This window comes from Thermosipho sp. 1070 (assembly GCF_001682135.1).
Taxonomy (GTDB): Bacteria; Thermotogota; Thermotogae; order Thermotogales; family Fervidobacteriaceae; genus Thermosipho; species Thermosipho affectus.
Window position 1 is genome coordinate 1,498,862 of record NZ_CP007121.1, and the last position, 57,671, is coordinate 1,556,532.

The following is a 57,671-nucleotide window of genomic DNA, read 5'->3' on the forward strand; positions in this document are numbered from 1 at the left end:
TTCTTTTGTTATTTCGTGGATTGTGGGTATTATATTGGGAATTGTTTCAGCTTTAAAGAAATACTCTTTTTGGGATAAGTTTTTGACAATAATAGCATTTACTGGAATTGCGATACCTGGTTTCTTTTTAGCGCTTTTGTTGCTTTATATGGCAGCAAAGACTGGGTGGTTCCCAGTAGCAGGTATGTACGATGTTAATCATGGGAAAATGACTGTTTGGGAAGGTTTTAAAGATATTTTCTGGCATATGCAGCTTCCAGCGTTTACCTTAACATTTGGCGGTTTCGCAGGATTAATGAGGTATATGAGGGGTAGTTTACTTGATGTTTTAAACGAAGATTATGTTGAATTTGCAAGGGCGAAAGGTATGCCTGAACGCGTAGTTATCTTTAAACACGCAGTTAGGAATGCAATAAATCCTTTGATAACGATGTTTGGTTTTAGTTTATCTGGACTCCTTGGAGGAGCCGTAATTACGGAAACGATCTTTTCGTGGCCAGGACTTGGAAGATTAGTTTATCAAGCATTGCAACAACAAGATATGTACGTTGTTATGGCAAGTACGGTAATAAGTGTTATTATGTTGATCATAGGTAATTTGGTTGGTGATATTTTATTAGCAGCAGTTGATCCAAGAATTAGGTTGGAATAGGAGGTAGTAGTTAATGGCGAAAAAAGAAGAAATAAAGAAGAAAAATAATAATGAAAATATAGATTTTGAGGAAGTGTATCTTACAAGAGGTCAATTAATGTGGCGAGCTTTTAAAAAGAACAAACTTGCGATGGTAGGATTATGGACATTAATTGTTTTATATGTTATGATGTTTGCAGCTGATTTCTTGTCACCATATAATCCTTTTGAGCAAAGTCTGAAACATTCATATGCACCTCCAACAGATGTTTCTTCTGTGTATAAAGTGGGAGATTTTGAGAAAAAAGTAGGTTTATATGTTTTACCATATATAAGTTATGTTGATAAATTGGATTATACGAGAAAGACTAGAGAATTGATTTTTCCAAGTAGGATAACATTTGAGTATAAAGGCGAATTAATCACGTTGGTGTTAAATAATGCAAAATATTTGCCAAGGGATAACTTTGGAGGTAAAGTTATAAAGGTTAATGATCTAGAATTTACTTTAAAAAGAGAAGAGTATGCGTTTGTAAATGGCGAATGGAAAAAGGTTGCATCCTCAAGTGAAAAAACTGATTATTTTGTAAGAGGTATTAACGATGATGTGTTATTAAAAGGTGAAGCGTTTTTAGAGAACAATAGTTCAACAGCAAAGAGTGTTTTATTTGGAAAATATGGTTTTAAATTAGGTGTTTTAAATGAAAAAGAAATTGACAAGGTAGGATTAAAGTACACGATTAATTATATTAAATACGAGGATGAAAATGGAAAAAAACATATATTGTTTGGAAAAAATTTAAAAATAAAAGATTATGATTATAAATATTATCCTGTAAAGTGGTTTGTAAAAAGTTGGGGACCGAAGAGAAAAGACTATGGAAGAGTTGGTTATGTCTTTTGGATAATACCGCTGAAATATCATTTATATGGCGTAGATAATTATGATAATAATGAATTTGTAAGATTATATATAATGGGTTCTGATGAATTTGGAAGAGATGTTTGGTCAAGGTTAATTTTTGCATCGAGAATATCGCTTTCAATAGGTTTTATAGGATTAGCTATTACGTTGACATTATCCTTATTCTTTGGCGGAATTGCAGGTTATTATGGTGGGGTTGCCGATGAGTTATTGATGAGATTTACAGAGATTATAATGGCAATTCCAGGATTTTATTTATTGATTTTGCTAAGGTCATTGTTGCCAATGGATATCCCATCTTCTCAAGTTTACATTTTGCTTGTATTTATTTTGTCGTTTATTGGATGGGCGGGACGTGCAAGGATTATTAGAGGAATGGTATTATCGATAAAGAGAAATGAATTTGTTGAAGCAGCCTATGCACTTGGGTATCCCGATTCAAAGATTTTGTGGAAGCATGTTATCCCCAATACAATGACGTATATGATAGTGACTTCGACTCTTGCAATTCCAGGTTATATCTTGGGTGAAGCAGGATTGTCATTCCTTGGACTTGGAATTAGGGAACCGTCTGCATCGTGGGGATTGATGATGGCAAGAGCACAAGATATATACGTATTACAAAATGCCCCATGGCTTTTGATACCAGGTATATTTATATTTGTGACTGTTTTAGCTTTCAATTTCGTTGGTGATGGATTAAGAGATGCGTTTGATCCAAGGGCACTAGGATAAAAAGTTTTTCTTAGTTTTTTAAATAAGAAACACCCCCGAAGTGATAAAGTAAACCAACACTAGGGGGTGTTTCTTTTTGGAAAAAGAAATGGTGAAAGCTCGATAAAAATAGTTTTTATAAATATTATCGCATTTAAAAGCAAATAATGTGGTATTAGAGGTAAAATCACCTCAATATAATAAAAGCAGGGAATTTCCCTGCTTTTTATGGCGGAGGCGGTGGGACTCGAACCCACACGGGGGTGTAACCCCCACCGGTTTTCAAGACCGGCCCCTTAGCCAATTCGGAACACGCCTCCACTGAACATTATAACATATGTTTGGAAAAATTCAAGAGTATTTTTTCGAATTTTCTGAGAATTTTTGTTACAAAAAATTCGTGGTTTGTATCTATTGGATTTACTTTTATTAAATATGCTTTTATAAAAAGGCCAAATAACATATCGGTAAATATTTGATCACCAATCATTGCAAATTTAAAATTATTTTTCTTTCCATAATTGCTTACTATATATTTTTTAAATTTAAATGGCAAAGGTTTTTTTGCAAGCCATATGGTTTCTATATCGTAATTTAGGGGTCTAGGTTTTCCGTTGGATAAGATTAAGATTTTGGCATTTTTCTTTTTCAAAAATTCAAATATTTCAATAATTTTGTTGGGAATCTCTTTTTCTTTCCAAGTGTTTATTGTGTTATCAAAATCGAATATAAAAAAATTAAATCCTTTATCAAGAAGTTTGTTAAAATCTATGTCGGTAACCTTTTTTAAAATTTCCATTTTAAACCTCCATTAGAAATGTTCTGAAAGACCCAAACCTACAAAAAGCTTTTGTTTAGCGTAGTTAAAAATTATAAATAGATCATCTTTCCACTTTTTTCTTGGATCGGGTGGTGGAACAATATATTTGAATGAAATGTAAAGTGAATTTTCAAGAAAATAGCTATTAGAATTAAAAGGATATGTTAATAATAAAGATATAAGATATCTATTTTGGTTAAGTGAAGCTTTTATTCCTCCTTCAATTAAAGGAAAATCAATACTTTTTGTATTATAAATGAATAAAGTAGGTGAAATTGAAAAGTTATTAATGTTTAAAAATAAGACATCAAGATAAATTTTGTGTACAAAATTTCCTAGAGGATTAAAAATCCAAGTTATGTTAAAAAAATCCTCAGAATATCCGAGCAACATTTGATAGGAATCACCAAAACTCCAGCCAAGTCCGAAATCTATTGAAGTTGATAAAATAAATATTGATAGAAGTATAAAAAGAAAAGTTGAAATTTTTTTCATTTATAATCCCCCTTCAAAATTTCAAATTTTTCAAATTTTACTGATATACTTTCAGTACTTTTATCAGTAGTGAAAAGTATTTCTTTTAATTTATTGTTGTTGAATTTGACTAATATTTTTGTTGGTTCAAGACCCAAACGTTTTAAAAAAGTATAACCTGCAGGTATCAAGGATAAATTATCTCCTTTTTCAAATATAGTAAAAAGTGATGAAGACAAGAAACTTGAAGTAGTCATGATAATTTCGTATACAAGGTTTATATCGAAGTCAGAAATATTGGAAATTGTATAATTTTTGTATTTATAGTATGTTGCTGAATTTAATGTGTTTGCTTCAATATTTATATCTTTTAAGAACTCAGGAGACTTTATAAGGATATCAAAATGTTCGAGATTGAGTATTGTTGCTTCGAATGATATGTTATTCTTAAAATTTGTTCCATTTTTGTCTATTACATCAAAATTTACAGAAACATCCACAAAAAAATCTCTAAATCCCGATGTGTTTTCAACAAATTCAAAAATTCCAGAAAAAGATATTGAAATCAAAAAGAAAGTTATTAAAATAGTAATTTTTTTTATATAAATCACCTCATTTCTTCGTGTGATAACATAAGGTCTTTTAGTGATTTTGAAATAATTTTTAAATCAAATTCGTCAAATTCTTCCTTCTCATCAAGTAATTTTAAACTTTCATCCGGTGAAAGTGTAGAAAATTCTTCAAGTCTTTCAATAGGAATTTCATCGGTGGTATTTTCAAATTTCATACTATTTAACTGTTCAATAAGAGAATTCTCAACTATATCTTTGTCTTCATTTGAGTTTGAGACGATTTCTTCGATTTCATCTATTTCTTCGAGTATCTCATTTATCTCTTCTTCAGAGGATTTTTCTTTTTCTTCTTCTTCTTTTACAACTTGTATATAGTCTTCTAATGTCTCATTATTTATTTCATCTTTTTCTTCTTTAATGTTGTTAGATTTTTCAACTTTGTTGATTGTGTCTTTTGATTCTGTTGATTTTTCAATAAGGGTATTTTCAACTGGTTTTTCTGGTTCTTTATCTAATTCTTGTTTGGATGTATCATCGAAGAATTCAGATAAGAATGAAAGATCTTTATTAATCAAATCTTCAAAATTAATTGTAGCCTTTGTGTTTTCAGGGAAAAGTTCTTCAGTATTTTCGACAATTATACTTGGAGTCTTTATAGGTTCAGGTTTTATTTCTTCTACAGCTACAGGATAAGTTTTTTTGGCTTTCCATACCCTAATTTCCATAAACAAAAGTATTGCAAAAGATAAAGAGAAAGTTATTAAGAAAAGAATAAGTTTGAAATTACTTTTATTATTTGTAGTATTTGTGGAAACTGGTACTTCTGTTGGATGGTATTTTTTTATCCAGTTACTCCACTCAGAAGTTTCAGTAGATTCTTTTTGTATCGAGCTTAGGAATTTACCTACAACAGGGTTATCTTTATAGTTTGAAAGATATGCCTTTGCTTTATCATAGTTTCCAATCATAAATGCACTGATTCCCGCCTTAAATTTCAAAGAATTATCGTATCCTTCTATTGAAGGATCAAGAACAAGAGCTTTTTCAAAGTACTCTAGTGCTTTTTTGTAGTTATCTTGCTGATAGGCATTTAACCCTGCTTGATAATATTCAATTGCTTCTTTTTGAAAACCAAAAATGGTCAATGCAAAAAATAAAATGAAAATTGCAGAGATTTTCTTCATTTTAACTCCCCTTTTGAGAATCTATTAAAGCAAGGAAGTCATCGTTTGATTTTGTTTCTTTTAGTTTATTGAGTATTAACTTTAACCCTTCTTCTTCATTCATAGAAGAAAGCATTTTTCTTAAAAGCCATATTTTTTTTATTTGTTCCATTGAGAGCAACAATTCTTCTTTTCTAGTACCAGATAATGTAATGTTTATTGCTGGAAAAATCCGTTTGTTCGCAAGTTGTCTTGAGAGTACAAGTTCCATATTTCCTGTTCCTTTGAATTCTTCAAATATTACTTCATCCATTTTAGACCCAGTTTCTATTAAAGAAGTTGCAATTATTGTCAAACTTCCTCCTTCTTTTATATTCCTGGCAGCACCAAAGAAGTGTTTAGGTTTGTATAGTGCAGCAGGGTCAACACCTCCACTTAATAATTTTCCACTTGGTGGAACGTTAATATTATAAACTCTTGCAAGTCTTGTTAGACTGTCAAGTAATATTACAACATCGTGACCGTATTCAACAAGTCTTTTAGCCATTTCAAGTGTTAATTCTGCTTTTTTGATTTGTTTATCAGGTGGCATGTCAAAAGGTGCAGCAATAACTTTTGCGTTTACCGATTCCTTAATATCTGTTACTTCTTCAGGCCGTTCATCAATAAGCAGAACTATTCTAATGGTATCTGGATAATTTCTAGCAATCCCATTTGCGATTTCTTTTAAAATAGTTGTTTTACCAGCTTTAGGTGGTGCTACAATCATTCCCCTTTGACCTTTCCCAATAGGTGAAAAGAGATCAATTATTCTCGTTGAAAGTGTATCTTTATCTGTTTCCAGGATGTATTGGGTATCCGGGTAAGAAGGTGTTAGGTTTTCAAAATTAACTCTTTCATTTGCAAGTTCTGGATCTTTATAATTGATTGCTTCAATTTTAATCATAGCGAAAAATCTTTCATTTTCTTTTGGGGGACGAATAACTCCAGAAATTATATCTCCTGTGTTTAAATTGAATTTTCTTATTTGTGAATTAGAAATATATATATCTTTTGAACTTGGAAGCATACTTTCCATACTCCTTAAAAATCCAAAACCATCAGGGTGTACTTCCAGTACTCCTTCTCCAAAAAAGTAACCTTCAGATTGGGCTCTTGCTTCCAAAATGGCAAATATCAAATCTTGTTTGCGCATTGAGGTATATCTTGCAATATCGTATTCTTTTGCTAACTTATATAATTCTTTAATTGTCATCTTTTCCAAATCTTTTATGTTGAAGGTTTCAACATTCAATTATATCCCTCCTATTTTGTTCTAAAGAGTCTATCTCCTGCGTCGCCAAGTCCTGGGAGTATATAACCTTTAGAATTTAGCTTTTGGTCTAAAGAAGCAGTATATATAATGACATCTGGATGTTCCTTATTTATTTTTTCAGTACCTTCTGGTGAGGCAATTAATGTGACAAGTATAATGTTTTTGGCGCCGTTTTTCTTTAATATATCTAATGCTTTTACAGAAGATACACCTGTTGCAAGCATTGGATCAAGTACAAAGACGATAGAATTTTCAGTTATTTTTGGAAATTTGGCGTAATATTCCACGGCCTCTAAGGTTTTTGGATCCCTATATATTCCAATGTGGCCTACTGAAGCATTTGGTAGTAGTTGTAGTATACCATCAGACATACCCAAGCCTGCCCTTAAAATAGGTATTATTACCACATCTTTATCATTAATAAAATACCCTTTAGTTTTTTCAAGTGGTGTTTCTATTTCTGTTTCAAATATTTCTATATGTCTAGTGGCTTCATATGCTATTAGAAGTGTGATTTCTTTTAGAAGTTCTCTAAATTCTTTTGGGCCAGTATCTTTCCTTCTCATGAGAGTTAATTTATGTTTAATTAATGGATGTTCTACTACGTTAATTTTCATTTTGATTTCCTCCTTTTATTATATTTTCAATTTGTTCTAACATATCTACTCTCATTAGACGTGTTATAAAATCATCTAAATCTCCATCTAGCACTCCTTGTAAATTATAGGATGTATAATTTATCCTATGATCAGTTACCCTATTTTGTGGAAAATTATACGTTCTAATTTTTTCACTTCTTTCTCCTGAACCGATTTGTGATTTTCTATTTGAACTTATCTTTCTTGATTGTTCTTCTAGTTTTAATTTATAAAGCCTAGCCCTTAGAATGTTCATTGCTTGTTCTTTATTTTGGAGTTGAGAACGTTCTGATTGGCAAGTTACCACGATGCCGGTAGGTATATGTGTAATTCTTACAGCGGATTCAGTTTTGTTTACATATTGTCCTCCTGCACCCGATGCCCTATAGGTGTCAATTCTTAAGTCGGTGGGATTTATCTCTATTTCTACATTTGAGACTTCTGGAAGAACGGCAACTGTAGCAGTAGAAGTATGTATCCTTCCGCCTGATTCTGTGGAAGGGACCCTTTGAACTCTATGTACACCACTTTCGTATTTTAATAAATTTCCAACATTTTTTCCTTTTATTTTAACAATGACCTCTTTATATCCACCTAAATCTGTTTGGTTTTCATCAATTATTTCCGCTTTAAATCCCTTTTTTTCAACGTACCTTAGATACATTCTAAGTAAATCAGCCGCAAAAAGTGCAGCTTCATCTCCACCAGTTCCAGCTCTAATTTCTAAAAATACATTTTTACCTGTGTATTCATTTTTTGGAAGTACTAATGTTATTAATTCTTGCACTATTTTTTCTTGGTCTTTGTCTAATTTTGCAATCTCAAGATCATACCCTTCAGGCATTTCTTCTTTCCATAGTTCTTTTTCTTCTTCAAACTCTATATATTTTTTTGAAAGTTCGACAATTTCTTTCATTTTAGAATATTTTTCCGAATACTCTTTGATTTCTTCCGGTGAAAGTTGTGAACTTAGTTTTTCTTCAAGATTTTTGAGTGTTTTCGTGCTCCATTCATTAATTTGTTTTACTATCTTAATGTTCTCCATCCTAGCTTTTTAGACACCTCCTCAACATTACGAGCATTTTCAAAAACAGTTTCTTTTGTAATTAATCCTTTTAAGAAAGCTTGAATAAGTGCATCGTCAAATAAAATATTACCTTGTTTTTGGCTTGTTTGCATTATACCTTCGATTTGATGGAGTTTGTTTTCCCTGATAAGATTTTTGATGGCTGGTGTTGCAATCATTATTTCATCAATAGCAACTACTCCAAAGTCTTTTTTTGGAACAAGCCTTTGAAATACAGTTGCGATTAGTGTGTTTGCAAGTTGAAGCGCAATTTGTTTTTGCTGATGTGCGGGAAAAACATCTATTATTCTTTCTGGAGCTGCGGCAGCTGAATTTGTGTGTATAGTTGCAAAGACAAGATGGCCTGTTTCTGCGGCTGTGAGTGCTAGTGAAATGGTTTCTAAATCTCTCATTTCTCCAACCAGTATTACATCAGGATCTTGTCGCAGTGCGTATTTTAAACCATTTGTAAAACTTTCTGTGTCCGTTCCCACTTCCCTTTGATGTATTAATGATCTTTTTGATTCGAAAACATATTCTACAGGATCTTCTATTGTGATTATGTGATAAGCATATCTTGTGTTTATATGTTCCACCATAGCAGCTAGTGTTGTTGATTTTCCACTTCCTGTTGGTCCAGCGACAAGAACAAGTCCGTGGTCCTTTTCAGAAAAATCCTTTAGGATTTCTGGCAATCCAAGTTCGTCAATTGTCCTTATTTTTTTTGTAATGAGTCTCAAGGCAAGAGTTGGATTTTTTCTTTCAAAATAAAAGTTTGCTCTAATTCTTAAATCATGCATTGAAAAAGAAAAATCTATTTCTTTTTTATTTATTTTTATTCCCAAGTCTAAAAAAATGTTATCGACTGTGTTTTTGATTTCTTCTGCGGTTGGAATGGGAAATGTTTTTAAGGAAATTAATTTTCCATCTACCCTTGTCATGATGGGCAGTCCAGAAGTTATGTGTACATCAGATGCTCTTAATTCTTTTGCTTTTAGAATTACTTCATCTAAGTTTAACCCCAGCATGTTAATCCCCCTCTATTTTGTAGTTTTTTCCAAATAAAAATGATAGCTTTTTTAGAGTTTCGTCCTCGGTAGAATTTGACAGAATTACCTCAATTTCCTTAGTTATACCAAATTTTCTTTTAATATATTGTTCAAGGAAGCTTTTTTTGTCTTTAATTAGCTCAAAATGTAGTTTTTTGCTGTAAGGAAATATCAGTTTTATTTTGTCTGATCCTTCTTGGATTTTTGCAAATGAAAGCCCAATATACAACGAAAGATCACCATTTATCTTAAGGTCTTCTAGAACTTCATCAAATTTGGGTATGTCTTTTTCCATAACTTCAGTTTTTTCTGATTCGATATTTTCTTCTATTTTTTCACTTTCTTTTTTGATATTTTCTAATACTTTGTTTGTAGTTTTGTTGTTGTTTTCTTTAAAATTTATAAGATTTAAAAATCCGAGTTTTACAAGAATAATCTTTTCTTCAGAATATTTTATGTCTTTTAAGATATCGGATAAAGGTTTTAGAAGATTAATAAATTCAGTGTTGTTATTTTCTTCAATTAACAATAGTATTTTTTCAATTGTTTGAAATAAGAACGTTTCAAAATCTCTTCCGCTATAGTATACTTCGTCTATTATTTTTAAAATATTAATAATATTACCTTCTTTGATGTTTTTTAATAAATTATCTATAAGTTCTTCTGAAACTAAACCTAATGTATTTCTTACATCATTTATGTCAATATTATTTTTCGACGATTTAGCTACTTGTTCTAAAATTGTGAGTGCATCTCTAAGTCCACCTTTTGCGCGTTTCGCTATCTCTATAAGGGCATCTTTTGTGGCATTGAATTTTTCTTTTTGGCATACAAATTCCAATCTATCTACTATATCTTTTAATGGTATATTTTTGAAATCTATAACTTGACATCTCGAAATAATTGTTTGTGGTATTTTTTCAGGATTTGTCGTTGCAAGTATGAAAACAACATTTGATGGAGGTTCTTCCAGGGTCTTTAGAAGGGCGTTAAATGCCTCCCTTGTGAGCATGTGTGCCTCATCTATGATATATACTTTATATTTTCCTTGAGCAGTGTGATATCCTACTGTTTCTCTTATTTTTCTAATTTCATCTATTCCTCTATTTGAAGCCGCATCAATTTCAAGAACATCCATAAAATTTCCTTTATCTATTGAAATGCAAGAGTTACATACATTACAAGGTTCTGCATCTTTTCTATTTTCACAATTTAAAGATTTTGATAAAATTCTTGCAATGGTTGTTTTACCAGTGCCTCGTGGGCCTGCAAATATATATGCATGTGAAACATTGTTATTTTTTATGGAATTAATAAATAGTGTTTTAACGTGTTTTTGGCCAACTATTTCCGAAAATTTTTTTGGTCTGTATTTTCTGTAAAGAGTTTCCATATTTACACCTCGTTTATGAATTTTTCTATTTTTTCTAGTGCTTCTTTTCTCGAAAGCTCGGATAGATTTATCCACAGGGCATTTTTATATCGTCTCGACCATATTATTTGTCTTCTGGCAAAATGTCTAGTGTTTCTTTTAATCAAATGTATAGCAGTTTTAATATCGTATTTTTTTTCAAAGAAATTTATTAGTTCTTTGTACCCAATTGTTTGAAAGGCATTAATATCTTTGGAGTATTTTTCGGTTAACATTTTTACTTCGTCGATTAATCCATTTTTTATCATTAAATCAACTCTATAGTTTATTCTTTCATATAATTCATCTCTGTTTCTTGTTAATATTAGTATTTTGTAATCACTTGAAATTTTATCTTGTTTGTGCAAATCCGAGATTTTCTTTCCTGTTTTAAAAAAAACCTCAAGTGCTCTAATGGTACGTTTCAAATCACAAGGATGAATTTTTGCTGCATATTCAGGATCGTATTTTAGAAGCATTGTCCTCAAAATACCGGGTTCATTTTTTTCAAGTTCATTTAATTTTTTTCTTATATTTTCATCTCTTGGTGCTCCTTCAAAGAATCCCTTTACTAATGCGTCGATATATAATCCTGTGCCACCTACAAATAATGGCAGAATACCTTTTTCTTCTAATTTATTTTTGATTTCCAGAGCTTCCTGTCTAAAATAAAATGCATTATAATATTCATCTGGATAGATATGGTCTATTAAATGGTGTTTTACTTTTTGCTGTTCTTCTTTAGAAGGTTTTGCTGTTCCGATATCCATTAATTTGTAGATTTGTCTAGAATCAAGGGAAATAATGTGGGCACCTAATTTTGCGGAAATTTCGATTAACAAATCTGTTTTTCCAACAGCGGTTGGACCTGTAATTATACTATATTTCATATCTCACTCCACCAATATCTCAATTTTAACATCTTCACCTTTCATGTTATTTGTTTCTGTAAATATCACAACTTTTTTTGCTAAAAGTTTTATTTTCTTTTTATTGTCTTTTAAATCAACACTTTCTTCCAGAGTAATTTCACCTTTAGTTCTATTATAGTAGAACTTAAAAGCTTTTGCAACAATACTACCTTTACTGATGAATATTTTATCGTTTTTTCCTGTTCCACGGAAATCTTTTTCTTTAAGATTAAATTCAAGGTTTTCACATTTTATTGAAATGGTTTCCGTACTTTTAGAATCGTGGATTGTTAATGAAGCATCTTTAAGTGTTCCAACTTGTGTTTCAACATTATAATTCAAATTTGTTCCTTCGATTATTCCATTTTCAAATTCTATCTTTACGTTATTTTCTGCGACTAATGTGCTCCACTTGTTGTTTATTTTTTTTATAGCCATCTTTTGAGTTAAGAGTTTGAGATTATCTTCATCAATTCTTAATAAAATACTTCCTTCATATTTTATTAAGTTGTCAGTTGGTTCAATATAATCTGAAGAAACGTGTATAGTTTTTGTAAAAAAGATGAGTGAAACTATTAAAAAAAAGAATATTGCAATTTTTTTCATGAAAAGTACCTCCTTAAATATTCCTGTGACATTTTAAAAATCTCTGTGGAAATTTCAAATGGATTTAACGAATTAGTCTGATATATAATTTTGTGAGGAGCCTTTTCTAATCGATTATTTGTAATTTTATTTGTTCTTGATATTGTTGAAAAAATCATATAGTCAACAGCATTTTTTAAATTAGTTTGAAAGTTTGAGCTTATATAAAACAAAAAATCGGCTTCTGGTATTCCGTATACCCAACTCCCAGAAATATAATTTTCAAAAGGTTTAAATTCTATTGGGAAAGTTAATGTTTTTATCATTGCCTCCCAAATGGAGCCTTTTAATATTTCATCGTTAAAAGTATTCAAATTGAAGGCATGTATCTTCATCTTGCCTGGAATTTCCTCATCAGGAAAGTGTTTTTTTACAAAGTTTATTAATGTTTTTTGAGATTTGAATCCATCTATTCCTTTAGAAGCTTTATAAAGTGTTCTTAGTTGTTCAACAATTCCAAAAAGTGATAGACCATATAAAAAATGGAATGTTTTTTTTATTTCGGGGAATAGTTTCTTGGTCTTAAGGTATGATATGTTATATGAACCTGTTTTAAGATAAAAATACACAGGTATACAGGAAAAACCTGTACAATGTATTTCATTAAACAAGTCATATTTTTCAGATACGTTAAAGAATGCCGGAATAGATAGGTATAATACTGAATCACCACCAAAAGCGAGGGTCAAATTCTTTTCTCCTTTCATATATAAATTTTAAAGAATGTTCGTATATCTCTTTATAGAGGTTGAATTGATACCAGAAATAAGGAATCCTATAATATATTACCACATTTGCTTTTTCTAAATCAACATACTCAAGTTCTATCTCTTTCCATGTATCTACGTAGTACATAAGTTCCATTTGATCTTTTGGAAAATCATTCGGTTTTCTTTCAAAAGTGCTTGCAACTACAAAATCAGCCCCCATTTCTATTGCTTCATTTACTGGAGTAGGAGATAAAACACCACCATCTGTATTTTGTGTTCCAGCTATCCATAGTGGTGAAAAAACACCTGGTACGGAGGAACTAGCCATTACGGCATCTACTAAGAATCCTTCTGTAATAAGCAGAGATTTTCCTTCTAATGTATCAAACGTTATTATTCCAATTTTATATTTTAGATCACTAAATTTTTTTCTTTCAAAAAGATATCTAAAAAATTTGTAATATTGATCAATAGGTACTAATGCTCTTTGGAAGATTGACCAAATGCTTGATTTTTCAAGTTTTTCTGTATATGTTTTGAAATCTGGCAAAAACTTTTCTATACCTTCAGAAAATTTTTCGTACACAATTTGACTATTACCGTATAGACCATATAATGCTGCGATAATTGCACCAGCAGAAGCTCCCGTTATTATATCAGGTTTTACATTATATTCCTCTAAAAATTTAAGTGTCGCAATATGTGAAAACCCCTTTACACCACCCGCAGCAAGAGAAAGTCCTATATTCATTGTTTCACTCCTATTATTTTGAATACTTCTTTAATATCATTTTTATGTATTTTATTATCTCCAGGGGTTTCCAAAATCCATGGTATGTTTTGAATTATTTTGTTTTCTAGAAAAATTTTGAGTCCTTCTTTACCGATTTTTCCCTTTCCAATATTTTCATGTCTATCTTTGTTAGAGCCAAGTTCATTTTTTGAGTCGTTTAAATGTATAAACTTTAGTTTTTCAATTGAAAATAACTTATCTATTTTTTTTAAGAACTTCTCCAATTCTTCCTTGTTTGCTATGTTATATCCTGCGTCCCACGCATGACATGTATCTATTGTTATTCCAACTCTTTCAGGATGTTTAACTTTTTCGATTATACTATTTAACTCCTCCAAAGTTGAACCAATATTTCCCCCTTTTTTGGTTACATTTTCCAATAGTATGAAAGTTTTACTTTCCTCATCCATTGCAATATTAAGAGCTTCTACTATTTTAGTTATTCCGCTTTCTATACCACTTTTTAAATGGCTTCCTGGGTGTATGTTTAGGTATTTTACCCCCAGAGTCTTACATATATGCATTTCAAGGATTAAAAGTTCTAGCGATTTTTTCCAAGTTTCTTCGTTTGGGCTTGCAATGTTAATGAGATAACCACTATGACATAGCATAGAGTCTGTTTCGATATTGTACTTTTTTATGCGTTCTTTAAAGATTTTTATATCCTCTTCATTTGGTAATTTGGCTCGCCATTGGCGTGGATTATGTGGAAATATTTGAAAAGCATTTGCACCAATTTCATAAGTTTCTTTTGGAACCCTCTTAAATCCACCACCTATTGGCATATGTGCACCTATCATGATCATTTTTGTCCATCTCCTTTAATTATAACTAGTCGATTCAGATTAAAGCAGTTGAAATGTTTATTATTTTATTACGAAAAATTAGAACAATATTTCTACCATTCTTTGTAATGATTTGTAATTGGCATACGTCTGTCTTTTCCAAATGATCTCTCCGTTACCTTTACGCCAATTACACCTTGCCTTCTTTTATATTCGTTTTTATCTACTAATTTTGCAACGTATTTTACTGTGTTTAAGTCGTATTTTTCTGATATTTCCTCAACTGATAGTTCTTTTTCAATATATAATTTTAATATTTCGTCTAATATTTCATAAGGTGGTAATGTATCTTGATCCTTTTGATCAGGTCTTAATTCTGCACTTGGTGGTTTTATGAAGACATTGTGTGGTATTATTTCTTTTCCCTTGTATTCATTATACCATTTTGCAATTTTATATACTTCTGTTTTGTATACGTCTTTGATTGGCGAAAAACCTCCAACCATATCACCGTAGAGCGTGGAATATCCAGTTGCTATTTCACTTTTGTTTCCCGTTGCAAGCACTATGTATCCAAATTTGTTTGATAAGGCCATTAAAAGTGTTCCACGAATTCTTGCTTGTATATTTTCTTCTGTTATGTCTTCGTGATGATCTTTAAAGATGTCTTTTAACTCACTCATGAAAGAATAGTATATATCTGTTATCTTTAATGTATGATATTTAATACCCAGATTTTCCGATAAAGCAATGGCATCTTTTATGCTGTGTTCGCTACTATACATTGATGGCATTAAAATACCTATAACATTTTCTTTTCCCAAGGCTTCCGTTGCAATTGCCGCAACAAGTGATGAATCCATTCCACCACTAAGTCCAATTACTACTTTTTTAAATCCATTTTTCTTGATATAGTCCTTTAGACCTAATGTGATTGCCTTGAATATTTCATTTTCTTTATTGAGATTATAGGTAATTTTTGAAAGTTTTAGTTTTTTTCTTTTGGGTTGTATATTTGAGATTTTAATTATTTTGACATCTTTTTTTTCGAGTTCTATATATCTTCTTCTAGGATCTTGTAGATTTGTTCTTAAGTTTTCTTCTATAGGAATGTCAATCGTTATAATTTCTTCATCAAAAGGTTTGCATTCGTATAATATATCCCCCTTAGATGTTGTTACTATACTGCCTCCATCGAAAACTACTTCATCCTGCCCACCTATCAAGTTACAGTACACTATCGGGCAATGGTAATCATATGATTTGGTTGAAAGATACTGTTTTCGTAAAGTGCGCTTTCCATAGTAATAAGGAGAAGCAGATGCATTTAAGATTAGTTGAGCACCGTTTAATACTTGATAGTGTAATGGGCCAATAGGGCTCCAGATATCTTCGCATATGTTTAGACCAACTTTGATGCTGTTATATTCTATAATAACAGTTTCTTTACCTGGTTTAAAATACCTGTGTTCGTCAAAGACACTGTAATTTGGTAGTAATTGTTTATGATATTTTCCCAAAAATTTTCCATGATGAATTATAGATACAGAATTGTAAGCATCTTCTTCCACGTCTATATATCCGAGTAAAATTACAACATTTTTATCTTTAGAGTATGAAATAACTTTTTCCAAATATTTAATATTTTTCTTTAAAAAAGAAGTTCTTAAGATTAAGTCTTCTGGTGGATAACCTATAAGAAATAATTCAGGAAATATTACAAAATCTGCTTTGTTTTTTTCTGCGATATCTACTGCTTTATATATTTTTTTTAAGTTTTCATCAAAATTTCCTAAATGAGAATTTAATTGTGCAATAGTTACCCTTATGTACACTTTAATCCCTCCTGTTTTTCTTTATTTAATTATACATTATTTTGAGATAAATAGAACTATTTATGTGATATAATTTTTTTGGAGGGGATAAAATGGTAAAAATAGATGCATTAAAATTTTTTCAACCTACACCTGAATATAGAAAGTTGTTGATTCTGGAGTCAATAAATAAAGATAGTGAAATCTCACAAAAGAACCTTTCAAGTTTAGTTGGTATTGTTCCATCGTTAGTTAATAAGTACTTAAATGAGTTAAGGGAAAGAGGATTAATTAAAGTGGAAAATTTGGGGAAAAAATTGAGATATTTTTTAACCGAAGAAGGGATTTCTGAGCTTTATTATTTAAAGTTAGCATTTTTCAACGACATAGTTTCACTTTCTATGAAAATTGAATCACATCTTGAAAATATATTTCTAAAGTTAAAATCTAAAAATTTTATTGGTATTTATGGGGCAGGTTTAGTAGGAAAAACTTTAGCACAACTTTTGTTGAATAGGGGCTTTAATGTGGTAGTATTTTTTGATGATAATACACAGAAAATTGGAAATAGATATTTTGGCATACCGGTTATAAGCATTAAAGATAAAGCAGAAATTGATGCTATAATTGTAGCGTCAATAAAAAATTCCGAAGTTATGGTTAGAAAAGCAAAAAAGTATCAACATAGTGATATTTATGTTTTCAATACAGAGGAGTTTAAAATAAAATGGCATGGTTAAAAATTGCATCATTATTTTTCTTATTTATAATACTTTTTATGTTTTTATTTAATTACAGTAATTATAGTGTTGATTTCAGTAAGTTAGGGTATGTAGATAATTTTGTTGCAGAAATTTACTTGAAAAATAGGTTGTATGATACAGTATTTGAGGTGTTGGTGTTTTCTTTAGCAGCGTTAGGTATTTTTTTGTTTAACTATTCGGAGGAGAAAAAGAATCTTTTTTTACACGAGAACCATATTAGAATTTTTTTAAGATTTTTGAGCTATTTTGTAATTTTGCTGTCTTTTTATCTTGCATATTTTGGGCATAAAAGTCCTGGAGGAGGTTTTTCGGCAGGAGTTGCAGGTGGAACAGGTTTGCTTTTGTATGCGTTAAGTACTACGATTAATGAATTTGAATATCTATTCAGCAAGTACAAGGTAAAGATTGTTGAAAAATGGATTTTGCTTTTAATATATGTATTCTCAGTAGTTTCGTTAATGGGAGAAAACAATATTGTGTTGTTAAATATCTTAATTTATTTTAAGGTTATGTTTGGTACGTGGATAATACTGTATAGTTTTATAAAACACAGAGGTATAATATAGGAGGCGATTATGTATTTTGAAAATCTTTTAAAAGGGGTTTCAAAAGATTTGGCAAAAGAAGTTGTTAGTGCGAAGATAGCATTGGAGAAAAATTTTAATGATTCAACTATTAAGAGGAATTTTATTGGAGTTGTATGGAAATTGTATGAGTATCTTTGTAGGAATATAACAGAAGACTATGAAATTGAAAAAAGATTATTTTTAAGATTTGGATTACTAGAACCAAAATATTTAAGTACAAGTGATGTTCAGAAAATTAGAAAAATACCATTTGTTGAAGAAGTGGAAAATGTGTTTTATGTTGACGAATGGTTACTAGCTGTGAAAAATGGTAAAATTAATCCAAGTAGTTATCTTGAAACTATAGAACAGCCCAGGGTTTTAACGAGTAATGTTTCTTCTTTTACGAAAGCATTTGAAGAAAAAATTTCGGAAAGAAAAAAGTATGAAAAAGAAGTTCTAGAGATTGTAAAGAATATATCTTTCGAAGATAAACCATATAATAAAGCGGTTTTATCGTTGATAGATCAAGCAATTGAAAGGTTAAAAAAATTAAAACAGTTGGATAGAGAGGTTGAGATACTTTATAATCAAATAGAGGATTTAGAAAAAAAACAATTATCTGATGAAAAAATTGAGAATAAAAAAGAGTTTACAGAATACATGGTTATAAAACAAATGTTGAATAAATCTGTCGGAAGGCTTGGAAACAGGTTTTTGGTATTATCTTCTATATTTTTGACAAATGCTTTTATGTTAACGAAAGAGGTTTTGAAAAATAAGATTGAAGAAGTTGAAAAAATAGATTATAAAATTTTTCAAAGGAGTATTAAGGGGGTAAATATAAGGTTTTTGCCATACTTTATAATTGTTCCAGGGTATGGGGATTATGGATTTTGTTGGGAACCTTTTGAGGGATTGAATTTTTTAAGTGGAAGAGGAAGAGTTGTTATTCCTATGTTTCCAAAAAATTTAGATATAGCTATTTTACGTGCTTTAGGAGATTACAGATGGAAAGTTTCTAAAGAGCTTTCATTTGGACATTGGATGGAGGAAGGATTAACAGGTGAATTTTATAACTACATGTTGGACAATAAGATAAAAGAGAGACCTGATGAGTATTTCTTGAAAAATTATATACTTTGGATTTTAAAAGAATCAAAGGGTGTGCAAAAATTGGAAAAAGAAGTGAGAGAAATTTTTTGGAGATATTTGGAATTTCCAGAGGATATAAAAATAAAATTATCAAATTTGAGTTATGTTTACAAAAATCTTTATGAAAAAGACAAGAGGAGGAAGAGACGTTGAAGAAGTTTTTAATCTTTATCGTAAGTGTTTTAGTTGTAATATTTCTCTTTTGGTTTTTGAGTAATGTTTTTTCTGGGAAAATTTTACTTAAGAGATATATATTTAAAATAGGAATGTTTGAACTACGTTGGTATAGTTTTTTGATAGTTTTAGGTATTGTTATTTCTTATTATTTGGTTAAAAGAAGGCTTGGGATTTTTGGGATTGAGCCTGAACATTTTGATGAAGCAGTATTTTGGGGAATAATTTTTTCAATAATTGGCGCAAGGGTTTATTACGTAATTTTTATGTGGGATGAATTTTATTCAAAATATCCAGATGAAATTGTAAAAATTTGGCATGGAGGGCTTGCAATACATGGAGCAATAATTGGTGCTATTTTGTCAACATATATTTATACGAAGGTGAAAAAAAATTGTTCTTTTAGTTTTTTGCAGGGAACTGATCTTTTGACAAGTGTTTTGCCTTTAGGACAAGCCCTTGGACGTTGGGGAAACTTTTTTAATTATGAGGCTTATGGAGGACCTACAAACTTACCGTGGAAGATGTATGTTCCACCTTCAAGTAGGATGCCGGGTTTTGAAAAATTTTCATATTTTCATCCTACATTTTTGTATGAAAGTATTATCGATTTCTTAATATTTTTGTTCCTATACAATTATGATTTAAAGAAGAAGAAACACGGAGAAACTACAGCATTATATTTTATTTTGTATTCAATTAATAGGTTTTGGATTGAATCATTAAGAACGGATAGTCTGTATTTTGGGAAAATAAGGGTTGCTCAACTTGTGAGCTTATTACTGATAGTTTTTGGTATTTTTATGTTTATTTATATTAGAAAACATTCGGAGGTGGTAAAATGATTGATAGACAAAGAGTTATTGGTGATTTAATTACGCCTAACAACTCTAAAATTATATTATTAGTTATGGATGGTATTGGAGATATTCCAGGAGATAAAGGTTTAACACCATTGCAAGAAGCTAACACTCCAAATTTAGATTCTTTGGCCCAAAAAAGTGATCTAGGTCAAACCATCCCTGTTTTACCTGGTATAACCCCTGGAAGTGGGCCTGGACATCTTGGAATTTTTGGTTATGATCCTTTGAAATATCAGATTGGAAGAGGAATTTTAGAAGCACTTGGTATTGATGTAGAAGTAGGAGAAAAAGATTTGGTTGCAAGGGGAAATTTTGCAACTTTAGATGATGATATAATTGTTGATAGAAGAGCGGGAAGGCCTTCATCGGAGGAAAGTGCAAAAATAGTGGAGATTTTAAACGAGAACATCAAGCAAATAGAAGATGTAGAAGTTAGATTTTATCCTGGAAAAGAGCATAGATTTGTAGTAAAGTTAACGGGAGAAGGATTACATGATAAATTAGAGGATGCCGATCCACAAAAAGAAGGGAAACCTATAAAATATACAAAAGCATTAGATGAAGCTTCAAAAAAGTCAGAGAAAATTATTAATATGTTGATTGATAAAATAAAAGAAGTATTAAAGGATCAACCAAAAATGAATTTTGCACTTTTAAGGGGATTTTCAAAGTATCCAAATCTTCCACAATTTGGAGAAGTGTATAAATTAAAACCAGCTGCTGTTGCAGTTTATCCAATGTATAAAGGACTTGCAAAGTTAGTAGGTATGGAAATTTTGAAAGCAGGTCAAACAATTGAAGACGAATTTAACACTGTTAAAGAAAATTGGGAGAAATACGATTTCTTTTACGTTCATATTAAAAAGACGGATTCATATGGAGAAGACGGTAACTTTGATTCAAAGGTTAAAGTAATTGAAGAAGTAGATAAAAACCTTCCAATATTATTGGATTTAAATCCAGATGTATTAGTTGTAATAGGTGATCACTCTACCCCTTGTGCAATGAAAGGTCATTCATTTCACCCTGTACCATTGATGGTTTATTCCAAATTTACAAGAAAAGGATTATCGAAATTGTATAATGAATTCGAATGTGCACGTGGAACTTTGGGAACTATTTACGCCGTTGATGTTATGCCACTTGCATTAGGGTATGCTGGAAGGTTAGAAAAGTACGGTGCGTAAAGATGTTTTTAATTTTATTTTTTGTAGGATTAATAGGGGCATTACTTGCCCCTATTTTTTCTGTGCCAAAACTTTTTTTATTTATTCCATTTTTGTTTTGGAAAAATAAAAAAATATTTTTTATACTCTTTGTGTTTTTAATAATTAATTTTTATGGCGGATTAAAAGTTTTTGGAACGTTTGAATATGTTGGACGGGTTATTCAGACTAATGATAATTATTCTCTTGTTTTTGGAAAAATTTTTTTTGAAAATAAATGGATAAGTTTAAGAATGTTAGTAGGGATTAACGAAGAATTACCACTGGGGGATATTGTTTATTATTATGGAGATATGGAGGCGGATAATTTTTCATATCCCAAAGTAAAATTAGATAAAAATAGGGTGATTTCATCACCCTATTTTTCGATTTTTAGGAATATTTACATGATTTCAGAGAATTTTAGAAAAAAACTTCTAAAGTTTAGCGAGATCTATTATGGATTGTTTGGTGGAAAGGTAAAAAGAGATTATATAAAAAACAGTGGTATGTATCATTTTTTTAGCATATCTGGTATGCATATATCGATAATTTATGCATTTTTTCTTTTCCTTTTTTCAAAGTTTGAGTTGAAAGAATACCTTTCTTTGGCTTTTAGTTTTCTGTTTCTTATTGCAACAGGTATTAATTTACCAGCGCTAAGGGCATTTTTACTTATATTCTTTTCTACCATTTTTGAAGGAAAAATGTTTAATAAAATTGATATACTTTGTGTTATTGGATTATTGTTTTTGTTTATTGAGCCTGCTTTGGCATTTTCTCTTTCTTTTTATATGAGTTTTTTTAGTACATTTGGAATATTATTTGTTGAGAACAAATATTTAAAAATGGTGTCTGCTTTCTTAGGTAGTGCACCATTTTTGGCGCTGTTTACAAATATTAATCTTTTTTCAATTATAGGGACTTTCATTTTAGTGATTCCATTTCAGATATTGCTTTTTGTTTTATTAATTGCTTTTGTTTTTGAATTATTTTCTTTAAGCATAATATCAGAGTTTCTTTTAAAATTATTTCTTTCTCTTACAAATATTATTGAATCAACATTAAAGATTTTTGCAACCCTTCCTAAAGTACCCGGTGGTATCTATACTTATTTATTATTTGAACTTTTTTTCTTTGTTTTTTTACTACATTTTGGGCATATCCCATATATTTTGAAATCGAAATCTTCAAATTGAAATCCTTGTTCAAGAAGTTCTTTTTTTATTATATTAAGGTGTTTTTCTTCGATCTCGTATATTTTACCACAGACATTACAAATAAAATGATGATGCATTTTTTCTTTTTTTGCAAGTTCATATCGATAGATACCATCACCAAAATCGATTTTTCTCAAAAGTCCAAAGTTCACTAAAAGTTCAATGGTTCTATAAACTGTGGCTTTACTTACTGTGTGTTTGTTGGAAAATAAAATTCTATACACATCTTCTGCACCAAGGTGTTTTGATTCATTATCTATAAAGACTTTTAAAACCAATTCTCTTTGTGGTGTCATTCTGTATTTTTTGTTTTTTAGTTCTTTTTTTAGTGTTTCTATATACATGGTTAGCCTCCTTTTATACATTCATAAGTGGTTTGATGTCTATTTTCCAACCTGTTAATTTAGCTGCAAGTCTAGCGTTTTGGCCACCTTTTCCTATTGCAAGTGAAAGTTGATTTGGTGGTACTATAACTCTTGAAGCTTTATTTTCAAGATCAAGTATTTCGACTTCAACAACATTTGCCGGTTGTAAAGCACTTGCAATTAATTCTTTTGGATCTTCTGCCCATTTTATTATATCCAACTTCTCACCTTTTAATTCTTTGAGAATAGCAGCTATTCTGATTCCTTCTTCACCAATACATGCACCTACAGGGTCAACTTTCGGATTATTTGATTTTACTGCAACTTTAGTTCTTATTCCAGGTTCTCTGACCAATTTTACAATTTCAACAACTTTTGATTCAATTTCGGGTACTTCAAGTTCAAGTAAACCTTTGACAAATTCTTCATTTGTTCTTGTGACAAGTATTTTAGGTCCTTTTTTGTCTTTTTTTACATCTTTAACGTATACTTTAATGAGTGATGAAGGTTCAATGTTTTCACCTGGAATCCATTCCTTTTTTGGAAGCCTTGTTTCCAGTTTTCCTATTCTAATGTCTGCCCAATCTTTGGTTACTCTAATTACTTCTGCGGTTGTAATTTTGCTTGCAAGTTCTGAATACTTTTCAAATTGCTTTTCTTTTTCGATTTCTCTTATTTTTTGAATTAACACCTGTTTGGCCGTTTGTGCGGCAATTCTTCCAAATTTCTTTACATTAATTCTTTTTTTTATGATATCACCAATTTGTGCGTTTGATTTAATCTTTAATGCTTCTTCTAGAGAAATTTGGGTTGTTTCTTTTTCTACATTGTCTACTACTTCTAAGAGTTGAGAAGCTTCAATTTCGCCAGTTTGTCTGTTGATGATTATTTCAACGTTTTTTTCGCCACCAAAGTTTTTTTTGTATGCACTTACCAAAGCTTTTTCAATTATTGGGATGATTTCGTCAACTTTTATTCCTTTTTCTTCCTCAAGTTGTTCTAGAGCTTGTAAAAAATCCAAATTCATATCTTTCACCTCCTAAAAATCTATTTCTAAATTTGCATTTTTAATTTCTTCAAATTTTATTTCAATTTTTTTTCCGTTTACATCTATTGTTATAATATTGTTTTTAATGTTTTTTATGTAGCCAATATATGAATTTGTTTGAGTTTTTATTTTGACTTTGTGATTTATAAATCTTTCAAAATCATTAATATTTCTAAGTGGTCTGTCTAGTCCTGGGGATGAAACAGTTAAATAATATTTACTTGGAATTATGTCTATTTTGTCTAATTCATATTCAAGAGCCCTTGAAACTTTTTCACAATCTTTAGTACTTACATAATCATACGGATTATCAATTATCACTTCTAAAAACCATCTACCAGATTTATTGTAGTATTTTACATCGAACAATTCTAATTGTAATTCTTTGCAAATTTTTTCAGATATCTTTTTTACTTGAGAGACTATATCTCTCATTTTTTCACCACCTCACCTATACAAATATTAAACCGGGACTTGTTATGTCCCGGTTTTTCTGGCGGAGAGGGTGGGATTTGAACCCACGGACGCCTTATGGGCGTCACACGCTCTCCAGGCGTGCGCCTTCGACCCCTCGGCCACCTCTCCAAAACAACCAATTAAGATTCTACCATAAATTTAAGATTTTGCAATACTTTATTTCAACTTCAAATATATGAATAGAAATAAGCATACGTTGATTTTAGGATTTTTGGATCGAAGCAAATACGTAACTTTGAGTAAATAAACAACTGGTGGCGAGGGACGGAATCGAACCGTCGACACGTGGATTTTCAGTCCACTGCTCTACCAACTGAGCTACCTCGCCACCATTATAACTAATATGGTGGGTGCGGCAGGACTTGAACCTACGACCTCCTGCTTGTAAGGCAGGCGCTCTCCCACTGAGCTACGCACCCATTTCCTGGCGCCCCCAACGGGATTCGAACCCGTGCCTCTGGCTTGAAAGGCCAGTGTCCTAGACCGCTAGACGATGGGGGCATTCCTTATTTGTTTTTCAAAATCGACCGTAATTAATGATATCAAAAATTATTTTCTTTGTCAACTGTCATTTTTGTAACTTTTATCTGACAGGTGAAAAAATATGGTGTTAACTAAAATTCGTGTGTTATATATATTAAAAATATGGTAAAATATATAAAGAAAGCTTTTTAGAGGTGATTTAATGAATAAAGGTGCTGATGTAATTGTTGCAATAATGGTTGCGGCTATTGTTTTATTGATGGTTTTACCGATACCTGGTTTTTTACTGGATTTTTTCCAACTTTTGAATATTTCCCTTTCATTAGTTATTTTATTTTCTACAATGTATATAAGAAAAGCTCTAGAACTTTCATCTTTTCCTACAATTCTTTTGGTTGTCACATTATTTAGGCTCGGACTCAATGTTGCGTCAACAAGGCTTATACTACTGCAAGGTCCAAAATTTTCAGGTAAAGTTATTCGGGCATTTGGAGATTTTGTTGTAGGTGGAAATTACGTTGTAGGACTTGTAGTATTTCTAATTTTAGTTATCATCCAATTTATTGTCATTACAAGAGGTTCGGAAAGAATTGCAGAAGTAGCAGCAAGGTTTACTTTAGATGCAATGCCTGGTAAACAAATGAGTGTTGATGCTGACTTAAACGCAGGATTGATAACAGAAGAAGAAGCAAGAAAGAGGAGAGAAGAGATAAGGAGAGAAGCAGATTTTTATGGTGCTATGGATGGAGCCTCTAAATTTGTTAGAGGGGATGCAATTGCAAGTATTATTATTGTTCTTGTAAACATAATTGGTGGATTAATTATAGGTATTCTTACTCATAAAATGACAATTAATGAAGCTGCACAAACATTTACACTTTTTACAGTTGGTGATGGACTTGTAACACAAATCCCAGCATTAATGGTTTCAACTGCAACTGGTATTTTAGTTTCTCGGGCTGCTTCTGAAGATAACTTAGGAAATGAACTTATTAAGGAACTTGGAAGTGAAAAGAAAGTAATAATTTTAACAGGAACAATATTAATGTTTTTGGGAATATTTACTCCTATACCACTTACTGCTGTGCTTATTGGTTTACTATTTTTAATTACTGGAATATTAATTAAAGGTAATCAAGAACCAGAACTTCAAACTACAGAGTATAGTGGTGAAATGTACACGGAAAAAAGTTTAGGGCCTGTACTTTCTACTCCGCAAGAAGTTTCGGAAATACTTCAAACTGATACAGTAGAAATAGAAATAGGATATGGGTTAATTCCGCTTGCAGATACTTCTCAAGGTGGAGATTTACTTGAAAGGGTTACGATGGTAAGAAAACAGCTGGCATATGAATTAGGGCTTGTTGTTTCGCCAATACGGGTACGTGATAGTGTTTTATTAAATTCAAATGAATACGCCATATTTATTAGAGGAGCGGAAGTGGCAAAGTATGAGCTATTACCCAATAGATTACTTGCAATTAATCCGGGTACTGTGATAGAAAAAATACCTGGAATTGAAACCAAAGAACCTGCTTTTGGATTACAAGCATTTTGGATTGATGAGAGTAAAAAAGAAGAAGCAAGTAGATTGGGATATACCGTTGTTGATCCACCGACGGTTTTTGCAACTCATTTAACAGAAGTTTTAAAGCGGCATGCTCATGAACTGTTGGGAAGCAAAGAGTTTGATTTATTAATTGAAGGTTTGAGAAACAAGTTTGACAAATTAGTTGATGATCTGTTCAATTTGCTAAAACCTGCTGAGATAAAGAAAATATTGCAGAGATTATTAAAAGAAGGAATATCAATAAGGAATTTGCCGTTAATTTTCGAGACATTACTTGAGTATGGAGAATACACCAAAGATATAGTATATCTAACGGAAAAAGTACGGAAATCGTTAAGAAGACAGATAATTACACCTTTAATTGCACAAGATAACATATTACATGCTGTTGCACTTGATAATAACTTGGAGAAGAATCTAATAAACTTGGTAAAAGAAATAGACGGTGAAAGATATCTTGATCTAAATCCAGAAATTATGAGAGAACTAATTGAAAGCATTTCGAGAAATCTAGAAACTCTTATGAAAAAAGGTTATAACCCTATTCTCATAACATCTTCATCGTTAAGACCTTTAATTGCTGATTTAATTATTAAGTTCATTCCAGGGATATTTGTGATCTCGTATGAAGAAATACCAGAAAATGTAACTATGCAAATTGAAGGAGTGATAAAACTATGATTGTAAAAAAATATTTAGTTAAAGATATCAAAGAAGCTTTAGAAAAAATCAAAATAGAATTGGGAAAAGATGCTGTAATCCTTGGAACAAGGAAAATAAAAAAAGGGGGATTTTTGGGTATTGGAGCAAAAACTTATCTTGAAGTTACAGCTGCCGTTGAAGAAAATGAACTGAAGCAAAATCAAGAAAGTAAAAACCAACAAATTTATCAACTTCAAGAAATCCTCTCTAAAAATTCCCCAAAAAAAGATTCCGATGATTTAGATGAAATAAAGAAAATGATGTATGAATTAAAATCTATGGTCTCAAGGCAAAGATCCGATAATGAACCTGAATGGATTATAAACTTGAGAAAAGCGTTGAATTTTCATGATGTTAACCAGGAAATCATTGAAAAGGTAATAGAATATATTAGGATAAAATATGGAAATATAGATTTCAACGATGAAAATACAAGATTTGTATTATCGGAAATATTTCTTCCTTTTATAAAAACGGAAACTCCAGATATACTTGGCAAAGTTATGTTTGTAGGACCAACTGGTGTTGGGAAAACAACAACACTTGCAAAACTTGCGGCAAAAATGTCTATAAATGAAAACAAAAAGGTAGGAATTCTCACGTTAGATACTTATAGAATTGCCGCCACAGAACAGCTTAAAACTTATGCTACTTTAATGGACATACCTATGAGAGTTGCATACACACCTAAAGAGGCAAGAATAGAACTTGAAGCAATGTCCGATTTTGATGTCGTCTTTATAGATACTGCGGGAAGAAGTCAAAAAAACGAATTGCAAATGAATGAAATAAAAGCTATGTCTGAGATCATATCACCAGATTATAAATTTTTAGTTGTGGGGATGCAATATAGAAGTAGTGATCTTGAACTTATAGCTAAAAAATTTTCCGAAATTTCACCAACTCATATAATATTAACAAAGATGGATGAGACGTCTTCTTTAGGACATTTTCTAAACACAAGTCATTTTATAAACAAACCTATAATTTATATTACAAATGGACAACGTGTACCAGATGACATAATCGAAGCAAGTAACAAAGAACTCTCCATTTTATTGTCTAGAGAGGTGCTAAAATATGTTAAATCAAGCTAGAAATCTGTTAAATCTTGGAAATGTTATCCTTGTTGGTAGTGGAAAGGGCGGAGTAGGTAAAACACTAATAACTGTTAATTTGTCTATTATACTTAAAACTTTGGGATTTAAAGTATTAATTTTTGACTTAGATGTAGGATTTACAAATTCAGATGTTTTACTAAATGTTCATCCAAAATTTTCATTAAGTGACCTTATAATGAAAAAATGCGAAAAAAAAGATGTAATTTATCCAACAGAGTATGGTGTTGATCTTGTAAATGTTGGAAATGACCTTGAAACTATCTTCTTATTTAACGAAAATAATGTAAAAGAATTTTATATAAATTTTGCTCAAATTGCGCAGAATTATGATTTTATTTTAATTGATCTACCACCAGGTTATAACGACAATTTTGCTCCATTTTTTAATTGTGCAAATAGTACGTTAGTTATTACAACAACTCAACCAACATCATTGGTTAATTCGTATACGTTTGTAAAAATATTAATTCACAAAGGTGTTTCATCAAACAACATACATCTTGTGGGAAATCTTATTGAACAATACAGAGATTCACTTCAAAATCTGAATAGATTTTCTGCAGTACTTGAGAAGTTTACAGGGGAAAAAATAGGTTCATTAACACTAATAAAGAAACATCCAACTGTGGAAAAAAGTGTATACGATAGAAAACCATTTGTAATAGATAGTCCCAAAATACAACCCACCTTTGCTTTATACAGAATTGCTTCGATATTGACAAAAAAAGAAATCCCTCAAAAAGAAACAATATTAGAAAAATTATTATCATTCTTTAAGGGAGTGAAACAAAGTTGACAATAATAGAATATATAAATAAAAATTTAAGTGGTATATATTTGATTGTTAAAGATAGTGAAAAACGAGAATATCAAGTAAGATTGATAGCTATCAAAAAGAATGGAATAATAGAAATAGAAAGTATTGAATTGTTTACTATAGGTAAGAGATTGTTGTTAAATATTCCAGTTAAGGAAGCGCTATTAGCACTAGTAGGTGAAATAATAGATAATGAAGAAAAAAGATATTTTTTAAAAACAGATGAAAAAATAGGTGTGATTCAAAGAAGAAAAGAAAAAAGATTTCCCTTTTTCAAACGTGGGAAGTGTAATAATGAAAAACTTGTGATTGTAGATGTCTCAAAATCTGGACTTCAATTTTTTTCAGAAAATGATTTGGAATTGGAGAAAGAAGTTGAAATACTAATTGATGAATATAAAATTAAAATTACTCCCATATGGAAAATTTTCGAAGAAGAAATATACAGAATAGGAGGGAAGGTCTCAAAAGAATCTATTAATAACTGGCAAACAATAATCAAAAATAATGAAAGGGTGTAGATATGTCATACGTAACAAAGACTCCTTCTATTAAGGCTTTAAGAATAGGGCTACCTGGTATAATAGAAATTACAATGGTTAAAGAATTGGAAGGAACATATAAAACTTCAATTTCTGATATTGATTTTAGTAAAAATTTAATTTTTTTTTCTATTCCTACTTACAAGGGACGTTTTATACCGGTTCCTAAAGGAACAAGAATGAATGTAAAAGTATTTGATAGAAGTTCTATGTATTCTTTTTCTACTGTATCATTAGGTGTTCTGAAAAAAGATAATTTGTATTTTATTCCTGCACCAATTCCAGAATATGTAAACAAAACTGAAAGAAGAAGATTCAAGAGAATTCCGTTATTTTTGTATGGAACATTTAAAATGTCGCCTGAGCAAGATACAGAATCTATTCAATTTATGACAAAAGACTTTAGCGCCGGAGGAATAAAATTAATAACAAATGTAATTTTAAAATTAAGTGATATAATATATATAAACTTAAAATTAGATGAAAATCTTAAACTTGAAAACCAAAAATCTAAAGTAGTGAGAATAGATAAAAAAACAGAAGATGGATTTCAGTATGGTGCAGAATTTATAGATGTGCCTGTTAACCTTGAAAACAAACTTGTAAGGTTTGTTTTTCAAAGAGAATTAAAAACGAAGAAATAGGAGGGAAGAAAAATGCTTGAAAAATTAAGTGAAAAACAATTGGATCTTTTAAACGAAATAGGTAATATTGGCACAGGTAATGCAGCTACTGCACTTTCTATGATGGTTGGAAGAAAGGTTGAAATTTCTGTACCTGCTACAAGAGTATTACCTATTTCCAATATTCCATTTATTTTTGAAAAGCCTGAGGAAATTGTTTGTGCTGTGAAAATGAGAATGAAAGAAGATGTTGAAGGTGAGATTTTATTAATTCTTAATTCTACAACTGTAAAAGAAATCGCAAGACTTTTAACAGGCATGGAAATAGAGGACATTACAACATTAAATGAATTTTCAATATCCATGTTAAAAGAAATAGGAAATATAATGTGCGGTTCCTATGTAACCGCATTGTCTGGTTTTACTAATTTTTTCATCAATCCTGAACCACCTGAAATAGCGGTGGATATGATTAGTGCTATACTATCAGAAGTATCCATTTCTGTTACACAAACAGAAGATTATATACTATTGATAGAAACTACTATTGAAATAGAAGGGATAGATAAAAAACTAACAGGTTATTTATTATTATTACCTAATGAAGAATCGTTAAAAAAGATACTTGAAAAATTGGGGATGTGGAATTAATGTCACAAAAGTCCAAAAAAATAATTGGTATTGGTGAATATGCAGTAGGAGATAAAAATACAATACTTGTTACTCTGGGCTTAGGTTCATGTGTTGGAGTTTGTATAAGAGACAAGTCAAAACTAGTAGGTGGTATGGTGCATGTAATGTTACCTGATAGTGGAGGAAAAGAAGTTGCAAAACCCGGAAAATATGCTGACACAGGTATAAAGATTGTAGTTGAAGAACTTAAAAAAATTGGTGGAAGAAATTTTGAAGCTAAAATTGCAGGTGGAGCTGCAATGTTTAACAATTCAGCAATGAATGTTGGTCAAAGAAATGTTGAAGCGGTAAAAAGTATGTTAAGAAAATTGGGAATTAAAATTGTTTCCGAAGATACCGGTGGAAATAGGGCAAGAAGTATAGAATACGATGTTGAATCTGGGAAACTAATGATTAGAAAGGTAAAAACAGGAGAAAGTGTGGAGGTAATAGAAATTTGATAGATAAAGATAAAATAGTTTTAGAATACCTGCCATATGTAAGGAGAATAGCTTACGATTTAAAAAAAAATTTACCCCATAACGTTGAAGTAGATGATTTAATACAAGAAGGTCTTATAGGCTTGCTTCAAGCAGTGGAAAGGTTTGATCCAAAAAAAGGGTCAAAATTAAGATCATATTTATTAACAAGGGTAAAAGGTGCTATGTACGACTATCTTAGAAAAATTGACTGGATGCCCAAAAATTTAAGACATGAAGTTAAAATTGTCGAAAATGCAATTTCAAAAACTGAGAATTCTGGAAGTAAAATTGATTTTGAAGAACTTTCAAAACTTACTAATCTCCCATTGGAAAATGTGAGAAGAGCATATAACGAAATGGTAAGAAAGCAATTTTTAATGCTTGATGATTATTTGATTGAAGATATTGAAATAAAAGAAACTATTTCTTCTGATGACAATCCTGAAGAAAATGCATTAAAAGAGATTATAAAGGAGGAATTAATAAAGGCGATAAGTAAATTGAGCGAAAAAGAACAATTGGTATTAAGCTTAAGGTATGAACAAGAACTTTCACTCAAAGAAATAGGGAAAGTCCTTGATTTGACTGAATCAAGAGTTTCTCAGATACTCAGTTCAACGATTTTGAAGCTAAAGAAGATGTTGGGGGGATAAATAATGGAACCTATTGAGCTTCATCCAATTTATTTAAGAAGTAGCTTAGAAAAGTCAAATCAATTTAGTCATCTACAAAACTATTCTAACTTAGCTTCTGAAATATCTGCTCAACAACTAAATGAGAGGATAAAGAGAGAACGTTCATCCCCAAAAAGTATAGAAAAATCATCCGGAAAACAAATTAAAGATTCAATGGAAAGTAAAAGTGACAATAAAAGAAACTTTTATAATAAAAAAGGAAATAAAAAGAAAAATCAAATCGTTGTGGAAAATAGTTCGCATATATTGGATGTGAGAATTTGATAGGATATTTTTCTGTAAAAAAAATTAATGAAAAATATTTAGGGGGAATTCTTGTAGTTGATGAAAGAGGTATACCAGTTGAATTTAAATATACCGAGCCCATAACCCCCACACCTTTACAAAAAATTATCTATGGTTCTTCCTTAGAAGAATATCTGAGTGTGGAAATTATTGGAAAAAATCTTGTAGAGAAGCTTGAAAACAAACCAGAGCTTATTCTTGTTAATGATCCTTCTCTTACATTTAAGGAAAATATTGTGCTGCTTCTTGAAACAAAATCATCCTTTAATGTAGAGTTGAATAATAGATATTTCAAAGTTACACCTTTTAATGAAACAATTAAGGATAAATTATTGCAAATTTCTGAAAAAATAGATATTACCGAACCTTTTTCAAGACTTGAAAAGGCGCTGAATTACATATGCGAATCATAAAAAATATAGTAGAAACCTTAAAACAAGAATTGGGATTTATTAAAATTTATAAAGTAAAGAATAATATTAAAGTGCTGGTAAAATCGGAGAAATCTAGTTTACAAACAAATACTTTTGATGAAACATTGAAAATAAAAATAAATAACAAGGAATTTAATATAACACCAAATGTTGTATCACTTTTTGATTTAAATGAGATTACAATGGTAAAAAACATTCTTATTGAAGCTAGTGAGGTAAACATTAAAAGCTTATTTCCAAAAGCAATTGAAATTAAAGAAAATCCAGTTTTTTTAAATTTAGGTGACAAAAAGGTTAAGAACCAAAGACTTAAAATCATGACAAGAGTAAAAAAAGTAGAAAGAATAGTTCCGAAGGTACACTCAAAAATTTTACCTTCCTTATTAAGATTGGCAATTTATCCATCAAAAGTTGTGGAAAAAGATAAGATCTTAAATATACTAAAAAAATATATTCAAACTTATAAGACAAGTGAAATAAGGTTTATAGGCTTTTTTAAAAATGTTCCTTTGGGGAAAGCAGAAAAAATTTTTATTTCAGATGAAAAAATTAGTGTGCTTATAAACAGTAAAAGAAAAGATTTTTTTGCAGATATTGTAATTTTTAAAATAAATGATATGTATAAAATGGAGGTAATCAAATGATATACGATCCAGAAATATATACAAGACTAATCGAACTTAAAGGAAAGAGAAAAGTAATATTTGGAATTTTAAAATCTATTGAAAAAATTAATGAAAGTAAATATAAAATACTAATTAGAAATCTTGAAAATGAAGGTTTAAAAAAAAATTAAAAAATACAGATCTTGATTTGTTTTCACAATATACATATCAACTTATCCATGGAAAAGGAAGTCTTTTCAAGAGAATTAAACTTTTTGAAGAATTAGGAATTAAAAGTAATGAAATTGCAGAAATTCTGTTTTGGGCAAATCCTTATAAGTTCCCATTTCCAATGTTAAATGAGGAATACACAAAAGATTTTATCGAAAAAAGGGGAAAAATATTATCTAAGTTAAAACTTAAAGATTTTTTAGAATTATATGCACATGAAACAGTTAAAGAACAAACCTTTTTAAAAGATATAGTATTTAAAATAAATGAAATAACGTTTTTTGATTTAAAAAAAGTTAATTGGGTAAAAGATTTAGTACGTGAACTTGATCCAATATCCAAAGAAAAAATTAAAGAACTTTCAAAAATACATCCTTATTTACTAAGGGCTATTTTTGTTAAACCAGAGTGTTCTGTAATACTAGACGGGAATAACATTGCACATTGGACTTTTCCGGCAAATATAAATAACATTATTGATGTTTTTGATAAGCTTTCAACAACCAAAAAATTTTATTTTCCGTTTTACATAGTCTTCGATAGAAATGCCAAATATATGTTTAAAAATAATGAAATTTTAAAATTTCAAAATGTGTATTTTTATTCTCCAGCGGATGAAATGATTCTGACGCTTGCAAAAAAATTAAAAGCCAAGATTATTTCAAAAGACAAATTTAGAGATTGGGATAAGAATATAAAAAAACATATTTTAAAAATCTAATTTTTTTACAAATATATCGGGTTCTTCATTATCTTTATATACAGAGAAAAACAATAATCCATCTGCGACTGTCGGATAGAAAACGTCGTAATTTATATCTTTAGTTAAACACGTAATACTAGATGTTTTTAAGTCTTTCATCCAAATTCTGTAAGTTCCATCACGATTGGAGGTAAAAATTAACTTTTCTTTATAAATAACTGGATCATGTTCGTTGTAAAATGTATCCTCTACTTTTTCATTTTTTCCATTTACATATTTATATATTCCAAAATTAGCTCCATTAAGAGAAGTATAATAAATTTCTGTTCCACTTGCAAATGGTGTAAAAACCATATCTCCATATGTTTTTAGCTCTTTGTATTTTGCTTTTTTTAAATCATATATCATCATTAAATTTCCCTTTTCTAAGTCCTGAATATATATAATTTTATCATTACCGTACCATACAGGTGTATAAGAAGACAACTTGCCAGATGAGATTTTCTTGATTTTTTTTGAATAATTAGAAGAAAACGGCATTATATATATATTCCAGTTTCCATGTAACGAACCTTGAAAAATTATTTGTTTTAAATCATTTGAAAACTTAGGATAGTATTCGCTACTTCCCCAAATGGGGAGTATATTCATCTGTTCATTTAAAATGTCGATATACGCAATATTTCTATTTCCTCCTAGCCTATCAGTTATAAATAAAAACTTTCCATCTTTAAAATCTCCATACTCATCTACTCCTGGATGAAATGTTAAATGAAGATAATTATTAAATTCCCTTGTTCTTAGTTTGTGAAAAGAAATTTTTTCTAAAGGATAATAGATAATTTCCTTTAAAAATGTATTATAACTTTTATAACCTTTGAATGAGAAGCGACTACTTATTTTATAATTTCCGTCTTCGTAAGTAGCTATATAAATATCATTTGTTGCATCATATGTTAAATATAAATTTACAAAATAATCTGCAGAAGCATAATTATCCAAAAAAAGTACTTTGTAATCTTTATAATTATTTAAAAGATTACTTGCGTCCAATAAAATTTGATAAGTTTCTGTGCTATAATGGGTGATTACTCCAACTGTATAGGAAAAAAGATTTGTAGTTATTATCAAAATTAATAACAATAATTTTTTCATTCAATTGTCCCTCCCAGTAGTTCCTTTAATTTCTCCATTTCATTAATATTTGGATTATCTAATTTATAACAAAAAATACTGTTCATAATTTTACCAATTTCTGGACTAGATTTAATATTAAATTTGTCTTTTAAAATGTTTCCTTTGATGTTGAGTTTAGTACTAAAAACCCTTTCAAGATATTTTTTAAAATATTCCCTTGAATTATTATCATCCAAATAAGCCATAATATGTGCTGCTGTTTCAAAAATTGGCTTTCCAATAACTTTATAGATATCAGAAAATTTAATCCTTGTTTTTATCATTTCAATAACAGGTATTAACCTTCTTTCAGTTTTTTTTAGCTCGTCGACGAATTTTTTTGGAATTCCATATCTTTCCTCAACATTTTTTAAAGATTCCATATCGTAAAACTCAAGTAGTATTCTTAAAAATGCGTAAAAAATATTTCTTTTGGTGTAAATATTTTTTAATAAATCAAAAGATACAAGCATGTTTTTCAATTTTTTTTCCATAGTTGTTGTAAAATATGTTTTTGGAAAAATATGCATTAAAATTTTTAATTCAGCTAGCCTTTTTATACCTTTTACTGGATCTTTTTCTTTAATGATTTTTTCCAGTTCTTGCCTTATGCGTTGGCCTGTTACTTTTTCTAAGTAATTTCCTTCTAACGTCTCTTTCAAAATTTCCAATGTTTCATCTTCAATTTTAAAATCAAATCTTTGTTCAAATCTTACTGCTCTTATTATCCTAGTCGGATCTTCAATAAAACTCAATTTGTGTAAAACTCTGATAATTTTATTTTCTAAATCTTTTCTAGAACCAAAAAAATCATATAATGTGCCAAACTCGCCGGAATTTAATTTTATTGCCATGGCATTTATCGTGAAATCTCTTCTGTATAAATCTTTCTTTATAGTACTTACATCTACTTTTGGTAATTCTGCAGGTTTATCATAATATTCTGTTCGTGCAGTTGCAATATCTATTCTAAACCCATCTTTAAAAAATAACGAAGCAGTCAAAAATTTTTCATGTTCTACCATCTTTACACCTAGTTGTTTACTAGCATAACGTGCAAATTCTATACCATTTCCTTCAACTACTAAATCTATATCAAAATTTTTTATTCCTAGGAATAGATCCCTTACAAAACCGCCAACAACATACACGGGTGTTTTATTATCATCTCCATATGTTCCTAGAAGTCTCAAGAGATTTAAAACTTTATTTGGAATATTTTTGATCATAATGGATTTAGCATCTTCAAAAAAGTCTATATTTACTTTTTTATTTTTTGCTTTTTCTATATCTGCATTCAATAAATCTGTTCTAGTAATTATTCCTACTAAAATATTATTTTTATTTAAAACTGGAATTCTTCCAATATCATTTTCTAACATTATCTTTTTTACCTTTAATATGGACTCATCTTCATACACAGTAATCAATTTTGTGTTCATTATTGATTTTACTGGTCTATTTGAAAGCCCATGTCTTATTGCTTTATCAACTGCCTTCCTAGTTACTATTCCAACTAATTTATTTCCTTCAATTATTGGAAATCCACCATGGCCTGTTAAATTCATTAATTCGTTAACCTTGCCAATAGTTTCATGGCTAAGTACAGTTCTTACTGGTGAAGTCATTATGTCTTTTGCTTTTCTGGAACTTTCAATTGCTTGAGAAAGTACATGTTTTAATTTATAAATAACTTCATCAATAGAAACATTTTGTAAAGTTGCAGAACCAGCTTTAAAATGTCCTCCACCACCAAAGGTTTCCATTAATTTCTTTATATTTACTTCTTCACTTTTAGTTCTACCAACAATGAATATTTTTTTCCCCATTCTGACAACGGATATTAAGGTATCATAATTTTCAAATTCCCAAAGTTTCGTAGTTATTATATTTAAACCGCCAATGAACTTTTCTATCTCAGCACTGGCTATTGCTATTTCATTATTATCTAATTTAACTATTTCAATATTTTCACCTAACATGTGCATTAAATTTTTTTGTTCTGTATTAATCTCCAAATTGGTAAATTCTTGTATATATTCCAACATTGCGCCTTTTTCTAGTAAAAATTTTGCAGCTTCTAAGTCTTCTGGTTTAGTGGTATCGTACAAGAAATTTCCCGTATCTTCATATATTGCAATGGCAAATAATGTTGCTTCATTTTCATTTATTTCTATGTTTTTTTCCTTAATTTGCAGTACAAAATAAGTAGTTATAGAACCTATCTCGAAAACATCAATATCCAATTTTTTCTCATGAATTTTAATTGCAGGGTGGTGATCATAAACTTTTATTTTTGAGGATAATTTAAGTTTTTCTTTAATTTTATTCCCAACTCTATCTAAAGTCCCTGTATCTACCACTACTAATTTTTCAATATCTTCGTCAATTGATTTTTCATTAATATACTCAAAGTCAAATAAGCGTAAAAATTCTTCCAAATTTTGTTGGAATCTTCCACTAACAACTAACTTAAAATCTGGATTTAATTTTTTAAATGCATATGCTGCGGCAAATCCATCAAAATCCGGTGATTTGTGTGGTGTAACAACTTTCAAAATATCACTTCCCGACTCTTTAGCATATTTACAGTGGAAGTAATTATCTCAATATCTTTTCCCACATTCAAAACAGCGTAAAATAGTTCATTTTTTTTATGAAATACTCTACCTTTTATTTTTTCCACAACAGGTTTCCAAGAACCGCAATTAATGTAAAATTTAGGAGAATTTGACGCAGTAAAAACCTTGAAATTATGTTTGTGAATGTGTCCCATTACTATTCCATCAACCTTTCCAATATCATTTTGAAAGTCATATCCCACCATATATTTACCTAAATCCAATTTTTCACTTAGAATTTTTTTTGCTTTTTTAGATAAATAATCTGTCTTTTTTAAAGTTCTAAAATGCATCACCATACGGATAATAAACTCTCCAAATTTTATTCCTCCAAAATCATTTAAAAACACCTTTGAAAATTTACTCCAAAATGGATAGTTTACTTTCATCCATTTTTTTGCCTCTGATGTTTTCATCATATCCAAAAATTCATCGATCCAAAATTTTAGTAAATCTATTCCCAAATCGTATTTTTTGGAGATAACGTTAAACCAATCAAATAAATCAAGCGTTGGTCTTACGTTGTCATAATCTTTTACTATTTGTTTTGGAAGATCAATTTTTGAATCAAAATTTTTCATCATGTACTTTACAATATATTCACCAAGCGGTGGAACCAACTCCCCAGTATTAGAATTTACTGAAAATCTATTTACTGGATCAAATTGATTTCCATGAATAACAAGTAGTTTCAACCTTTCATCGTAATAATAAGGTTTAATGTATAAATTGGGAATTTTTTCCAATAATCTTTCGGATAATTTTTTGTTTTTCAATAAATAGTAATCATGATTACCAACAATATAATATATCTTTCCATTTTTTCCTATCTTTCTTAATGCAGAAAAAACAAAAGGATGATTTTTTTCATATTCATCGATTATATTCTCTGGAATTGATTTTATAGCTTTTTCGTAATTAGATAAATCTATTTCTAAAGTTAATTTACTTTCAACAAATTCAAAAACATCTCCTACAATAAAAAGGGAAATGTTAGAATTATCTGAAAAATCTTTTAACAGTTTTTCAAAATAATAATCTTGCTCAAAATCGTCTTTTTCTTTACCATCACCAACGTGCAAATCACTTAAAAACAAATATTTTTCCATATATACACCTTCATAATCTAAATATTTTTTCGGGTTTTACAAGATAAATTTCCATATTTAAATTATTTACATACTCTTCCAAATACTTTTCCGGTCTTCTACCGTATCTTCCTGAAATGTGGTATAAAATTAATTTTTTTACATTGGTGTCTTTCACAAGTTCTAAAACATCTTCTAAAACAGCATGATTTTTATACTTTCTATCTTCTTTTTTGAGAAAAGTACATTCGTGAAATAGTATCTCCGTATCTTTTATATCTTCTTTTTTCAGAAGATATGTGTCTCCAGAAACTGTTAATATTTTCTTTTCAAAATTTTCCGAAATATAATCTCCACCATATTTTTTTGCAAGTTCTGCTAATTTAGATTGTTCCAATTCTTGAAATTCTCTTTTTAATTTTTTTCTTACTTCAAAGATATGATATCCGAAACTTTTTTCACTATATGTATGTGTCACTCTAAATGGTACTATATATTTTTTAGGGCTCTTTTCCCTTAAAATTATTTTTTTACCTTCTTCTAAAGGAAATATACCCAATTTAAATTTTAAGTCAGAGTTCATCTTTTTAATAAATTCTAAATATTCTTTTATTCCTTTATTTCCCTTTGGATAATAAATATTTAATTCCTTTTCTCTATCTCCCATTGCATTATTTCTTGTGTTAATCAAAGACCATAATCCGGATATATGATCCACATGACCATGGGTCAAAAAAATGTGTTTTATAGCATAGATTTTATTATTTAGGAGCGTAGAAACAGACTCTCCTGAATCAAAAAGTATCCGTTCAGGAGAATAATAAATCCAAGTTGTATATAAAGCTTTGGAATAAGCGATTATATTCAATTTTTACCCTCCTGAACAACTTCAACTTTAATTTTTCCAGAAACCCCTTCTGGAAATTTTATTAAAATATCGTAAATTCCAACATTTTTTATAGGTTTGTCTAATATTATATGCTTTTTATCTATTTTTATACCCGAAAATTTTAAAATAGCATCCGCAATATCTGAACTAGTTAAAGCGCCAAATAACTTACCACTTTCTCCTGCTTTTACCAGAATTTTATAGAAATACTTTTGTAAATTTTTTAAAATTTCTTCATTTTCTTTCTTTTTCCTTGCTTTTTCTTCTTCTGCTTTTTTTCTTTCGTCTTCTAATCTTTTTAAAACTTTTGGAGTTGCTTCAAGAGCCAATCCCTTTGGTATAAGAAAATTTCTTGCATATCCATCTGAAACATTTTTAATTTCTCCCTTTTTCCCAATTTTTGGAACATCTCTTAACAAGACTACTTTCATAAAATTTCACCTCCGAAAATCTTTCATTACTATTCTGTCGTTCCCCGAATAATCTTTTATAACAGTCCAATCTTTTTTCCTGAAAAATTCTCCTTGATCATGACCTATTTCCATTACTACAATTTTATCAGAAAAATCATACAAATCTAAGAATTTTCTGTAAAAATCTAGTCCATCTTCACCTGAAAACAAAGCTTCTTTTGGTTCATAGTGGACTTCCGAAGAAAGAATTGCGTCTTTTCTTACATAAGGTGGATTAGATACAATAAGTTCAATTTCACTAAATTTTTTGTTGAAAGGCTCAAGATATTTTCCCTTTTGTATTTTTAACCTTTTTTCAAGGTTGTACCTTTTTAAGTTTATGGTTGCTACTTTTATTGCCTTATCAGATATGTCAGTTGCATAACCAATACAATTTGTGTTTAAAAGAATTGAAATAATTAACGCACCACTTCCAACACCAACTTCTGCAATCTTTTTTATTTTATTTTTTTCTATTATATCGATTGCAATCTCTGCTAAAAGTTCAGTTTCGGGTCTTGGAATTAAAACTCCTTCTTCAATATAAAATTTGTATTTGAAAAATTCCTTTTCTTTAACTATATAAGCTAAGGGATAACCTTTTAATCTCAAATTTATCCATTTTTCAAATTCAGTTCCATCAAATTCATACTCTGGATGTGCGATAAGATATTCTTTTGATTTTTTGGTAAAATATTTCAATAGAATATAGGCTTCCAATTCTGGAAGCCTTTTTTTTCTAAAGATATCAATTACGTCTAAAACCTTCATATACCAAGTTGTGACCTGACGTTTGGATCTACCCTTTCAGGTGTCCAAGGTGGGTCAAAGGTCAATTCCACTTTTACATCATTTACCCCATCTAATTCTCTTAATTTTGCTTCTGCATCTTGCAAAATCATACCGGCGAGTGGACACATTGGTGTTGTCATAGTCATCAATACAAATATATTGTTTTTGTCATCCACTTTAACTTCATATACTAATCCCAAAGAAACAACGTCTAAACCTATTTCAAAATCAATAACCTCTTTAAGCTTATTCCAAACCATTTCTTCAGTTATATTTGCCATGCTTTTCACTCCTTATCCAATTTTTCAATTAAATTTGAAAATTCATTTGCTACATGGTTAATTTCATCGAATTCAGGACCTTCAACTAAAATCCTAATAACTGGTTCTGTACCAGATGGTCTAATAATAACTCTACAATTCTTTGTTTCTTTCATAAGATCAAAAACGCTCTTGTTTTTATAAACTTCTTTATTTTTTACTTCTACGTTTATCATAACTTGTGGATAATCAGGCACCAATTTTGATAACTCAGATAAAGTACTTTGTTGCCATACAAGATGAGACAAAACCTCCAATGTTGTTATTAATCCGTCACCAGTTGTGTTTCTATCTTTATAAATTATATGCCCACTTCTTTCTCCGCCTAAAACGTAATTATTTTTTAACATTTCTTCTAAGACATATCTATCTCCAACTTTGGTTCTTACAGTATTAATTTTATTGTTTTTTAAAAATTCTTCAACTCCCATATTTGAAAGTATTGTTAACACAACTGTGTTATTTGCCAATCTTTGTTCGCTTTTCAATTTGAGTGCTGTAACGCCTAAAATTTTATCGCCGTGAAATTCATTTCCATTTTCATCTACAAATATACATCTATCTCCATCACCATCATACAAAACCGAAATTTTACCACCTGTAATATATTTTTTAACCGCTTCAGGATGTGTAGAACCACATTCTTTGTTTATGTTAAACCCATCTGGTTTATCATTAATTACTTCTACTTTTGCTCCAAAAAATTCTAAAATTTTAGGATTTAAATCATATGTGGCACCATTTGCTACATCAACTATTAATTTTATCCCTCGTAAATCTAAACCTTCGTATGTCTTTTTTATGTATTCAAAATATTCTTCATGCGCAAAACTGTAGTTTATTACTCTTCCAATATTTTTATAATTACAATATTTTATATTTTCCATTTCAAATTCTATTCTTTCTTCAATTTCATCTGGAAGCTTATAACCTTTCATTAAAACTTTTAAACCATTGTACTTTGGTGGATTATGTGAAGCGGAGATCATAACACCAGCGGCATTTTCTATTCTAGTAATAAGTGCAAGAGCAGGAGTTGGCAAAATTCCGCATTTATACGCATCTACACCAGCAGATGTAATTCCTGCAACCAAAGCTTCTTCTAACATATCACCAGATGCCCTTGTATCTTTTGCGATAAATATTTTTTTATCTACCATATTTCCCAATACATTTCCTAATTTGAATGCAAGTTCTGGAGTCAAGAATTCATTTACAACTCCTCTGATTCCATCGGTCCCAAAAAGTTTCACCATTACGCCTCCTTATTGAAAATATATACTGCATCTTCGTCGTCAATTTCTTTTATTTTTACTTTTACTATTTCCTTATCCTTCGAGCTAGGAATGTTTTTTCCTACATAATCAGGTCTTATTGGAAATTCTCTATGTCCTCTATCTACAAGAACGGATAATTGTATAAGTTTTGGTCTTCCTCTATGTGTTACTGCATCCATAGCTGCTCTTGCTGTTCTACCGGTAAATAACACATCATCTACTAGTATAACTATTTTATCTTTTACATCAAAGTTTATTTCACTTTTATCTATGTTTGTTTTTTTATCATCATCCCTAAATGGTCCTACATCTAATCCTCCTACATTTACCTCAACATTTTCTATTTTCTTTATATTCTCAGCTATTCTTTTAGCTAAATAATATCCTCTTGTAAATATACCAATCAAAACAATATCCTTTGCGCCTTTATTTTTTTCAAGTATTTCATGCGAAATTCTCATTAGGGACCTTCTAATATCGTCTTTTTCCAAAATTTTTTTCATTTAAAACCCCACCTCAAAAGATAGATTGTAACCGTACAGTGTGTTTTCATAGTGCATTGGTAAATCAGAAACTGTATTTCTGTCAATTGCATAAAATGCATCAAGTAATACCATAAGTTTTTCTATTCTTAATGCAAAATAACCACTGATTTTATTGAAAAACGATTTGTTAATAGTATATCCTGGATTCCAAAAAGCACCTAATTCCAATGTTTTAAAGTTAAGTACAGGACCTACATTAAACTGAAAGTACTCTTGTTTTATAAATTGAAAATTTGCAACAAGACTATATGTTTCATTCCCAATTATCAAATCTACACCAACATCTGGTTTAAAAAATTCAAATGGACTTTGGGCAAAAAGTGTTAGTTCTTCAACAAAAGCTCCCAACTTTACGTAATCTATGATTTTACTCATAAAACCTACGCCTAAGCAAAAAGAATATCCCTCATTTGTGCTATTAGTATATTTTTTAACGAGAAAGTTTATACCCCATTGAAATTCATCGCCCACTGATTTCAAGATATAACCAACCCTATTGAGATTTTCTGGGCTTGCATTTTCGGTAAAAAGATATAATTTGCCGATTAAATTATCCTCTTTTTCACTATAAAACAATCCAAATTTAGTGATCCATATATCTGAAAAATAAGTAGAATATGAAAACCCCAAGCTTGTATAAGTTTCTCTAAAATTTGCAGGATTTTCAATATTTCTCATGGAAAATAAAAAAACACTTAGAATACTTAATAAAATTACTAAAATTTTTTTAAGCATAATATTTTAAAACCTCCCCCCTTAGATCCTCAAAGGTGTTGTTATCAATACTTTCACGAATCCTTTTACTTAAATCCATCATAAAATGCAAATTATGTATCGTTAGAAGTATTTGCCCTAAAGCTTCACCTCTATCAAAAAGATGTCTCAAATAAGATCTAGAATAATTTCTACATGTATAGCACTTACATTCTTTGTCAATAGGTGTCTTGTCGAATTTATGTTTTGCAGCTCTTATATTTATTTTCCCTTTCCACGTCAAAGCCTGACCATGCCTTGCCACCCTTGTTGGTAGTACACTATCAAAAACATCCACACCAAGATTAACTAGATCAACTATTAATTTTGGTGCTCCTGCTCCCATAAAATACCTAGGTTTATTTTCAGGCAAAAGAGGAACTGTAAATTCAGTCATTTCTAAAGTTAAGTTATATTCTTCCCCCACGCTTAATCCGCCTATGGCAAATCCATCAAAATTCATACTGGTAATTTCTTTTGCACTTCTTTCCCTCAAATCTTTAAAAAATGCTCCTTGAACTATACCAAATATTGCTTGATCCGACAAACTTCTTATTTTTTTTAAACTTCTTTCAGCCCACTGAGTTGTAAGTTCCAGTGCATATACTGCTTCTTGATGAGTAATTCCAGGTTCAGCACAATAATCAAAGGCCATAACTATATCTGAACCAATGGCATTTTGAATTTCCATAGAGAGTTCTGGGGTAATCATATGCATACTTCCATCTAGTGGAGACTTTATTAATACTCCATCTTTTGTTATCTTTCTACCCTTTCTTAAACTAAATACTTGAAACCCTCCACTATCAGTTAAAACCGGTCTATCCCAATTCATAAAATTGTGTATTCCATCATGATGTTTTAAAACTTCTATACCTGGTTTTAAATACAAATGGAATGCGTTGGCAAGTATAATTTGTGCACCTACATTCTTTAAGTTTTCAGGTGTCATTAATTTTACATTTGCATTAGTGCCCACTGGCATAAAAGTTGGAGTTTCTACAACTCCGTGTGGTAGATATATTCTACCTCTTCTGGCGTTTTTAGTTGTTTTTAAAAGCTCAAATTTCAAACCCATTTTCCTTTATCAACTCCCTAATATTTTTGTATAATCCATCGACTTCATTTTTTAGATCTTCCAGTTCTTCTTTATATTCTTTTACAAAATCCTCATCCTTTATACTTGAAAGATTAATTAACACGTTGTACATAGCTATTCTGAAAGAAGAATAGGCAAGTTCTGCTGAAGAATATGCATCTGATATAGCATTTTTATTTCCAAATTTACTTGTGATTTGTGAATATTTTAATATATTTCTAGTTTCCCTTGCAAGCTCAAATGGAACATCAGCTGCTTTTTTTAATGCTTCTTGTAAAATTTTTCCTCTTTCTGGATTGTCTTTTGGAATTTTAATTGCTTTCATAACTTCGTTGAATGCTTCCATATCTTTTGTGGCTATATCTTGCAATTTATTTCTTGAATATTCCATGTGTTCTAAAACTTCTTCCATGCTTTCTTCATATTCAGCATATTTTTTCTTACCGATGGTTAAATTTGCAACCATTTGATTTAGTGCAGCAGAAAAAGCTGCAACAATCGCCCCCACTGCTCCTCCACCAGGTACTGGTGATTTATCAGAAACCATATCGCAAAATTCCTTTAATGTGGTTTTTTCAACGTTCATAAGAAACTCCCCCTTTTTTAATTTTTATTTGAAATTATAATGTTTTTTTACTGGAACTTTTACTCTCCAGATGCAAGATAATCCCTTTGGAAATTCAACGAGATCACCTTTTCCAATTTTGTAAACTTTGCCATCTTTTGTTTCAACTTCGACTTCCCCTTCTAAAAAATAACAAATTTCTGTTTCATCATAGTACCAATCAAATTCAGAAATCTCCTTTGTCCAAATAGGCCATTGGAAAACATTTAACTCTTCTAATTCTTTTTTGGAAGGCCTTTTTATTTTTACTTCCATCTATCTCACCTCCGAAAATATTATATCATATGTAGTCTAATTTTCTTGACGAAGATAAATAAAAATGAAAATGTTAAAAAATAAAATGGGAGACGATAAAATTTAAGTCATTACCATGTGGAGCTCTATTTTAAAGTAGATATCTTATTGATGAAATTACTATCATTACAAATACTATTAACCTTACAAATTTTGTACTGCTTTTTAGTGCAGTAGTTGTTCCAAGCTTTGCACCAATCATTGTTCCAAATGCTAGAATTGTGCCTTTTAATATATCTATCTTTCCATTTAGTAAAAATATGAGAAATGAGAAAGAAGTATAACATAAGACTATAAATACTTTTAGAGCATTTGCTTTTATAATATTATTCCCTTCTATGAAGATTAGACTTGTAATTAGAAAGAAACCAACACCTGCTTGTATAAATCCACCATAAAAGCCTATTATTAGAAAGATTAAAAAACTTAAAGGATAGTTTTTTTTAACTTTTTTTCCTTCCTCCCAAACTTTTGGTTTGTATAAGATAAAAACACTTATTATAAGAAAAATAATTCCAATTATTTTTTCTAGAATGTATTTATCTATATTTAACACGGTGAAAGTTCCAAAGATAGCACCTATTGTAGTTGGGATGGAAAGTAACAAGCCTTCTTTAACTGAAAAGGCCTTGTTTTTCTTAAAATTTGTAGTTGCAATTATATTCTGCAAAAGTATGCCTATTCTGTTTGTGCCATTAGCTACTGAAATATCTAGCCCAAGAAGTGTAAGGATAGGTAGTGTTAGCATAGAGCCACCACCTGCAAGAACATTTACAAAACCTGCACCAATACCTGACAAAAAAAGTAGTATATACAGCATTATAATCCCTCCTTTGATAGATCCACGAATAAAATTCTTCAAAAAGCTGCTTTTATTCTTTTCAAATCCAAGTGATGCAGATTGAATAGGAGTAATGTGTTTTGTATAATTTTTTTGGATTCAAAATTAACAAATCAGTGCCTGAATTGTCGAAAGATCTGATTATTGTTCTTTTTTCATGTTTGATTTATTGGGGGTAATATAACCAATATTTAAAAAAGTTGTTGTCAATTACTCTTTTTTCTTGTACTGTTGAAAGTTTGATAGTTAAAATTTAGGAAATAACTTTTTCAAGAACAAACCCTCTAAATCTGTCGTCTAAAGAACGACCAAAAATATGATTATTGATAACACTAAATTCTTTTTGGAGAATGGTATGTTATTTCATTTTCATTTTTTCTAAATCTGTATCAACTTTAAGGTAATTATACGATATTTTGTTTGCAATACAAAATATTTTTTGAATTCTTCATATTTTATTTCATGGTATAATTATTTGAGAGAAAAAAAGGAGGAATAAATATGGGATTAGTTGCAGAAGTATATGGTGTGGAATTGATGCCTATTGGTCCGATAATTTATTATACAGATAATGGGGAAGATATAAAGCTTGGTGACAAAGTAGTTGTAATGAGTGAATTTGGTTTAGATTATGGAATTGTGCGAATTGGCAAAAGACAAATGAGTATAGATGAAATAGGATACGACTTAAAACCAATATTTAGAAAGGCAACTTCTGAAGATTTGGTAAAAATAGAGGAAAACAGAAAAATTGCCGATGAAGCTATTAATGTTACTAAGAAATTGGTAAAAAAGCATGGATTAAATATGAAAATACTTGATGCAAGATTGATGCTGGATGATTCAAGATTGGTTATTTATTTTAGTTCAAAAAATAGGGTAGACTTTAGAGAACTTGTAAAGGATATTGCAAAAGAGTTTAAGACGAGAATTGAGTTGAGGCAAGTAGGTGCGAGAGATGAAATGAAATTTGTTAAAGGACTTGGATTGTGTGGAAAAAAAGCTTGTTGTACGTACTGGTTGAGGAATTTTGATAGTATTACGTTAAAACATGCCAAAAAACAACAAATGATGATTAATACTGCCAAAATAACAGGTCCTTGTGGTAGATTACTATGTTGTTTGAAATTTGAATATGATTTTTATATCGATGCATTGAAAAATATACCAGATGAAGGAAGTACTATTAAGTATGAAGGAAAAGATGCAAAAGTAATAACGGTTAATGTATTTTTATCGAGGGTGACTATATATACAAGGGATGGAGAAACTGTTGCTTTGCCTTTTGAATATTTTAGAGGTGATAAAGATGTGGAAAGTACTAATTTGGATGGGAACTCTTCTGATAATGATTGGAATAATAGCAATGATTTTAGAGAAGATTAAAATATTTCCATTACCTGGAGATATTGTTATAAAGAAAGGTAATTTTGTGATAATTATTCCTATAACTTCTATGATTTTATTTAGTTTAGTGCTGACTCTTATGTTAAATCTTATCTTTAAAAGGTGATATTGTGAAGATAGAAAATGTATCATTAGAGGATTTAAAAAGTTTAACTAAAATAATTTCCAAAAATATTGATGATTTAAATTTTATATATTTAAATGGAGATTTGGGTTCAGGAAAAACCACTTTTACGAAGTATTTATGTTACTATCTTGGAGTGGATTGGTTACAAGTGAGTAGTCCTACATTTTCTATAATTAACGTTTATGAAGGAAAAAGAACAATTTATCATGTGGATCTTTATAGAATATCTGATTTTGACGAAGTTTTTTACGTATTAGAAGAGAATTTTGAAGATAAAGAAGGAATTTTTATAATAGAATGGAGTGATTTATTTAAGGATTATTTTACTGAAGAAGGGCTTAAAATAAACTTTTATCATAGGGATGAAAAGACAAGAGATCTTGAATTTTTTACTGACTTGGAGAAACTAACTATTAGTTTAAGGAGGTGGATGAATGAAAGAAAAAAAGTTTGAGAAGTTAGAACAGAAGGTTGCAAAATTAAATGAGGAAGAAATAGAAATTCCGGGAGAGTTACCCGTCATTGCAATGAGAAGTAATGTTGTTGTATATCCAAATACTGTTGTACCATTTTATGTAGGGCGTGAAAAGTCGTTATATGCTTTAGAGGATTCAATGGAAAATTACAATCAATTGTTGTTTGTAGTTAATCAGAAAGATCCAAAGATTGAAGAACCCAAAGAGATTGATTTATTTAAAATTGGAACAGTTGTAAAAATAATGCAAATTGGTAAACTTCCAGATGGAACTTTTAAGGTTTTGGTAGAGGGAATTTCGCGGGCGGAATGGATTAAATCAATTGAAAAAAAATACTTTAAATTTAAGATAAAGCTTTTAAAATCAAAATATCGGAAGACAAAAAAATTAATTGCTTTAATGAGAGTTGTGAGAGATGAAATGCAAAAATACATACAATATTCTAGAAAGCTCCCCACAGAAGCTTTAATGTTTTTGGAGGATATGGAAGATCCCGATGTATTTGCAGATTTAGCTGCATCAATTTGCCCTGGAAGTTTAGAAGAAAAGCAAGAATTACTTGAAATATTACATCCGGCAAGACGTTTAGAGAAAATTTTGGAATTAATATCTAAAGAAACGGAATTACTTGAAATAGAACACCAATTAGATCAAAAGGTAAAGAAAAGAATTGAAAAATCGCAAAAAGAATACTTTTTAAGAGAAAAACTAAGGGTTATTAGAGAAGAGCTTGGTGGAGAAGAAGATGCTGAAATTAGGGAATTAGAAGAAAAAATAGAAAATGATGATTTGCCGGATTATGTTAAAGAAAAAGCAAGATTTGAATTGAAAAGACTTGAAAAGATGTCTCCCTATTCACCTGAAGCAAATGTTATAAGGAATTATTTAGATTGGATTTTAAATTTACCTTGGAATAAAAAGACAGAGGAATTATCTGATTTGAAGATTGCTAAAAATGTTTTGGAAAAGCATCATTTTGGTCTTGAAGAACCCAAGCAAAGAATTTTGGAATTTTTGGCTACACGTAGTGTTTCAAAGTCGATGAAAGCACCTATTATTTGTTTTGTTGGACCACCAGGTGTGGGGAAAACTTCTTTGGGACGTTCTATTGCAGAGGCTTTGGGAAGGAAATTTTTAAGGATGTCTTTAGGAGGTTTAAGAGATGAAGCAGAAATTAGAGGCCACAGACGGACTTATGTTGGGGCATTACCTGGAAGAATTATTCAACTTATTAGAAAAGCAGGTGTTAAAAATCCGGTATTGTTATTAGATGAAATTGATAAAATGGGAATAAGTTTTCAAGGTGATCCTGCATCTGCATTGCTTGAGGTCTTGGATCCAGAGCAGAATAAAGATTTTGTTGATCTATATCTGGAGTTACCTTTTGATTTGTCAGAGGTTTTATTCATTACTACAGCAAATACTTTATACAATATACCAGAACCACTAAAAGATAGAATGGAAATTATTGAAATTCCAAGTTATACTAACGTTGAAAAATTTCATATAGCAAAAGATTATATTCTCCCTAAAATATTCAATGAGTTAAATTTTGAAAGAAAAAAGATAGTATTTAGGAATGATTCAATTAAGCAAATTATTTTAGAATATACGCTTGAACCTGGAGTTAGGGAACTTGAACGAAAGTTGAGGACTATTGTTAGAAAATCTATTTTGGAAATTGTGGAAGGGAAAGAAAAAGTAATCATAACTACCAAAAAAGTAAAGGATTACCTTGGGGCTCCAAGGATAAAAGAAGAAAACAGATTAAAAAAACCAACAATTGGTGTATCAACTGGACTTGCTTGGACGGCATATGGCGGGACGACTTTGTTTATAGAAAGCATATTATTTCCGGGAAAGGGAAGATTAATATTAACAGGTAAATTGGGAGAAGTGATGAAAGAATCTGCACAAATTGCCTTTAGTTTAGTGAAAAAGCTTTGTGGAGAGGAGTTTACAGAATTTTTTGAAAAGAATGATATACATATCCATGTTCCAGAAGGTGCAGTGCCAAAAGATGGACCAAGTGCAGGCGTTACTTTGGTAACTAGTTTGTTCTCATCTGTTAAGAAAGTTCCTGTTGATAACAATATTGCAATGACGGGTGAAATAACATTGAGGGGAAGAGTTTTGCCCGTTGGAGGAATAAAGGAAAAAGTTTTAGCTGCGTATAGAAAAGGAATAAAGAAAATTATTTTACCATATCAAAATAGATATGATATTGAAAAAATACCAGGAGAAGTTAGAAAAGATATCAAATTTGTTTTCGTAAATACAATTGACGAAGTGTTAAGGGAGGCATTGATTTGTGAAGATAAAGAGTGTTGAATTGGTAAAAACTATATATAGTAAAAAAGAAAGATATCCTGAGCCGTTAAATGGTGAGTTTGTTTTTGTTGGAAGATCGAATGTTGGAAAGTCAACTTTATTGAATACATTAACAGAGAGAAACATTGCAAAGACAAGTAAAAAGCCAGGAAAAACTGCTTCTGTTAATTTTTATAAAATAAATGATTTACTTTATTTTGTAGATTTACCTGGTTATGGTTTTGCCAAAGTTTCTGAAAAAGAAAGGCTTAGGTGGAAGCAAATAATAGAATTTTATTTTGAAAGTAGATTTTGGAATATAAAGATGATTTTTTTGCTTGTTGATGGAAGACATGAATTGCAAAAAAACGATGAAATGATGATTGATTGGTTAAAAGAAATGGATTTACCTTTTTCCATTGTTTTAACTAAAATAGACAAGTTAAAGATGTCTGAAAAATCTAAAATGATTAGGTATTACAGAAATTTATTTGGTGAAAACTATATTGTTATACCTTATTCAGCTGTGACTAAAGAAGGGGTATCGGAAATTTTAAAATTAGTTGAGGATCTTGGAGGTGCAAAGGTTTGATACGAGATATAATTGATGAAAAAATAAAAAGTATACTTTTGGAAGAAGGTTTTGATTATTCTTATAACATAGAAATTCCAGATGAACGATTTGGGGATTTTTCAACGAATGTAGCTTTAATTGGAGCTAAGTATTTTAGGAAACCCCCTCTTGAGATAGCAAAGATATTCGTTGCAAAATTGGAAAGTGATCCTTTATTCTTAGAAGTTAATATTGCTGGGCCGGGTTTTATAAATTTTAGAATTTCAAAGGCATTTTATATCAGTATTTTGGAAGAGATGTTAAAAAAGGATACAAATTATTGGAGGCAAAAACCAAAACAATTGAAAGTACAGCTGGAATATGGTAGTGCAAATCCTACAGGTCCCTTTACTGTAGGGCATGGAAGGCAGCTAGTGATAGGTGATGTTCTAGGTAATGTTTTGGAGTTTTTGGGGTATGATGTTGAAAAAGAAATGTATTTAAACGATGCAGGAAGACAAATAAGACTTTTGGCGCGTTCTTTATGGGTGAGGTACAATGAGTTATTCGGAAAAGAATATGATTTACCTGAGGATGGTTATAAAGGTACGTATTTAATGGATATTGCAAGAAGTTTGAGTGAAAGGGAAGGAAATAAGTTTGTAGATAAATGGGATGAGAAAGTGGAGAAGTTTTTCATGAAGGAAGCCGTATCTAGTATATTAGATAATATGGAGGGGACACTTAACAAAATAGGTTGTAAATTTGATAGTAAAATAAGGGAAAGTTTTGTAATAGAAAAAGGATATGTTGACAGGGTATTGGAAATTTTTAAAGTGAAAAATTTAGTATATGAAAAGGATAACGCGCTTTGGTTTAAAGTGTCAAAGTTTCTCAACGAAGACGATAAAGTTTTAATTAGGAGTGATGGTACTTATACTTATTTTTTGACGGATATTGCGTATCATTTGTATAAATTTGAGAGAGAATATAACAAAGTTTATGATATTTTTGGCAGTGACCATCATGGGCATATTCCTAGAATGAAAGCTGCTATGAGCGCTCTTGATATTTCTAATGAATTTTTAAATTTCATACTCCATCAATTTGTTACTTTAAAACGTGGAAAAGAAGTTGTAAAAATGAGTACGAGGGCAGGTAATTTTGTAACTTTGGAAGAACTTTTAGATGAAGCAGGAAAAGATGCAACAAGATATTTCTTTGTTATGAATGATGTAAATACACATTTAGTTTTCGATTTAGAACTTGCAAAGTCTAAAACTAATGAAAATCCCGTGTATTATGTACAATATGCATATGCGAGGATAAATAGCATTTTTGAGAAAGCCTCTGAAAAAGGGATAAAAGGCGATTATTTGGATAATATAGAACTTTTGGAAAATCCGGAAGAAATGAGTATAATTAAATTGTTGGATGAATTTGTTAATTCCCTTAAACAAGTTGAAGAAAAATTATCACCTCACTTTTTAACAAATTATATTTATTTAGTTTCCGAAAAATTCCACAGTTATTATTCAAAATATAAAATAGTTGATGAAACAAATATTCCTCTGAGTTTGGCAAGATTAGGTTTATTGAGTGTTATTAAAAATGTTTATGAGATAGTGTTCAATCTTTTGGGAGTTAAAGCACCAGAAAGAATGTAGAAGGTGAGAATTTGAATATTGATACGTTATTTTCTAGTTTTATTCATGAAATAGGGAAGGCAAAAACTGAGGAAGAAGTTTATAGAACACTTTTAAAATCATTAAAGGCAATGTTAAAGTATAACGGTGCTTTAGTTTTAAAGCAAAATGAAGTGGTCTTTTTTGATCCAGAAGTGTTTGATATTTCAAAATATTCTGATTATATGGCATGGATTGAAGAAAGATTATTGCCTTCGTTTTTTTTGGAATCGGATGAATTTATTGGAATAATTCCCATAGTTAAACAAGGGAAAATGTTGGGAAGTATAATTGTAAGAACTAATAAAGAACCTAATAACGAATTAATGGTTTTTTTACAAATTTTTTCTTTTTTAACGGGAATTACTTTAGAAAATTTGGTATTAATTGAAAAAATAAAGAATTCTGAAAAATTTATGTTTGAGGTTTTAAATTCTATTAGCGAAGGTATTTTTGTTTTGGATGAAAAAGGTGAACTAGAGTTTTCAAACAAGCTTGGTAAAGAAATAATAGAGAAGTATGATATAAAGGATTATTTTAAATTTTTAATTTTAGATGATGCAAATATACATTCTAAGGAATTTGGTGAAAATTATTTTACCATTGTAAAAACAAAATTTGATTTTTTAGGTAGTACCAAATATATTATCACTTTCAACAATGTTACATATGAAATGGAATTGGAAAAACTAAAACAATTAGATAAGATGAAGACGGAATTTGTTGCAAATATTTCTCACGAGCTTCGAACTCCTCTATCTGCTGTAAAGGCGTATACCGAGACCTTATTGAATATGGAGGTTGATCCTGAAAGTCAAAAAGAATTCCTTTCTATTATATACGAACAAAGTGAGAGACTAGAGGCTCTATTAAATGACTTGTTGGACTTTACATTAATAGAATCAGGTACAATGGAGTTAGAATATAGTGAGTTTAATATTTGTGAGGTTTTACAAAGTGTCTTGGAGAAGGTATCTCCATTTGCAGAAAAATTTGGGGTAAAATTAGAACATAGTTGTAGTGAAGTTACTGTATTTGCGGATAGAAAAAGAATTTTTCAGGTGGTGTACAATTTACTTGATAATGCGATAAAGTTCAACGATAAAGAGAAAGATGAAAGATTTGCAAAGGTTAACATAAAAAATGAAGACAATGAATTAATTATTGAAGTGGAGGATAACGGTATAGGAATTTCTAAAGAAGAGAAAAATAAAATTTTTGAGAAGTTTTACAAAGGGGATAGAAGTTTAACTTATGAAGTTTCTGGTACCGGGTTAGGTCTTGCAATTGTAAAAGAAATTGTAAGATTGCACAGAGGAGATATTGATGTAGAATCTGAAGTAAAGAAGGGGACAAGATTTATAGTGAGAATTCCATTGGGGAAGTGAGTAAATGTTGGTAAAATTTATAAAAGAAATAGAAGAAATTCCAACGCCAGATTTTCAAGTTCAGCAGATAATAAATATAGCATCTAATCCGGATTCGTCTATAAAAGATCTTGAAAAGGCTATTTCAATGGATGCTTCGTTATCTCTAAAAGTTTTAAAATTGGTAAATTCTGCGTATTATGGGCTTCCAAGAAAAATAACAAAGATAAGCGAAGCTGTAATGATTTTAGGATTTAAAACTGTAAGAAATTTGGCGTTGTCGATTTTTACGTATTCTTCTTTAAACAAAGGAGCTTCAAATGTTGATAAGAAGAAACTTTGGCAACATTTTATGTCAACTGCTATAATTTCAGAGGTGGTTTCAAAAATTATCGGTTATCCTGAACAGGAAGAAGCATTTATGGCGGGGCTTTTGCATGATATTGGAAAAATTGTATTAGATATTGCATTTCCAAAATATATTACTAGTTTGGTTGAAAAATCAAAGTCTAATAAGGTGTGTTTTTACACTTTGGAAAAGAAGTTAGGTGAAGAGACTCATGGTGAACTTGGGGCATTTTTAATTGAACAATGGAAACTTCCGGAATTGTTTCAAATAGTTTCTCTTTACCATGATGAACCAGAAAATAACGATCAAGAAGCTTTTGATACGATTTTATACATTGTACATCTTGCAAATTATTTTTCGGATTTGATGTACAATGGATATTCTGGTTCATATTGTGAACCTACATTATCTGCCAAAACATTTAAAGTTTTAGGTATAAAACCGTCGGATTTGATTGATATCTCAATTAAAATAAGAAACGCTTTGGCAAAAGCGAAAGCTCTTTTAGAAGGAGGAGAAGAAAATGAATCCTGAGTATAGAAATATGAAAATAGAAAATCGTATAAGAGAACTTATTTCTGAAGGGTTACGAAAAATTAAGGTTCCGGAGTTTGATGCAATAAGAAGTTACATAGTAATTTCAAGGGTTATTATTTCAAAAGATAAAAAATATGCAGATGTTTATGTAAGTTATATTGGTAGTGCGGAAGATAGAAAAAAGGCAGTTGAGCTTTTGGTAAAATATAAAGGTTTTTTTAGAAAATATGTTGCAAAAAATCTAAGGATCTATACTACACCAGAGCTTAGATTTAAGGAAGATATTGGAATAGAAGAAAGTGTAAAAATAAATAAACTTTTAGATGAAATTTCATCTAAAAATAATAAAGATATTTCCGATAAGTAATATGAATAGCTCTTTTTAGGAGGGGTAACCATGGATGGTGTTAAAGGAGTGAGTAATGGTAAAATAGAAATTTTTGAAAATAACCTAAAAAATCCAAATTTAGATCAAAAAAAAGAGATGGATCAACAAAATAGAAATGTTGATTTAAATGCTGTTGCAAAAGAGTTTAAAGAAAATTTAGAAAAATTAAAGAAAATTTTTAGAGGTGAAGCGGAATTTAATATTGACAAGGATACAGGGATGATAGTTGTGAAAATAAAAGATAAGGATACGGGGGAAATTATTAGACAAATTCCCCCAGAAGTTGCGTTGAGACTTGCAAAAAATCTTGAAGAATTGATTGGTGTTATATTTGATGAAAGAGCTTAAGGAGGTAATATTATGGATTATAGTTCTATTGCTCAGAATATTAACTATAGATATACCTCCAATGCTCCAATGTTTCAATTTGGTGGTTTATCTTCTGGGTTAGATACTGCTTCTATAATTGATAAAATAATGGAAGTAGAATCCCGGCCTTTAAATAGACTTAATGAAAAATTTAAGGTTTTAGATTATCAACAGAAAGCATATAATAATGTTTCTGATAAATTGCGAGATTTTATGAATTATTTAACAGATTTTAAGTTACAATCTAATCTAATTCCAAAGAGTGCAACGGTTTCTGATGCAACGGTTTTAGCAGCTAATGCTAGTGCTACTGTTTTGGATGGTAATTATTCTATTTCTATTGATAAATTGGCTTCAAGAAGCATTTATAATGGTGGAAAAGTTGGTGTTGATATAACTTCCACGGATACGTATTCTAGTTTAAACCATAAATATGTACCACAAGATTCGACGTTAGTTTTAACTGTTAATAACACAGATGTAAATATTAGTATATCTTCGGCAGATACGATCAATGATATTGTAAATAAAATTTCAAATGCTTTTACAACTGCGGGTGCTTCTGCAACCGTTGCTTTTAACGATGTAGAAAATAAATTAGTGATACAATCTTCTGATATTTTTTCAATTTCACAATCAAGTGGTAACTTTTTAAATGTTTTTAAATTAGATGATGCAAATTTAATAAACAATTCAGGAACTTATACGTTGCAAAGTTCGGGAGATATTGGTACATATTCAACAAGTAAAACTTTAGCAGATTTAGGAATATCGGGAAGTGGAACTTTTACAATAAATGATGTTTCAATCTCTTATTCAGATACTGACACAATTTTTGATCTAATTTCAAGAATTAACAATAATGTTAGTGATGTTACAGCATCGTATGATGAGAATAATAACAAAATAGTTATAACAGCAAATGAAATGGGTGATGTTATTATAAATATATCTGGAGCACCTTCTGGGCTTGGGCTTGATACTGGGACATTTACGTTGGGAGATATAGCCCATGCAACGTTAACAACTGATTCTAGTCTAACTTATGACCTTTATTCTGATAATAATACATTTACTTACAATGGTTTAGAAT

At 30.1% G+C, this 57,671-nt stretch carries 64 protein-coding genes and 5 tRNA genes (2 of these 69 running past the window's edge); 32 read left to right on the forward strand and 37 right to left on the reverse strand.

Going from position 1 to position 57,671, the window contains the following annotated elements; genetic code table 11:
• Both Y592_RS07640 and Y592_RS07645 read left to right on the forward strand, forming a co-directional pair.
• A protein-coding gene (locus Y592_RS07640) for an ABC transporter permease (protein ID WP_075666394.1) crosses the window boundary here: on the forward strand, positions 1-652 show its 3' portion. 314 nt of this gene lie to the left of the window's left edge; 652 of the gene's 966 nt are visible here — the last part of the coding sequence; its start codon lies beyond the left edge, outside the window; its stop codon occupies positions 650-652.
• Positions 653-665: 13 nt separating this feature from the next.
• Entirely contained in the window at positions 666-2,291 is a 1,626-nt protein-coding gene (locus Y592_RS07645) for an ABC transporter permease (RefSeq protein ID WP_075666395.1), read from the forward strand.
• A 208-nt stretch (positions 2,292-2,499) separates the two neighbouring features.
• Here Y592_RS07645 and Y592_RS07650 read toward each other — a convergent pair.
• The 16 genes from Y592_RS07650 to Y592_RS07725 all read right to left on the reverse strand — a co-directional run bounded on the left by Y592_RS07650 (position 2,500) and on the right by Y592_RS07725 (position 16,457).
• Positions 2,500-2,590, reverse strand: a tRNA-Ser gene (locus Y592_RS07650).
• Positions 2,591-2,598: 8 nt separating this feature from the next.
• Positions 2,599-3,069 (reverse strand): haloacid dehalogenase, encoded by a 471-nt coding sequence (locus Y592_RS07655; protein ID WP_075666396.1) that lies wholly within the window; start codon positions 3,067-3,069, stop codon positions 2,599-2,601.
• Between the two features lie 12 nt (positions 3,070-3,081).
• Positions 3,082-3,585, reverse strand: a complete 504-nt coding sequence (locus Y592_RS07660; protein WP_075666397.1) for a hypothetical protein — start codon at positions 3,583-3,585, stop codon at positions 3,082-3,084.
• Positions 3,582-4,175, reverse strand: a complete 594-nt coding sequence (locus tag Y592_RS07665; RefSeq protein ID WP_232218180.1) for a hypothetical protein — start codon at positions 4,173-4,175, stop codon at positions 3,582-3,584. Before Y592_RS07665 ends, Y592_RS07660 begins: the two co-directional genes overlap by 4 nt.
• Entirely contained in the window at positions 4,172-5,320 is a 1,149-nt protein-coding gene (locus Y592_RS07670; protein ID WP_075666398.1) for a tetratricopeptide repeat protein, read from the reverse strand. The genes Y592_RS07665 and Y592_RS07670 overlap by 4 nt, the downstream gene beginning before the upstream one ends.
• Before the next feature lies 1 nt (position 5,321).
• Positions 5,322-6,593, reverse strand: coding sequence for a transcription termination factor Rho (rho, locus tag Y592_RS07675; protein WP_075666399.1), 1,272 nt, complete (start codon positions 6,591-6,593; stop codon positions 5,322-5,324).
• An 11-nt stretch (positions 6,594-6,604) separates the two neighbouring features.
• Positions 6,605-7,231, reverse strand: coding sequence for a uracil phosphoribosyltransferase (gene upp / locus Y592_RS07680; RefSeq protein WP_075666400.1), 627 nt, complete (start codon positions 7,229-7,231; stop codon positions 6,605-6,607).
• Positions 7,221-8,297 (reverse strand): peptide chain release factor 1, encoded by a 1,077-nt coding sequence (prfA, locus tag Y592_RS07685; protein ID WP_075666401.1) that lies wholly within the window; start codon positions 8,295-8,297, stop codon positions 7,221-7,223. Before prfA ends, upp begins: the two co-directional genes overlap by 11 nt.
• The gene (locus tag Y592_RS07690) at positions 8,279-9,346 is read right to left on the reverse strand and encodes a type IV pilus twitching motility protein PilT (protein ID WP_075666402.1); all 1,068 of its coding nucleotides are present in this window, start codon (positions 9,344-9,346) and stop codon (positions 8,279-8,281) included. Before Y592_RS07690 ends, prfA begins: the two co-directional genes overlap by 19 nt.
• Before the next feature lies 1 nt (position 9,347).
• Positions 9,348-10,760 (reverse strand): DNA polymerase III subunit gamma/tau, encoded by a 1,413-nt coding sequence (gene dnaX / locus Y592_RS07695; RefSeq protein WP_075666403.1) that lies wholly within the window; start codon positions 10,758-10,760, stop codon positions 9,348-9,350.
• A gap of 2 nt (positions 10,761-10,762) precedes the next feature.
• Positions 10,763-11,668, reverse strand: a complete 906-nt coding sequence (gene miaA, locus Y592_RS07700) for a tRNA (adenosine(37)-N6)-dimethylallyltransferase MiaA (protein ID WP_075666404.1) — start codon at positions 11,666-11,668, stop codon at positions 10,763-10,765.
• Positions 11,669-11,671: 3 nt separating this feature from the next.
• Positions 11,672-12,295: a hypothetical protein gene (locus tag Y592_RS07705; RefSeq protein WP_075666405.1), complete on the reverse strand. Its 624-nt coding sequence runs from the start codon at positions 12,293-12,295 to the stop codon at positions 11,672-11,674.
• A complete protein-coding gene (locus Y592_RS07710) occupies positions 12,292-13,023 on the reverse strand; it encodes a hypothetical protein (protein ID WP_075666406.1) in 732 nt (243 codons plus the stop codon). Before Y592_RS07710 ends, Y592_RS07705 begins: the two co-directional genes overlap by 4 nt.
• Positions 13,001-13,795 (reverse strand): patatin-like phospholipase family protein, encoded by a 795-nt coding sequence (locus tag Y592_RS07715; RefSeq protein WP_075666407.1) that lies wholly within the window; start codon positions 13,793-13,795, stop codon positions 13,001-13,003. Before Y592_RS07715 ends, Y592_RS07710 begins: the two co-directional genes overlap by 23 nt.
• A complete protein-coding gene (locus tag Y592_RS07720; protein ID WP_075666408.1) occupies positions 13,792-14,643 on the reverse strand; it encodes a deoxyribonuclease IV in 852 nt (283 codons plus the stop codon). Before Y592_RS07720 ends, Y592_RS07715 begins: the two co-directional genes overlap by 4 nt.
• Before the next feature lie 92 nt (positions 14,644-14,735).
• Positions 14,736-16,457 carry an NAD+ synthase gene (locus tag Y592_RS07725; RefSeq protein ID WP_075666409.1) on the reverse strand — a complete coding sequence of 574 codons (1,722 nt, stop codon included), beginning with the start codon at positions 16,455-16,457 and terminating at the stop codon, positions 14,736-14,738.
• Between the two features lie 92 nt (positions 16,458-16,549).
• On the opposite strand from Y592_RS07725, the gene Y592_RS07730 reads away from it, so the two are divergent.
• Genes Y592_RS07730 through Y592_RS07755 form a run of 6 tightly spaced genes read left to right on the forward strand, consistent with a single transcriptional unit; the run spans position 16,550 to position 22,362 of the window.
• Positions 16,550-17,176, forward strand: coding sequence for a winged helix-turn-helix transcriptional regulator (locus tag Y592_RS07730; protein WP_075666410.1), 627 nt, complete (start codon positions 16,550-16,552; stop codon positions 17,174-17,176).
• Entirely contained in the window at positions 17,164-17,766 is a 603-nt protein-coding gene (locus Y592_RS07735; RefSeq protein WP_075666411.1) for a Na(+)/H(+) antiporter subunit B, read from the forward strand. The genes Y592_RS07730 and Y592_RS07735 overlap by 13 nt, the downstream gene beginning before the upstream one ends.
• Before the next feature lie 9 nt (positions 17,767-17,775).
• Positions 17,776-19,074: a hypothetical protein gene (locus Y592_RS07740; protein ID WP_075666412.1), complete on the forward strand. Its 1,299-nt coding sequence runs from the start codon at positions 17,776-17,778 to the stop codon at positions 19,072-19,074.
• The gene (gene lgt, locus Y592_RS07745) at positions 19,071-19,940 is read left to right on the forward strand and encodes a prolipoprotein diacylglyceryl transferase (protein ID WP_075666413.1); all 870 of its coding nucleotides are present in this window, start codon (positions 19,071-19,073) and stop codon (positions 19,938-19,940) included. The genes Y592_RS07740 and lgt overlap by 4 nt, the downstream gene beginning before the upstream one ends.
• Positions 19,937-21,145, forward strand: coding sequence for a 2,3-bisphosphoglycerate-independent phosphoglycerate mutase (locus Y592_RS07750; RefSeq protein WP_075666414.1), 1,209 nt, complete (start codon positions 19,937-19,939; stop codon positions 21,143-21,145). The genes lgt and Y592_RS07750 overlap by 4 nt, the downstream gene beginning before the upstream one ends.
• A 2-nt stretch (positions 21,146-21,147) precedes the next feature.
• Positions 21,148-22,362: a ComEC/Rec2 family competence protein gene (locus Y592_RS07755; protein WP_075666415.1), complete on the forward strand. Its 1,215-nt coding sequence runs from the start codon at positions 21,148-21,150 to the stop codon at positions 22,360-22,362.
• On the opposite strand, the gene Y592_RS07760 is transcribed toward Y592_RS07755, so the two are convergent.
• The 7 genes from Y592_RS07760 to Y592_RS07790 all read right to left on the reverse strand — a co-directional run bounded on the left by Y592_RS07760 (position 22,275) and on the right by Y592_RS07790 (position 24,774).
• Entirely contained in the window at positions 22,275-22,727 is a 453-nt protein-coding gene (locus Y592_RS07760; RefSeq protein ID WP_075666416.1) for a Fur family transcriptional regulator, read from the reverse strand. The two genes, Y592_RS07755 and Y592_RS07760, sit on opposite strands and share 88 nt — an antisense overlap.
• 13 nt (positions 22,728-22,740) lie before the next feature.
• Complete coding sequence (gene nusA / locus Y592_RS07765) at positions 22,741-23,775, reverse strand: transcription termination factor NusA (protein ID WP_075666417.1); 1,035 nt, start codon at positions 23,773-23,775, stop codon at positions 22,741-22,743.
• Positions 23,776-23,787: 12 nt separating this feature from the next.
• The gene (rimP, locus tag Y592_RS07770; RefSeq protein ID WP_075666418.1) at positions 23,788-24,231 is read right to left on the reverse strand and encodes a ribosome maturation factor RimP; all 444 of its coding nucleotides are present in this window, start codon (positions 24,229-24,231) and stop codon (positions 23,788-23,790) included.
• A gap of 59 nt (positions 24,232-24,290) precedes the next feature.
• A tRNA-Ser gene (locus tag Y592_RS07775) sits at positions 24,291-24,381 on the reverse strand.
• A gap of 144 nt (positions 24,382-24,525) precedes the next feature.
• A tRNA-Phe gene (locus tag Y592_RS07780) sits at positions 24,526-24,601 on the reverse strand.
• A gap of 16 nt (positions 24,602-24,617) precedes the next feature.
• Positions 24,618-24,692 (reverse strand) — tRNA-Val (locus tag Y592_RS07785).
• Between the two features lie 6 nt (positions 24,693-24,698).
• Positions 24,699-24,774 (reverse strand) — tRNA-Glu (locus tag Y592_RS07790).
• Positions 24,775-24,958: 184 nt separating this feature from the next.
• On the opposite strand from Y592_RS07790, the gene flhA reads away from it, so the two are divergent.
• From flhA to Y592_RS07850, 13 genes are read left to right on the forward strand one after another with little or no spacing between them, the layout of a single operon-like run.
• Positions 24,959-27,007, forward strand: a complete 2,049-nt coding sequence (gene flhA / locus Y592_RS07795; RefSeq protein ID WP_077198631.1) for a flagellar biosynthesis protein FlhA — start codon at positions 24,959-24,961, stop codon at positions 27,005-27,007.
• Entirely contained in the window at positions 27,004-28,125 is a 1,122-nt protein-coding gene (flhF, locus tag Y592_RS07800) for a flagellar biosynthesis protein FlhF (RefSeq protein WP_075666420.1), read from the forward strand. The genes flhA and flhF overlap by 4 nt, the downstream gene beginning before the upstream one ends.
• Entirely contained in the window at positions 28,109-28,945 is an 837-nt protein-coding gene (locus Y592_RS07805; protein WP_075666421.1) for a P-loop NTPase, read from the forward strand. The genes flhF and Y592_RS07805 overlap by 17 nt, the downstream gene beginning before the upstream one ends.
• Positions 28,942-29,487, forward strand: coding sequence for a PilZ domain-containing protein (locus tag Y592_RS07810; RefSeq protein ID WP_075666422.1), 546 nt, complete (start codon positions 28,942-28,944; stop codon positions 29,485-29,487). The genes Y592_RS07805 and Y592_RS07810 overlap by 4 nt, the downstream gene beginning before the upstream one ends.
• Positions 29,488-29,489: 2 nt before the next feature.
• Entirely contained in the window at positions 29,490-30,152 is a 663-nt protein-coding gene (locus Y592_RS07815; protein WP_075666423.1) for a flagellar brake protein, read from the forward strand.
• A 12-nt stretch (positions 30,153-30,164) separates the two neighbouring features.
• A complete protein-coding gene (gene cheC / locus Y592_RS07820) occupies positions 30,165-30,782 on the forward strand; it encodes a CheY-P phosphatase CheC (protein ID WP_075666424.1) in 618 nt (205 codons plus the stop codon).
• A complete protein-coding gene (gene cheD, locus Y592_RS07825; protein WP_075666425.1) occupies positions 30,782-31,264 on the forward strand; it encodes a chemoreceptor glutamine deamidase/glutamate methylesterase CheD in 483 nt (160 codons plus the stop codon). The genes cheC and cheD overlap by 1 nt, the downstream gene beginning before the upstream one ends.
• Entirely contained in the window at positions 31,261-31,938 is a 678-nt protein-coding gene (locus Y592_RS07830) for a sigma-70 family RNA polymerase sigma factor (protein ID WP_075666426.1), read from the forward strand. The genes cheD and Y592_RS07830 overlap by 4 nt, the downstream gene beginning before the upstream one ends.
• Before the next feature lie 3 nt (positions 31,939-31,941).
• The gene (locus Y592_RS07835) at positions 31,942-32,244 is read left to right on the forward strand and encodes a hypothetical protein (RefSeq protein WP_075666427.1); all 303 of its coding nucleotides are present in this window, start codon (positions 31,942-31,944) and stop codon (positions 32,242-32,244) included.
• A complete protein-coding gene (locus Y592_RS07840; protein ID WP_075666428.1) occupies positions 32,241-32,678 on the forward strand; it encodes a hypothetical protein in 438 nt (145 codons plus the stop codon). Before Y592_RS07835 ends, Y592_RS07840 begins: the two co-directional genes overlap by 4 nt.
• Positions 32,666-33,343, forward strand: a complete 678-nt coding sequence (locus tag Y592_RS07845; RefSeq protein WP_075666429.1) for a hypothetical protein — start codon at positions 32,666-32,668, stop codon at positions 33,341-33,343. Before Y592_RS07840 ends, Y592_RS07845 begins: the two co-directional genes overlap by 13 nt.
• Positions 33,340-33,495 (forward strand): hypothetical protein, encoded by a 156-nt coding sequence (locus Y592_RS09250; protein WP_232218181.1) that lies wholly within the window; start codon positions 33,340-33,342, stop codon positions 33,493-33,495. Before Y592_RS07845 ends, Y592_RS09250 begins: the two co-directional genes overlap by 4 nt.
• A 17-nt stretch (positions 33,496-33,512) precedes the next feature.
• Positions 33,513-34,256, forward strand: coding sequence for a hypothetical protein (locus tag Y592_RS07850; protein ID WP_232218182.1), 744 nt, complete (start codon positions 33,513-33,515; stop codon positions 34,254-34,256).
• Here the strand turns inward: Y592_RS07850 and Y592_RS07855 are convergent.
• The 14 genes from Y592_RS07855 to Y592_RS07920 all read right to left on the reverse strand — a co-directional run bounded on the left by Y592_RS07855 (position 34,245) and on the right by Y592_RS07920 (position 46,989).
• Positions 34,245-35,393 (reverse strand): hypothetical protein, encoded by a 1,149-nt coding sequence (locus Y592_RS07855; protein ID WP_075666430.1) that lies wholly within the window; start codon positions 35,391-35,393, stop codon positions 34,245-34,247. The genes Y592_RS07850 and Y592_RS07855 overlap by 12 nt on opposite strands.
• On the reverse strand, positions 35,390-37,972 hold the full coding sequence (locus Y592_RS07860) for a CBS domain-containing protein (protein ID WP_075666431.1): 2,583 nt from the start codon (positions 37,970-37,972) through the stop codon (positions 35,390-35,392). Before Y592_RS07860 ends, Y592_RS07855 begins: the two co-directional genes overlap by 4 nt.
• On the reverse strand, positions 37,969-39,144 hold the full coding sequence (locus tag Y592_RS07865; protein WP_077287974.1) for a metallophosphoesterase: 1,176 nt from the start codon (positions 39,142-39,144) through the stop codon (positions 37,969-37,971). The genes Y592_RS07860 and Y592_RS07865 overlap by 4 nt, the downstream gene beginning before the upstream one ends.
• A gap of 10 nt (positions 39,145-39,154) precedes the next feature.
• Positions 39,155-39,991: an MBL fold metallo-hydrolase gene (locus Y592_RS07870; RefSeq protein ID WP_075666432.1), complete on the reverse strand. Its 837-nt coding sequence runs from the start codon at positions 39,989-39,991 to the stop codon at positions 39,155-39,157.
• Entirely contained in the window at positions 39,988-40,443 is a 456-nt protein-coding gene (gene rplI / locus Y592_RS07875; RefSeq protein WP_075666433.1) for a 50S ribosomal protein L9, read from the reverse strand. The genes Y592_RS07870 and rplI overlap by 4 nt, the downstream gene beginning before the upstream one ends.
• Positions 40,444-40,449: 6 nt before the next feature.
• Entirely contained in the window at positions 40,450-41,235 is a 786-nt protein-coding gene (prmC, locus tag Y592_RS07880) for a peptide chain release factor N(5)-glutamine methyltransferase (protein WP_075666434.1), read from the reverse strand.
• The gene (locus Y592_RS07885) at positions 41,232-41,537 is read right to left on the reverse strand and encodes a metal-sulfur cluster assembly factor (protein WP_075666435.1); all 306 of its coding nucleotides are present in this window, start codon (positions 41,535-41,537) and stop codon (positions 41,232-41,234) included. The genes prmC and Y592_RS07885 overlap by 4 nt, the downstream gene beginning before the upstream one ends.
• A gap of 5 nt (positions 41,538-41,542) precedes the next feature.
• Positions 41,543-42,829 carry a phosphoglucosamine mutase gene (gene glmM, locus Y592_RS07890; RefSeq protein WP_077287975.1) on the reverse strand — a complete coding sequence of 429 codons (1,287 nt, stop codon included), beginning with the start codon at positions 42,827-42,829 and terminating at the stop codon, positions 41,543-41,545.
• A 2-nt stretch (positions 42,830-42,831) separates the two neighbouring features.
• Entirely contained in the window at positions 42,832-43,356 is a 525-nt protein-coding gene (gene pyrR / locus Y592_RS07895) for a bifunctional pyr operon transcriptional regulator/uracil phosphoribosyltransferase PyrR (RefSeq protein ID WP_075666437.1), read from the reverse strand.
• Positions 43,357-44,133, reverse strand: a complete 777-nt coding sequence (locus Y592_RS07900; protein ID WP_075666438.1) for a hypothetical protein — start codon at positions 44,131-44,133, stop codon at positions 43,357-43,359.
• The gene (gene tgt, locus Y592_RS07905) at positions 44,126-45,229 is read right to left on the reverse strand and encodes a tRNA guanosine(34) transglycosylase Tgt (protein ID WP_075666439.1); all 1,104 of its coding nucleotides are present in this window, start codon (positions 45,227-45,229) and stop codon (positions 44,126-44,128) included. The genes Y592_RS07900 and tgt overlap by 8 nt, the downstream gene beginning before the upstream one ends.
• Positions 45,213-45,836, reverse strand: a complete 624-nt coding sequence (locus Y592_RS07910) for a cyclodeaminase/cyclohydrolase family protein (protein ID WP_075666440.1) — start codon at positions 45,834-45,836, stop codon at positions 45,213-45,215. The genes tgt and Y592_RS07910 overlap by 17 nt, the downstream gene beginning before the upstream one ends.
• A gap of 24 nt (positions 45,837-45,860) precedes the next feature.
• On the reverse strand, positions 45,861-46,130 hold the full coding sequence (locus Y592_RS07915) for a cupin domain-containing protein (RefSeq protein WP_075666441.1): 270 nt from the start codon (positions 46,128-46,130) through the stop codon (positions 45,861-45,863).
• 130 nt (positions 46,131-46,260) lie between these two features.
• Complete coding sequence (locus tag Y592_RS07920) at positions 46,261-46,989, reverse strand: sulfite exporter TauE/SafE family protein (RefSeq protein WP_088368946.1); 729 nt, start codon at positions 46,987-46,989, stop codon at positions 46,261-46,263.
• 522 nt (positions 46,990-47,511) lie between these two features.
• Here Y592_RS07920 and Y592_RS07925 point away from each other — a divergent pair.
• The 11 genes in view from Y592_RS07925 to fliD are tightly spaced (at most 30 nt apart) and all read left to right on the forward strand, a layout consistent with a single transcriptional unit that may run on beyond the window.
• On the forward strand, positions 47,512-48,396 hold the full coding sequence (locus tag Y592_RS07925) for a PSP1 domain-containing protein (protein WP_075666442.1): 885 nt from the start codon (positions 47,512-47,514) through the stop codon (positions 48,394-48,396).
• The gene (locus Y592_RS09355) at positions 48,377-48,523 is read left to right on the forward strand and encodes a DUF2905 domain-containing protein (protein ID WP_369819179.1); all 147 of its coding nucleotides are present in this window, start codon (positions 48,377-48,379) and stop codon (positions 48,521-48,523) included. Before Y592_RS07925 ends, Y592_RS09355 begins: the two co-directional genes overlap by 20 nt.
• A gap of 4 nt (positions 48,524-48,527) precedes the next feature.
• The gene (tsaE, locus tag Y592_RS07935) at positions 48,528-48,998 is read left to right on the forward strand and encodes a tRNA (adenosine(37)-N6)-threonylcarbamoyltransferase complex ATPase subunit type 1 TsaE (RefSeq protein ID WP_075666444.1); all 471 of its coding nucleotides are present in this window, start codon (positions 48,528-48,530) and stop codon (positions 48,996-48,998) included.
• Positions 48,979-51,351, forward strand: a complete 2,373-nt coding sequence (lon, locus tag Y592_RS07940; RefSeq protein ID WP_075666445.1) for an endopeptidase La — start codon at positions 48,979-48,981, stop codon at positions 51,349-51,351. Before tsaE ends, lon begins: the two co-directional genes overlap by 20 nt.
• Positions 51,332-51,922: a ribosome biogenesis GTP-binding protein YihA/YsxC gene (yihA, locus tag Y592_RS07945; protein ID WP_075666446.1), complete on the forward strand. Its 591-nt coding sequence runs from the start codon at positions 51,332-51,334 to the stop codon at positions 51,920-51,922. The genes lon and yihA overlap by 20 nt, the downstream gene beginning before the upstream one ends.
• Positions 51,919-53,550, forward strand: coding sequence for an arginine--tRNA ligase (gene argS, locus Y592_RS07950; protein ID WP_075666447.1), 1,632 nt, complete (start codon positions 51,919-51,921; stop codon positions 53,548-53,550). Before yihA ends, argS begins: the two co-directional genes overlap by 4 nt.
• Before the next feature lie 11 nt (positions 53,551-53,561).
• The gene (locus Y592_RS07955) at positions 53,562-54,956 is read left to right on the forward strand and encodes a sensor histidine kinase (protein WP_075666448.1); all 1,395 of its coding nucleotides are present in this window, start codon (positions 53,562-53,564) and stop codon (positions 54,954-54,956) included.
• A gap of 4 nt (positions 54,957-54,960) precedes the next feature.
• Positions 54,961-55,818 carry an HDOD domain-containing protein gene (locus tag Y592_RS07960; RefSeq protein ID WP_075666449.1) on the forward strand — a complete coding sequence of 286 codons (858 nt, stop codon included), beginning with the start codon at positions 54,961-54,963 and terminating at the stop codon, positions 55,816-55,818.
• A complete protein-coding gene (gene rbfA / locus Y592_RS07965; protein WP_075666450.1) occupies positions 55,808-56,188 on the forward strand; it encodes a 30S ribosome-binding factor RbfA in 381 nt (126 codons plus the stop codon). The genes Y592_RS07960 and rbfA overlap by 11 nt, the downstream gene beginning before the upstream one ends.
• Before the next feature lie 30 nt (positions 56,189-56,218).
• A complete protein-coding gene (locus Y592_RS07970; protein ID WP_075666451.1) occupies positions 56,219-56,557 on the forward strand; it encodes a flagellar protein FlaG in 339 nt (112 codons plus the stop codon).
• 12 nt (positions 56,558-56,569) lie between these two features.
• Positions 56,570-57,671 carry the 5' portion of a flagellar filament capping protein FliD gene (gene fliD, locus Y592_RS07975; protein WP_075666452.1) on the forward strand. Its footprint extends 674 nt past the window's final position, so the window shows 1,102 of its 1,776 coding nt (coding positions 1-1,102); it begins with the start codon at positions 56,570-56,572; its stop codon lies off the right edge, out of view.

Excerpts from the sequence above, each read along its gene's own strand:
- Y592_RS07645 (WP_075666395.1), top strand. The coding sequence starts at position 666 with ATGGCGAAAAAAGAAGAAATAAAGAAGAAAAATAATAATGAAAATATA.
- Y592_RS07655 (WP_075666396.1), bottom strand. The coding sequence starts at position 3,069 with ATGGAAATTTTAAAAAAGGTTACCGACATAGATTTTAACAAACTTCTT.
- Y592_RS07660 (WP_075666397.1), bottom strand. The coding sequence starts at position 3,585 with ATGAAAAAAATTTCAACTTTTCTTTTTATACTTCTATCAATATTTATT.
- Y592_RS07670 (WP_075666398.1), bottom strand. The coding sequence starts at position 5,320 with ATGAAGAAAATCTCTGCAATTTTCATTTTATTTTTTGCATTGACCATT.
- upp (WP_075666400.1), bottom strand. The coding sequence starts at position 7,231 with ATGAAAATTAACGTAGTAGAACATCCATTAATTAAACATAAATTAACT.
- prfA (WP_075666401.1), bottom strand. The coding sequence starts at position 8,297 with ATGGAGAACATTAAGATAGTAAAACAAATTAATGAATGGAGCACGAAA.
- Y592_RS07690 (WP_075666402.1), bottom strand. The coding sequence starts at position 9,346 with ATGCTGGGGTTAAACTTAGATGAAGTAATTCTAAAAGCAAAAGAATTA.
- dnaX (WP_075666403.1), bottom strand. The coding sequence starts at position 10,760 with ATGGAAACTCTTTACAGAAAATACAGACCAAAAAAATTTTCGGAAATA.
- miaA (WP_075666404.1), bottom strand. The coding sequence starts at position 11,668 with ATGAAATATAGTATAATTACAGGTCCAACCGCTGTTGGAAAAACAGAT.
- Y592_RS07705 (WP_075666405.1), bottom strand. The coding sequence starts at position 12,295 with ATGAAAAAAATTGCAATATTCTTTTTTTTAATAGTTTCACTCATCTTT.
- Y592_RS07715 (WP_075666407.1), bottom strand. The coding sequence starts at position 13,795 with ATGAATATAGGACTTTCTCTTGCTGCGGGTGGTGTAAAGGGGTTTTCA.
- Y592_RS07720 (WP_075666408.1), bottom strand. The coding sequence starts at position 14,643 with ATGATCATGATAGGTGCACATATGCCAATAGGTGGTGGATTTAAGAGG.
- Y592_RS07730 (WP_075666410.1), top strand. The coding sequence starts at position 16,550 with ATGGTAAAAATAGATGCATTAAAATTTTTTCAACCTACACCTGAATAT.
- Y592_RS07735 (WP_075666411.1), top strand. The coding sequence starts at position 17,164 with ATGGCATGGTTAAAAATTGCATCATTATTTTTCTTATTTATAATACTT.
- Y592_RS07740 (WP_075666412.1), top strand. The coding sequence starts at position 17,776 with ATGTATTTTGAAAATCTTTTAAAAGGGGTTTCAAAAGATTTGGCAAAA.
- Y592_RS07750 (WP_075666414.1), top strand. The coding sequence starts at position 19,937 with ATGATTGATAGACAAAGAGTTATTGGTGATTTAATTACGCCTAACAAC.
- Y592_RS07755 (WP_075666415.1), top strand. The coding sequence starts at position 21,148 with ATGTTTTTAATTTTATTTTTTGTAGGATTAATAGGGGCATTACTTGCC.
- Y592_RS07760 (WP_075666416.1), bottom strand. The coding sequence starts at position 22,727 with ATGTATATAGAAACACTAAAAAAAGAACTAAAAAACAAAAAATACAGA.
- nusA (WP_075666417.1), bottom strand. The coding sequence starts at position 23,775 with ATGAATTTGGATTTTTTACAAGCTCTAGAACAACTTGAGGAAGAAAAA.
- rimP (WP_075666418.1), bottom strand. The coding sequence starts at position 24,231 with ATGAGAGATATAGTCTCTCAAGTAAAAAAGATATCTGAAAAAATTTGC.
- flhA (WP_077198631.1), top strand. The coding sequence starts at position 24,959 with ATGAATAAAGGTGCTGATGTAATTGTTGCAATAATGGTTGCGGCTATT.
- flhF (WP_075666420.1), top strand. The coding sequence starts at position 27,004 with ATGATTGTAAAAAAATATTTAGTTAAAGATATCAAAGAAGCTTTAGAA.
- Y592_RS07805 (WP_075666421.1), top strand. The coding sequence starts at position 28,109 with ATGTTAAATCAAGCTAGAAATCTGTTAAATCTTGGAAATGTTATCCTT.
- Y592_RS07815 (WP_075666423.1), top strand. The coding sequence starts at position 29,490 with ATGTCATACGTAACAAAGACTCCTTCTATTAAGGCTTTAAGAATAGGG.
- cheC (WP_075666424.1), top strand. The coding sequence starts at position 30,165 with ATGCTTGAAAAATTAAGTGAAAAACAATTGGATCTTTTAAACGAAATA.
- cheD (WP_075666425.1), top strand. The coding sequence starts at position 30,782 with ATGTCACAAAAGTCCAAAAAAATAATTGGTATTGGTGAATATGCAGTA.
- Y592_RS07835 (WP_075666427.1), top strand. The coding sequence starts at position 31,942 with ATGGAACCTATTGAGCTTCATCCAATTTATTTAAGAAGTAGCTTAGAA.
- Y592_RS07845 (WP_075666429.1), top strand. The coding sequence starts at position 32,666 with ATGCGAATCATAAAAAATATAGTAGAAACCTTAAAACAAGAATTGGGA.
- Y592_RS09250 (WP_232218181.1), top strand. The coding sequence starts at position 33,340 with ATGATATACGATCCAGAAATATATACAAGACTAATCGAACTTAAAGGA.
- Y592_RS07855 (WP_075666430.1), bottom strand. The coding sequence starts at position 35,393 with ATGAAAAAATTATTGTTATTAATTTTGATAATAACTACAAATCTTTTT.
- Y592_RS07865 (WP_077287974.1), bottom strand. The coding sequence starts at position 39,144 with ATGGAAAAATATTTGTTTTTAAGTGATTTGCACGTTGGTGATGGTAAA.
- rplI (WP_075666433.1), bottom strand. The coding sequence starts at position 40,443 with ATGAAAGTAGTCTTGTTAAGAGATGTTCCAAAAATTGGGAAAAAGGGA.
- prmC (WP_075666434.1), bottom strand. The coding sequence starts at position 41,235 with ATGAAGGTTTTAGACGTAATTGATATCTTTAGAAAAAAAAGGCTTCCA.
- Y592_RS07885 (WP_075666435.1), bottom strand. The coding sequence starts at position 41,537 with ATGGCAAATATAACTGAAGAAATGGTTTGGAATAAGCTTAAAGAGGTT.
- pyrR (WP_075666437.1), bottom strand. The coding sequence starts at position 43,356 with ATGAAAAAAATTTTGGAAAAAGACGATATTAGAAGGTCCCTAATGAGA.
- Y592_RS07900 (WP_075666438.1), bottom strand. The coding sequence starts at position 44,133 with ATGCTTAAAAAAATTTTAGTAATTTTATTAAGTATTCTAAGTGTTTTT.
- tgt (WP_075666439.1), bottom strand. The coding sequence starts at position 45,229 with ATGGGTTTGAAATTTGAGCTTTTAAAAACAACTAAAAACGCCAGAAGA.
- Y592_RS07910 (WP_075666440.1), bottom strand. The coding sequence starts at position 45,836 with ATGAACGTTGAAAAAACCACATTAAAGGAATTTTGCGATATGGTTTCT.
- Y592_RS07915 (WP_075666441.1), bottom strand. The coding sequence starts at position 46,130 with ATGGAAGTAAAAATAAAAAGGCCTTCCAAAAAAGAATTAGAAGAGTTA.
- Y592_RS07920 (WP_088368946.1), bottom strand. The coding sequence starts at position 46,989 with ATGCTGTATATACTACTTTTTTTGTCAGGTATTGGTGCAGGTTTTGTA.
- Y592_RS07925 (WP_075666442.1), top strand. The coding sequence starts at position 47,512 with ATGGGATTAGTTGCAGAAGTATATGGTGTGGAATTGATGCCTATTGGT.
- Y592_RS09355 (WP_369819179.1), top strand. The coding sequence starts at position 48,377 with ATGATTTTAGAGAAGATTAAAATATTTCCATTACCTGGAGATATTGTT.
- lon (WP_075666445.1), top strand. The coding sequence starts at position 48,979 with ATGAAAGAAAAAAAGTTTGAGAAGTTAGAACAGAAGGTTGCAAAATTA.
- Y592_RS07960 (WP_075666449.1), top strand. The coding sequence starts at position 54,961 with ATGTTGGTAAAATTTATAAAAGAAATAGAAGAAATTCCAACGCCAGAT.
- rbfA (WP_075666450.1), top strand. The coding sequence starts at position 55,808 with ATGAATCCTGAGTATAGAAATATGAAAATAGAAAATCGTATAAGAGAA.
- Y592_RS07970 (WP_075666451.1), top strand. The coding sequence starts at position 56,219 with ATGGATGGTGTTAAAGGAGTGAGTAATGGTAAAATAGAAATTTTTGAA.